General features: G+C 57.6%; 65 protein-coding genes, 1 tRNA gene and 3 pseudogenes (2 of these 69 running past the window's edge). 23 read left to right on the top strand and 46 right to left on the bottom strand.

Features of this window, described 5'->3' with window-relative positions:
* The 18 genes from JJB09_RS18635 to JJB09_RS18550 form a co-directional block, all read right to left on the bottom strand.
* A protein-coding gene (locus tag JJB09_RS18635; protein WP_201661592.1) for a phage tail protein crosses the window boundary here: on the bottom strand, window positions 1-1468 show its 5' portion. Its footprint begins 980 nt before the window's first position; only the first 1468 of its 2448 coding nucleotides appear in the window; the start codon lies at window positions 1466-1468; its stop codon lies off the left edge, out of view.
* A gap of 3 nt (window positions 1469-1471) precedes the next feature.
* Entirely contained in the window at window positions 1472-1882 is a 411-nt protein-coding gene (locus JJB09_RS18630; protein WP_201661590.1) for a DUF6950 family protein, read from the bottom strand.
* A 3-nt stretch (window positions 1883-1885) separates the two neighbouring features.
* Window positions 1886-2614, bottom strand: a complete 729-nt coding sequence (locus JJB09_RS18625; RefSeq protein WP_201661587.1) for a hypothetical protein — start codon at window positions 2612-2614, stop codon at window positions 1886-1888.
* Complete coding sequence (locus JJB09_RS18620) at window positions 2611-3264, bottom strand: hypothetical protein (RefSeq protein WP_201661584.1); 654 nt, start codon at window positions 3262-3264, stop codon at window positions 2611-2613. The genes JJB09_RS18625 and JJB09_RS18620 overlap by 4 nt, the downstream gene beginning before the upstream one ends.
* A complete protein-coding gene (locus JJB09_RS18615; RefSeq protein WP_201661581.1) occupies window positions 3264-5180 on the bottom strand; it encodes a phage tail length tape measure family protein in 1917 nt (638 codons plus the stop codon). Before JJB09_RS18615 ends, JJB09_RS18620 begins: the two co-directional genes overlap by 1 nt.
* Window positions 5180-5329, bottom strand: coding sequence for a hypothetical protein (locus JJB09_RS18610; protein ID WP_201661580.1), 150 nt, complete (start codon window positions 5327-5329; stop codon window positions 5180-5182). The genes JJB09_RS18615 and JJB09_RS18610 overlap by 1 nt, the downstream gene beginning before the upstream one ends.
* Window positions 5329-5733, bottom strand: coding sequence for a gene transfer agent family protein (locus JJB09_RS18605; RefSeq protein WP_343229054.1), 405 nt, complete (start codon window positions 5731-5733; stop codon window positions 5329-5331). Before JJB09_RS18605 ends, JJB09_RS18610 begins: the two co-directional genes overlap by 1 nt.
* The gene (locus tag JJB09_RS18600; RefSeq protein WP_201661576.1) at window positions 5730-6185 is read right to left on the bottom strand and encodes a phage tail tube protein; all 456 of its coding nucleotides are present in this window, start codon (window positions 6183-6185) and stop codon (window positions 5730-5732) included. Before JJB09_RS18600 ends, JJB09_RS18605 begins: the two co-directional genes overlap by 4 nt.
* A 31-nt stretch (window positions 6186-6216) precedes the next feature.
* Window positions 6217-6603: a DUF3168 domain-containing protein gene (locus tag JJB09_RS18595; RefSeq protein ID WP_201661574.1), complete on the bottom strand. Its 387-nt coding sequence runs from the start codon at window positions 6601-6603 to the stop codon at window positions 6217-6219.
* On the bottom strand, window positions 6600-7058 hold the full coding sequence (locus JJB09_RS18590; protein ID WP_343229053.1) for an HK97-gp10 family putative phage morphogenesis protein: 459 nt from the start codon (window positions 7056-7058) through the stop codon (window positions 6600-6602). The genes JJB09_RS18595 and JJB09_RS18590 overlap by 4 nt, the downstream gene beginning before the upstream one ends.
* Complete coding sequence (locus JJB09_RS18585) at window positions 7045-7221, bottom strand: hypothetical protein (protein WP_201661572.1); 177 nt, start codon at window positions 7219-7221, stop codon at window positions 7045-7047. The genes JJB09_RS18590 and JJB09_RS18585 overlap by 14 nt, the downstream gene beginning before the upstream one ends.
* Complete coding sequence (locus JJB09_RS18580; RefSeq protein ID WP_201661570.1) at window positions 7221-7553, bottom strand: phage head closure protein; 333 nt, start codon at window positions 7551-7553, stop codon at window positions 7221-7223. The genes JJB09_RS18585 and JJB09_RS18580 overlap by 1 nt, the downstream gene beginning before the upstream one ends.
* Window positions 7553-8131, bottom strand: coding sequence for a head-tail connector protein (locus JJB09_RS18575; RefSeq protein WP_201661568.1), 579 nt, complete (start codon window positions 8129-8131; stop codon window positions 7553-7555). Before JJB09_RS18575 ends, JJB09_RS18580 begins: the two co-directional genes overlap by 1 nt.
* Before the next feature lie 64 nt (window positions 8132-8195).
* Window positions 8196-9434 carry a phage major capsid protein gene (locus tag JJB09_RS18570; protein ID WP_201661565.1) on the bottom strand — a complete coding sequence of 413 codons (1239 nt, stop codon included), beginning with the start codon at window positions 9432-9434 and terminating at the stop codon, window positions 8196-8198.
* Between the two features lie 12 nt (window positions 9435-9446).
* Window positions 9447-10301 carry a head maturation protease, ClpP-related gene (locus JJB09_RS18565; protein WP_201661561.1) on the bottom strand — a complete coding sequence of 285 codons (855 nt, stop codon included), beginning with the start codon at window positions 10299-10301 and terminating at the stop codon, window positions 9447-9449.
* Window positions 10279-11514 (bottom strand): phage portal protein, encoded by a 1236-nt coding sequence (locus tag JJB09_RS18560; protein ID WP_201661559.1) that lies wholly within the window; start codon window positions 11512-11514, stop codon window positions 10279-10281. The genes JJB09_RS18565 and JJB09_RS18560 overlap by 23 nt, the downstream gene beginning before the upstream one ends.
* A gap of 4 nt (window positions 11515-11518) precedes the next feature.
* Window positions 11519-13201: a terminase large subunit gene (locus JJB09_RS18555; RefSeq protein WP_201661556.1), complete on the bottom strand. Its 1683-nt coding sequence runs from the start codon at window positions 13199-13201 to the stop codon at window positions 11519-11521.
* Window positions 13198-13755 (bottom strand): hypothetical protein, encoded by a 558-nt coding sequence (locus JJB09_RS18550; RefSeq protein WP_201661553.1) that lies wholly within the window; start codon window positions 13753-13755, stop codon window positions 13198-13200. The genes JJB09_RS18555 and JJB09_RS18550 overlap by 4 nt, the downstream gene beginning before the upstream one ends.
* A gap of 282 nt (window positions 13756-14037) precedes the next feature.
* Here JJB09_RS18550 and JJB09_RS18545 point away from each other — a divergent pair, with 282 nt between their 5' ends.
* On the top strand, window positions 14038-14313 hold the full coding sequence (locus JJB09_RS18545; RefSeq protein WP_343229052.1) for a hypothetical protein: 276 nt from the start codon (window positions 14038-14040) through the stop codon (window positions 14311-14313).
* Here JJB09_RS18545 and JJB09_RS18540 read toward each other — a convergent pair.
* Window positions 14306-14647: an HNH endonuclease gene (locus JJB09_RS18540; protein WP_246748779.1), complete on the bottom strand. Its 342-nt coding sequence runs from the start codon at window positions 14645-14647 to the stop codon at window positions 14306-14308. The genes JJB09_RS18545 and JJB09_RS18540 overlap by 8 nt on opposite strands.
* Before the next feature lie 181 nt (window positions 14648-14828).
* Here JJB09_RS18540 and JJB09_RS18535 point away from each other — a divergent pair, with 181 nt between their 5' ends.
* Window positions 14829-15551, top strand: coding sequence for a hypothetical protein (locus JJB09_RS18535; RefSeq protein ID WP_201661545.1), 723 nt, complete (start codon window positions 14829-14831; stop codon window positions 15549-15551).
* 438 nt (window positions 15552-15989) lie between these two features.
* The gene (locus tag JJB09_RS18530) at window positions 15990-16178 is read left to right on the top strand and encodes a hypothetical protein (protein ID WP_201661542.1); all 189 of its coding nucleotides are present in this window, start codon (window positions 15990-15992) and stop codon (window positions 16176-16178) included.
* Between the two features lie 269 nt (window positions 16179-16447).
* On the opposite strand, the gene nusG is transcribed toward JJB09_RS18530, so the two are convergent.
* The 12 genes from nusG to JJB09_RS18470 all read right to left on the bottom strand — a co-directional run bounded on the left by nusG (window position 16448) and on the right by JJB09_RS18470 (window position 22058).
* The gene (nusG, locus tag JJB09_RS18525) at window positions 16448-17026 is read right to left on the bottom strand and encodes a transcription termination/antitermination protein NusG (protein WP_201661539.1); all 579 of its coding nucleotides are present in this window, start codon (window positions 17024-17026) and stop codon (window positions 16448-16450) included.
* 19 nt (window positions 17027-17045) lie between these two features.
* On the bottom strand, window positions 17046-17639 hold the full coding sequence (locus tag JJB09_RS18520) for a ribonuclease H family protein (RefSeq protein ID WP_201661536.1): 594 nt from the start codon (window positions 17637-17639) through the stop codon (window positions 17046-17048).
* Entirely contained in the window at window positions 17636-17926 is a 291-nt protein-coding gene (locus JJB09_RS18515) for a hypothetical protein (protein ID WP_201661533.1), read from the bottom strand. The genes JJB09_RS18520 and JJB09_RS18515 overlap by 4 nt, the downstream gene beginning before the upstream one ends.
* A complete protein-coding gene (locus tag JJB09_RS18510; protein ID WP_201661529.1) occupies window positions 17919-18881 on the bottom strand; it encodes a DUF7146 domain-containing protein in 963 nt (320 codons plus the stop codon). The genes JJB09_RS18515 and JJB09_RS18510 overlap by 8 nt, the downstream gene beginning before the upstream one ends.
* Window positions 18878-19444 carry a hypothetical protein gene (locus JJB09_RS18505; protein WP_201661526.1) on the bottom strand — a complete coding sequence of 189 codons (567 nt, stop codon included), beginning with the start codon at window positions 19442-19444 and terminating at the stop codon, window positions 18878-18880. Before JJB09_RS18505 ends, JJB09_RS18510 begins: the two co-directional genes overlap by 4 nt.
* 8 nt (window positions 19445-19452) lie before the next feature.
* Complete coding sequence (locus JJB09_RS18500; protein WP_201661523.1) at window positions 19453-19851, bottom strand: single-stranded DNA-binding protein; 399 nt, start codon at window positions 19849-19851, stop codon at window positions 19453-19455.
* A complete protein-coding gene (locus tag JJB09_RS18495) occupies window positions 19848-20075 on the bottom strand; it encodes a hypothetical protein (protein ID WP_201661520.1) in 228 nt (75 codons plus the stop codon). The genes JJB09_RS18500 and JJB09_RS18495 overlap by 4 nt, the downstream gene beginning before the upstream one ends.
* The gene (locus tag JJB09_RS18490; RefSeq protein WP_201661516.1) at window positions 20062-20298 is read right to left on the bottom strand and encodes a hypothetical protein; all 237 of its coding nucleotides are present in this window, start codon (window positions 20296-20298) and stop codon (window positions 20062-20064) included. The genes JJB09_RS18495 and JJB09_RS18490 overlap by 14 nt, the downstream gene beginning before the upstream one ends.
* Window positions 20285-20752: a hypothetical protein gene (locus JJB09_RS18485; RefSeq protein ID WP_201661513.1), complete on the bottom strand. Its 468-nt coding sequence runs from the start codon at window positions 20750-20752 to the stop codon at window positions 20285-20287. Before JJB09_RS18485 ends, JJB09_RS18490 begins: the two co-directional genes overlap by 14 nt.
* A complete protein-coding gene (locus JJB09_RS18480) occupies window positions 20749-21006 on the bottom strand; it encodes a hypothetical protein (protein ID WP_201661510.1) in 258 nt (85 codons plus the stop codon). The genes JJB09_RS18485 and JJB09_RS18480 overlap by 4 nt, the downstream gene beginning before the upstream one ends.
* Window positions 21007-21067: 61 nt before the next feature.
* Window positions 21068-21685, bottom strand: coding sequence for a Rha family transcriptional regulator (locus tag JJB09_RS18475; RefSeq protein ID WP_246748778.1), 618 nt, complete (start codon window positions 21683-21685; stop codon window positions 21068-21070).
* A 181-nt stretch (window positions 21686-21866) separates the two neighbouring features.
* Window positions 21867-22058, bottom strand: coding sequence for a MerR family transcriptional regulator (locus tag JJB09_RS18470; protein WP_201661507.1), 192 nt, complete (start codon window positions 22056-22058; stop codon window positions 21867-21869).
* Window positions 22059-22175: 117 nt separating this feature from the next.
* On the opposite strand from JJB09_RS18470, the gene JJB09_RS18465 reads away from it, so the two are divergent.
* From JJB09_RS18465 to JJB09_RS18455, 3 genes are all read left to right on the top strand, one after another.
* A complete protein-coding gene (locus JJB09_RS18465) occupies window positions 22176-22709 on the top strand; it encodes an Arc family DNA-binding protein (RefSeq protein ID WP_201661504.1) in 534 nt (177 codons plus the stop codon).
* A complete protein-coding gene (locus tag JJB09_RS18460) occupies window positions 22709-23944 on the top strand; it encodes a tyrosine-type recombinase/integrase (protein ID WP_201661502.1) in 1236 nt (411 codons plus the stop codon). Before JJB09_RS18465 ends, JJB09_RS18460 begins: the two co-directional genes overlap by 1 nt.
* Window positions 23945-23974: 30 nt before the next feature.
* A tRNA-Ser gene (locus JJB09_RS18455) sits at window positions 23975-24047 on the top strand.
* A 91-nt stretch (window positions 24048-24138) separates the two neighbouring features.
* Here JJB09_RS18455 and JJB09_RS27155 read toward each other — a convergent pair.
* Window positions 24139-24501, bottom strand: a complete 363-nt coding sequence (locus JJB09_RS27155; RefSeq protein ID WP_201661634.1) for a helix-turn-helix domain-containing protein — start codon at window positions 24499-24501, stop codon at window positions 24139-24141.
* A gap of 340 nt (window positions 24502-24841) precedes the next feature.
* The gene (locus JJB09_RS18445; RefSeq protein WP_201661500.1) at window positions 24842-25729 is read right to left on the bottom strand and encodes a LysR family transcriptional regulator; all 888 of its coding nucleotides are present in this window, start codon (window positions 25727-25729) and stop codon (window positions 24842-24844) included.
* 157 nt (window positions 25730-25886) lie between these two features.
* Here JJB09_RS18445 and JJB09_RS18440 point away from each other — a divergent pair, with 157 nt between their 5' ends.
* Window positions 25887-26783 carry a DMT family transporter gene (locus JJB09_RS18440; RefSeq protein WP_201661498.1) on the top strand — a complete coding sequence of 299 codons (897 nt, stop codon included), beginning with the start codon at window positions 25887-25889 and terminating at the stop codon, window positions 26781-26783.
* 72 nt (window positions 26784-26855) lie between these two features.
* Here the strand turns inward: JJB09_RS18440 and JJB09_RS18435 are convergent.
* Window positions 26856-27229, bottom strand: a pseudogene (locus tag JJB09_RS18435) (IS66 family transposase); the annotation flags it as partial.
* Window positions 27230-27456: 227 nt separating this feature from the next.
* Here JJB09_RS18435 and JJB09_RS18430 point away from each other — a divergent pair.
* Window positions 27457-28044 carry an ester cyclase gene (locus tag JJB09_RS18430; RefSeq protein WP_201661496.1) on the top strand — a complete coding sequence of 196 codons (588 nt, stop codon included), beginning with the start codon at window positions 27457-27459 and terminating at the stop codon, window positions 28042-28044.
* A gap of 98 nt (window positions 28045-28142) precedes the next feature.
* Here the strand turns inward: JJB09_RS18430 and JJB09_RS18425 are convergent, their stop codons facing one another.
* Both JJB09_RS18425 and JJB09_RS27150 read right to left on the bottom strand, forming a co-directional pair.
* Window positions 28143-28250 carry a peptidoglycan-binding protein gene (locus JJB09_RS18425; RefSeq protein WP_201661494.1) on the bottom strand — a complete coding sequence of 36 codons (108 nt, stop codon included), beginning with the start codon at window positions 28248-28250 and terminating at the stop codon, window positions 28143-28145.
* 59 nt (window positions 28251-28309) lie between these two features.
* Window positions 28310-28375, bottom strand: a pseudogene (locus JJB09_RS27150) (N-acetylmuramidase domain-containing protein); the annotation flags it as partial.
* Window positions 28376-28672: 297 nt separating this feature from the next.
* Here JJB09_RS27150 and JJB09_RS18415 point away from each other — a divergent pair.
* A complete protein-coding gene (locus JJB09_RS18415) occupies window positions 28673-30289 on the top strand; it encodes a phosphoethanolamine transferase (protein WP_201661492.1) in 1617 nt (538 codons plus the stop codon).
* 134 nt (window positions 30290-30423) lie between these two features.
* On the opposite strand, the gene JJB09_RS18410 is transcribed toward JJB09_RS18415, so the two are convergent.
* The 4 genes from JJB09_RS18410 to JJB09_RS18395 all read right to left on the bottom strand — a co-directional run bounded on the left by JJB09_RS18410 (window position 30424) and on the right by JJB09_RS18395 (window position 32593).
* Entirely contained in the window at window positions 30424-30978 is a 555-nt protein-coding gene (locus JJB09_RS18410) for a hypothetical protein (RefSeq protein WP_201661489.1), read from the bottom strand.
* A gap of 194 nt (window positions 30979-31172) precedes the next feature.
* Window positions 31173-31967 carry a COG4705 family protein gene (locus tag JJB09_RS18405; protein ID WP_201661487.1) on the bottom strand — a complete coding sequence of 265 codons (795 nt, stop codon included), beginning with the start codon at window positions 31965-31967 and terminating at the stop codon, window positions 31173-31175.
* Window positions 31968-31984: 17 nt separating this feature from the next.
* Window positions 31985-32236 (bottom strand): hypothetical protein, encoded by a 252-nt coding sequence (locus JJB09_RS18400; RefSeq protein ID WP_201661483.1) that lies wholly within the window; start codon window positions 32234-32236, stop codon window positions 31985-31987.
* A gap of 30 nt (window positions 32237-32266) precedes the next feature.
* The gene (locus tag JJB09_RS18395) at window positions 32267-32593 is read right to left on the bottom strand and encodes a hypothetical protein (RefSeq protein ID WP_201661479.1); all 327 of its coding nucleotides are present in this window, start codon (window positions 32591-32593) and stop codon (window positions 32267-32269) included.
* Between the two features lie 274 nt (window positions 32594-32867).
* Between JJB09_RS18395 and JJB09_RS18390 the strand changes: the two genes are divergently transcribed.
* From JJB09_RS18390 to eutB, 6 genes and pseudogenes are all read left to right on the top strand, one after another.
* The gene (locus JJB09_RS18390; protein ID WP_201661477.1) at window positions 32868-33545 is read left to right on the top strand and encodes a response regulator; all 678 of its coding nucleotides are present in this window, start codon (window positions 32868-32870) and stop codon (window positions 33543-33545) included.
* Window positions 33532-34896 carry a sensor histidine kinase gene (locus JJB09_RS18385; RefSeq protein WP_201661475.1) on the top strand — a complete coding sequence of 455 codons (1365 nt, stop codon included), beginning with the start codon at window positions 33532-33534 and terminating at the stop codon, window positions 34894-34896. Before JJB09_RS18390 ends, JJB09_RS18385 begins: the two co-directional genes overlap by 14 nt.
* A gap of 194 nt (window positions 34897-35090) precedes the next feature.
* A complete protein-coding gene (locus JJB09_RS18380) occupies window positions 35091-35384 on the top strand; it encodes a hypothetical protein (protein ID WP_201661473.1) in 294 nt (97 codons plus the stop codon).
* Between the two features lie 762 nt (window positions 35385-36146).
* Window positions 36147-37277, top strand: coding sequence for a calcium-binding protein (locus JJB09_RS26955; protein ID WP_281431842.1), 1131 nt, complete (start codon window positions 36147-36149; stop codon window positions 37275-37277).
* A gap of 30 nt (window positions 37278-37307) precedes the next feature.
* Window positions 37308-37574 (top strand): annotated as a pseudogene (locus JJB09_RS18370) (alcohol dehydrogenase catalytic domain-containing protein); the annotation flags it as partial.
* 191 nt (window positions 37575-37765) lie between these two features.
* Window positions 37766-40114, top strand: coding sequence for an ethanolamine ammonia-lyase subunit EutB (gene eutB, locus JJB09_RS18365; protein WP_201661467.1), 2349 nt, complete (start codon window positions 37766-37768; stop codon window positions 40112-40114).
* Window positions 40115-40256: 142 nt separating this feature from the next.
* Here eutB and JJB09_RS18360 read toward each other — a convergent pair whose 3' ends face one another.
* Window positions 40257-40652, bottom strand: coding sequence for a globin domain-containing protein (locus JJB09_RS18360; RefSeq protein ID WP_201661465.1), 396 nt, complete (start codon window positions 40650-40652; stop codon window positions 40257-40259).
* Window positions 40653-40883: 231 nt separating this feature from the next.
* Between JJB09_RS18360 and JJB09_RS18355 the strand changes: the two genes are divergently transcribed.
* Together JJB09_RS18355 and JJB09_RS18350 are read left to right on the top strand one after the other, a co-directional pair.
* On the top strand, window positions 40884-41348 hold the full coding sequence (locus tag JJB09_RS18355) for an RrF2 family transcriptional regulator (RefSeq protein WP_201661464.1): 465 nt from the start codon (window positions 40884-40886) through the stop codon (window positions 41346-41348).
* A gap of 202 nt (window positions 41349-41550) precedes the next feature.
* Complete coding sequence (locus JJB09_RS18350; RefSeq protein ID WP_201661631.1) at window positions 41551-42624, top strand: transporter substrate-binding domain-containing protein; 1074 nt, start codon at window positions 41551-41553, stop codon at window positions 42622-42624.
* Window positions 42625-42814: 190 nt separating this feature from the next.
* Here JJB09_RS18350 and JJB09_RS18345 read toward each other — a convergent pair whose 3' ends face one another.
* Window positions 42815-43153 carry a hypothetical protein gene (locus tag JJB09_RS18345; protein ID WP_201661462.1) on the bottom strand — a complete coding sequence of 113 codons (339 nt, stop codon included), beginning with the start codon at window positions 43151-43153 and terminating at the stop codon, window positions 42815-42817.
* A 491-nt stretch (window positions 43154-43644) separates the two neighbouring features.
* On the opposite strand from JJB09_RS18345, the gene JJB09_RS18340 reads away from it, so the two are divergent.
* The 6 genes from JJB09_RS18340 to JJB09_RS18315 all read left to right on the top strand — a co-directional run bounded on the left by JJB09_RS18340 (window position 43645) and on the right by JJB09_RS18315 (window position 48778).
* Window positions 43645-44892 carry a phosphatase PAP2 family protein gene (locus tag JJB09_RS18340; RefSeq protein ID WP_343229050.1) on the top strand — a complete coding sequence of 416 codons (1248 nt, stop codon included), beginning with the start codon at window positions 43645-43647 and terminating at the stop codon, window positions 44890-44892.
* A gap of 497 nt (window positions 44893-45389) precedes the next feature.
* Window positions 45390-45692: a hypothetical protein gene (locus JJB09_RS18335; protein WP_201661460.1), complete on the top strand. Its 303-nt coding sequence runs from the start codon at window positions 45390-45392 to the stop codon at window positions 45690-45692.
* A 93-nt stretch (window positions 45693-45785) separates the two neighbouring features.
* A complete protein-coding gene (locus tag JJB09_RS18330; RefSeq protein ID WP_246748777.1) occupies window positions 45786-46955 on the top strand; it encodes a beta-keto acid cleavage family enzyme in 1170 nt (389 codons plus the stop codon).
* Window positions 46956-46970: 15 nt separating this feature from the next.
* Window positions 46971-47432 (top strand): VOC family protein, encoded by a 462-nt coding sequence (locus JJB09_RS18325; protein WP_210341766.1) that lies wholly within the window; start codon window positions 46971-46973, stop codon window positions 47430-47432.
* A gap of 11 nt (window positions 47433-47443) precedes the next feature.
* Window positions 47444-48193 carry a carboxymuconolactone decarboxylase family protein gene (locus tag JJB09_RS18320; protein WP_201661458.1) on the top strand — a complete coding sequence of 250 codons (750 nt, stop codon included), beginning with the start codon at window positions 47444-47446 and terminating at the stop codon, window positions 48191-48193.
* Window positions 48194-48202: 9 nt separating this feature from the next.
* Entirely contained in the window at window positions 48203-48778 is a 576-nt protein-coding gene (locus JJB09_RS18315) for a hypothetical protein (protein ID WP_201661456.1), read from the top strand.
* 68 nt (window positions 48779-48846) lie between these two features.
* On the opposite strand, the gene JJB09_RS18310 is transcribed toward JJB09_RS18315, so the two are convergent.
* The 4 genes from JJB09_RS18310 to JJB09_RS18295 form a co-directional block, all read right to left on the bottom strand.
* Window positions 48847-50547, bottom strand: a complete 1701-nt coding sequence (locus JJB09_RS18310) for a hypothetical protein (protein WP_201661454.1) — start codon at window positions 50545-50547, stop codon at window positions 48847-48849.
* A gap of 328 nt (window positions 50548-50875) precedes the next feature.
* Window positions 50876-51763: a DMP19 family protein gene (locus tag JJB09_RS18305; protein WP_201661452.1), complete on the bottom strand. Its 888-nt coding sequence runs from the start codon at window positions 51761-51763 to the stop codon at window positions 50876-50878.
* 337 nt (window positions 51764-52100) lie between these two features.
* Complete coding sequence (locus JJB09_RS18300) at window positions 52101-54749, bottom strand: ABC transporter permease (RefSeq protein ID WP_201661450.1); 2649 nt, start codon at window positions 54747-54749, stop codon at window positions 52101-52103.
* On the bottom strand, window positions 54746-54782 hold the 3' end of the coding sequence (locus JJB09_RS18295) for an ABC transporter ATP-binding protein (protein WP_201661448.1). It continues 638 nt past the right edge of the window; 37 of the gene's 675 nt are visible here — the last part of the coding sequence; the start codon falls outside the window, past its right edge; its stop codon occupies window positions 54746-54748. Before JJB09_RS18295 ends, JJB09_RS18300 begins: the two co-directional genes overlap by 4 nt.

The raw sequence follows: 54782 nt of genomic DNA, 5'->3' as shown, positions 1-54782 counted from the left end.
TTGGGTTCGCTTCTCGAATGGCAAGCCAGACAATGCCGTCATTGCCGAGTGTGACATCACCGGCGATGAACTTCTTGTTGACGTAGCCGAGGCGGGTCGAATTCCAGTTGATGACGTCGCCGGGTTCCAGCTTGCGCGCCCATGCCGGCAGCGGAATCACATGCTTGACCAGCCGCAGATTGTCGTTGACCGCAAACCGCGCCACGCGCTGTGCCTGGGTGTTCGATCGGCAATAGTCGAGGGTCATCTCTATAGCGCGGATCTGGCCATTGTCGGCCGCCAGCTGGTCGGCATTGGTGCGGCGTTTGAATGCCTTCATCTGCCCGCCGTTCTCGGGCTCGCAATAGCTGCCGGTCACGGAATTATAGACGCTCTCACGGCCGGGGAACATGTCGCCGGAAACGCCCTGCGAGATGACGATATCGTCGTCGGTGATCGAGACGACCGCTGCCGGAATAGCACCGGCATAAACCTTGTAGATTCCGCCGCTTTCGACCAGGCGACCGTTGCAGGCCGACAGAATGCGCTCGATGACGGTCAACGGTTCTTCGGAGAGATTGAACTCCATGCCGACCCGGCAACGCTTCTCGGTACTGCCATTGGCGAGCGTTACGTTCTCGTCGCAGACGTTTGCCGCCGCCGTCCAGCTGTCGTTGTCGAAGCGCCGCGCCGGCCAGTTGCGGCCACCATAAAGCCACTCGGAACCGCGATAGATGCCGCGCTTGATGTTGTAAGCGGCAACGAACGGATTGGCCGAATACTCATAGGTACTTTCGTCGCCCCAACGATGCGAACCCGAACCGCCATTGGTCGAATCCTTGCGCCAGTCGTAGAGCGGCATCCCTTGAGGGACAGCAGTGAAATTGTGCGTCGAACTCGGCGCTTTTTTGTTATAGCGCTCGGTGACGATCATCATCGGCCGGCCGCGTCCGATCATGGCGGCTGTCCATGGCCGGCTCGCCAGACCGCCAAACACCTCGACGAGATAATCGTCGGCGACTGTCTGCGTGCCGTCGAGGAACTTGATCCACGCCTGCGGTTCGTCGCCATCCTTCAGGCCGACGACGGGCTTGCCGAAGGTCTTGCCGTTGACGATGCCGGAGGAAGCTGTTTCGTCGAGACTGTCCTTGACGTTGTCGCGCCAGACGGTCGACTTGAAGCCGGTTACCCTGACAGCCGAAAGCACGTAGACGCGGACATAGTAGCCGTTCGGCGTCTTGTTCGGCCGGCCCCAGGAGCCCGCATAGATCCAGTGCCCGGCTGTTTCCTTCTCGCCGATTATGATCGACTGCGCAGTCGCGCCGCCGAAACTCGCCTGCAACTTGGTGCCGCTCTCCGGTTTCGGTGCGGTCGCCTGCTGGACGAAGTAGCTGGCCGCCGTGGTAGCGGCATAGAGGCCGACCGTTGCGACAGTGGTCGAGGCCGCGCCGAAGATCGGCGCGATTGCGGTAGCGACAGCTGCGACCATCGATCAGACCTCGAATGCTTTCTGCGCTTCGCTGCGGGGAAGGATGCCGACACCGTCAGCCGTCTTGACGTAGAGATACGGCCCGACGAACACGCCATAGGTCCAGTCGCCGCCCTCCTTCTTCGCGCCGATATCGCCGCCCATGGCGCGCGTCTGGTGTTCGCGTTCGCGCAGTTGCGATCGAACGAACGAGAGCGTCGATTTGCCGAGCAGCGCCCGAGCCTCCTCGAAGCTCGAATACTTGCCGCGATAAGGTGCCGCGACGTCCTCGCCGGTCATGGCCTCGATCGCTCCGGCCACGAACAGCAGGCAATCGCTCTGCCCCCAATTAAACGGGGTGCGCTCCTGCGCATGCACATAGTCTAGCAGGCGCGGATGCCAGTCATCCCGCCTCGTCAGCTTCAGGTATGCCAATGATTATCCCCTGCCCCAGGTATGCGGTGTTGCCGGTGGTTCCGAGCGGGGGTCTTTGCCGCCTGTGCCGTGATGAGAAACGACATTGCGCTTGTTCTTTCCGCCCTTGCCCCACAGGATGTTCCATGTCGGAGCCTCGTCGACATAGCGGAAAATGTCGTCGCCGCTGCGCTCCTGTCCGACCGAGCGCGAAAGCATGTCGGTGTTGGTCTGCAGCAACGCCGCCTTGTGGCCGTTGATCGAGAGCGGGAAAGTGCTTTCGGCCGTCTCGCTGGTCAGCGGGTTGATCTCGCCGGTCTGGAACGCGCCACTGTCGAGATAACCGACGAACTCGCAAACTGGCGTATCGACCAGCAGCCCCGTTGCTTCGTCGACCTCGCCGATATTGTATTCGACCAGAGCATCGCGCGCGTCGTAACCGCGAACCATGTCAAGCACGGCCGTATGGACCGCCGATAGCGAGACGCTGAAATTGCGGATGCCGGTGCCTTCAGACCTGACGATGGGATCGGCACCGACGATCGCGCCATCGCCCCAATAGTCGCGATATTCGAGCGAGCCGTTAGACTGGTCAACGACCTGGATCATCTCGTTGTAATCGCGGCTGGAGAAGTTGAACCAGACGCGGGTATTGTCGGACCTGTTGCGGACACGGAAGCTGATCAGGTGGACGGCATTGAAGGTCTTCAGGCCGTTTCGATAGCTGTTGATTGCGCTGGAATAGATCTTCATGCCGGCACCGAAAGTGCCTGGAAGGAAAAACCGCCGCCCATGTTGCCAGAGCCGTCATCGCCTGTGAACGTGGCGGGCACGATGCGGAACTTGCCGGGTGGCTTGATCAGCGTCACGGTCTGACCGACAGCGATCCACGTCGCAAGGAAAGGCTGGACCTCGAAAACAGGCGTTTTGCCAAGACCGTTTGCGATAGCGTTTTCGCTGACTTCCAGAAGCTGGAACTTGCCTGCGCCGTCAGTGACAGACAGCATGTCGCCGACTGACAGTTGAAACGATGCGGTGAACCCCTGCAGCCCAATGCTTCGATTGTTTGCTCCCTTGGTCTCGATCGTAATCGTGCGTGCCGCAAGTACCAGCCCCTTCGGATCGTTTTTCGGAAACGGCCGGCGGGTGTCGTAGGCGAAGAACGTGCCACGGCGTGCGACCAGCTGGTTGACCAGTGCGACGGCCGGAATGTCGTGCGAATGCCATTGCGGCACCGTCTTGACCGAAAAAGTCCATTTGGGCTGACCGTACTGGGCGACGAGCACATTGCCGCCGCCGTCCATAGACGATTCCTGATACTGGTTGGTCGTGAACGCCGGGCGGTTGGCGAAGTTGATCGCTTCCCAGAAGGACGCGAGCGAGAGCGGGAATGTAACTGCCATTATCCACGCCCCTTGATCCGTGGCGAGCGCATCATCTTGCCAACGTCGTCGTTTAGCCCTGCTTTGCGCCAAGTGTTGAACTGCTCTGTCGATGCGGCATAGGCCTTGCCGGCCGCGCCATTGGCGACCTTCTCGACAAATGGCTTGAGGTTGCCGTTGTTGTCTGCAGACACGCCGACGGTCACATGCACATTTGAGGACTTCGCCATTGATGCCGCTGCTGGCAGCTTCGGAGCCGATGACATGACCTTTGCCCCAGACGCCGCCCCGGCGCCAAGAAAGCCGCCGAGCGTCGTGTTGGCCTGGAAGCCGCCGCCGAGAATGCCGCCGAACAGACCGCCAAGCCCCGAACTGAACAGCTGATCAACCATCATGCTCTGCAGCTTGTCGGCGATCTTGTTCAGGACGTTCAAAGCCACGTTGCCGAGGTCTTCCCAGGTCAGCTTTCCGTCTTCCAGTGCCGATCGCATATCCGACAGCGCGCCATTCAGAATGTCTTTCTGGAACTGGATCGCCTCGCGTGCTTCCTTGTGGGCTTCCGAAAGCTTTGCCAGTTCGACACTCGTTCGCGCATAGGCCTCGGATACTTTGTCGATTTCCGCAGCGAGCTGCGGCGTGATTTCCTTGCCGGCCTTCTCCGCGGCTGCCAACAGATCCTGTTTGGCCTTCGCCTTCTCCAGCGCATAGCCGTAGTCGTTGACCAGAGGGTTTATCGACGCCTGCGCCGCGCGCTGCGCTTCGAGAGCTTTGGTACGTTCGGCAAGAGAATCCGCCGCTGACCTAAAGGGATCGGCCTTGGAGCCGACAGGACGTTTGTCGGATCCGGGGAGCCCCTCCAGCTCGACTAATGGCCGGTTTTCAGGCGATCCCGGTGTGCTGACCGGCGTAAATTCCGATGTAAGCCGGGTCTTGCCATCCTTGTCTCTGAAGGTCGCACCCTGGATGGTGTTCTGCAGTTGCTCCTGCACCTTGGCGGCACTATTGACCACACTCGCCACCGCTTGCGCTGTCGTCTGCGAGACGGCTGCCAATGTCCCAAGCAGTTCGATCATCGACTGCACGGCAGGGTTCGCCGTGTTCTCGATACCGCCCTTCAGGATGTCCATCGCGGCGTTGAGTTCGCCGGAGGCATCCTTGCCTTCCCTCATTTTCTCTGCTGCGCTGTTGATCGCGTTTTGCAGGTTGATGATCTGCTCGTCCTCTTCACCTGCCAACTGCAGCTGACTGACGAAATCGGCCATCTCAATCGACATCTGCTCAAGCAGTGCCGGCACGTCCTTAAGTTGGTCCTGCTTTACGATATCGATTGCAGCGAGTAGATCCGCCTGTTCCCGAGCCCGCTGGATTTGGTCGTTATAGGCCTTGATAGCGGGGTATGCTTCGCCCCATTTCTCCGAGACGGACTTGATCAAAGCCGCCTGCTTCTCAAGCGTTTCTTCAGATTTCTCGCCCTCGGATATCAGGCTCGAAAAATACTGGATCATCGTGCCACCGAGTGTGATGGCGGCAATCGTCGCCAGCGAAACAGGGTTGAGCATCGACATGAACGCACCACCAAGAGCACTCACAGCGCCGCGCGCACCGGCCTGACCGAGCACCTGCGTGATCTGCGTTCCCTGCTGAAGCGCGATCAGAAAAGGCGACTGGCCACCGGCAAGCTGCACGCCGATGTCGTTGAACTGCGCGGCAAGATTGCCGGTCTGTCCCTGGATGGAGTTCATGGACTTCGACATGTTGTCAAAGCCCTTTTTGCCACTAACTCCGAGGCGGGCAATGGAAGCCTCCATCTTGTCGCCGGCAGTCGTAATCGCCTGGAAGTCACCGACAGCTTGCGCGCGGGACTTCGCAACGCTCTTGTCAAACTGATCCATCCGCGCTTCGAGCACGGCAACCATTCGCTCGACGGTGATAGCCATTACATTCCCCTTGCCGCCATGATCGCAGCCTCGAAATCTGCTTCGGAAGGCGGTTCAATTTCGCTCTTGCCGCCATGCGCCTTATTCCATGCCCTGCAGATGGCAGCCCATTCGCCGAGGCTGTGGCACTGCCAGTTCGGGACGTTCATCAGGACGGCTGATCCTGCGATGGCGGCGAAATCGAGCCGTCCGTCTTCGCCGCCTCCGGCTCCCCCGAGGGCTTTTCCACTTCGCTGGTGTGAACCCTCATCAGACCCGCCAGTGCGATGGCATAGGCAGTGTCGCGGTTCTCATCGATCGGCCGCTCGTCGACGTAGCGGCGCACCAGCACAAGCGCATCGGTCGGGGACTTGCCGCCACCGATGAGGCCGAGGCGGATCACCTCGGAAATGTCGGGAAGACGGCACTGTCGGATCTCGGGAGAAAGTCGCGTGACGATCTGGAAGATCCCCAGATCGCGCTTACGCTCCAATTCCTCGATCTCGGATAGACCGAGGCGGAAAGTATAGGTTCCATCCGCCCAATCCAGTTCGATCGCTGCATGCCGGCTCACGTGGCGTCGACCCACGTCACCGCGCCATCGGATTCCAGCGTCACCGACGATGTCGCCTTCTCGTTGCGTGCGCCGGTTACTTCCCATCCGGTGAGCTTGAATTTTCCGGCCCAATGACCGCCACCGTTTGCGGCCGATACGGCATTGAGCAGAACGCGGACATTCTTGCTCTCGCCGGAATCAAACCATTCATGCCATTCCGGAATGCTGGCCGTGTGGACCATACCCGCACCGGTGATGGTGGCTGATTTCGCGTCCATGGAAAGCGATTGCCAGGCGAGCGCGTCAGGCGTGTCACAATCCGGAATGGTCTGCCGGTTGGTTTCGGACTGAAACTGGATGCCGCGATCAGTATTGATCAGGCAATCGTGGGCGAACAGTTCGGTCGGCGTTGCACCATCACCGATCTGGATCAGCAACGATGTGCCGTTCATAGCCTTGACTGGGGCCATGGTCTTAACTCCTGTTTTGGGAAAATGGCCGTCAGACCGGGGTAATGACGAAACGCACTGTGATGACGCCGTGGTTGGTCAAGCCGTCCGGATCTCGAAAGACGCGGGTAGCTTGGACCTCTGCGGCGATCAGGGTGTGACCGCCGATGCTGGCGATGCTGGCAAGACGCGGCACGGCGGCAGCGATCAGCCCCTTGACCTCAGGAAAGCCGACAGAGCGGGACCAAGCATGGAGATCGTGAAAGACCTCCCACCCGTCATCGCAACTGTTGCCATCGTCGAGGATCTGCTCATCGCCGATCGTGATGTAGGGAAACGTCGGCTTGTCGGGCACGCGGTCGTAGATCCGACCACCGGCCACCGCAGGCGCGGCCATGAGCGCATCGTGGATGGCCTTCTGAACTTCCGTGCCGATCATTCCGCCGCCACTCTCTTTGCCGCCTTGGTGATTGCGCGACTGATACGGGATTTCGCCCGCTTCTTGCCGGTGCGCCAACCGGGATAGAAAAACGGCTGCTTGGGCGAACCGGGATGCTGCGCACCCTCGAATTTACCACCGGCAATGTGCGGAGCTGCACCGAACTCGACGAGGTGCGCGTACCTCACCTTGCTGTCACCGGCAAAGATCCGCGCCGAAAGTTCGTGGCTCCCGCTGATGCTACCGAAGTCCTGCGAATAGGCTTCGCGCTTCTCGTTTCCCCACCGCCATTTGATGCTCATCTGCAAATCGCCGTCATCGACAGGGGCAAGCCGCTTCTGCAGATCGACGATTTCCTCTGCGCTGTCGGCCACCGCCTTGCGCATCTCGTCCTTCGCCACCTTTGGCAGCGCTGCGAGTTTCGCCTTGAAGCGATCCAGATTACTGATTTTCACGGCTCGGCCTCCCGGTCTTTTCTGCTCTGTCCGCAGCTAGTGCGAGGCCGGCACATTCGCGCGTGACGTTGGCGATCGTTCCCGCCTTGTAGGCGATCGTTACCCAGCCATTGCGTGCTGCAGGTGAGAAATCGAAATCGGCCTTGAAAAGCACCCACGCCACTAGGCGACCCCTTTTTCGACCAGAAGCGAAATCCAGGCACGATCGGTTTCATGGGTCACGTCACGGATATTGAACACATCATCTGTCCGCACATCCCGCACTTGCCAATCCGTGGTGATCTGCCGCGTCTGCGAGGAAGAGCGAACGCTGATGATCTGCGTATGCTTGCCCTGAAGTCGGGCAGCCATAACGCTTTCGCCGCCACGAAGGTGATGATAGGCCGCACGACACTGGAACTGTTCATCCCACTCAGATACGGTATTGCCGAGACCGTCGTCGGTAGGCATCCTCGTATAGGCTGCGATCTTATAGTAGAGATTACCTACGGCCATCAGACACCAACTCGACGATATGGTGCAACCAGCGCATTTACCGCAAACGGCAACGCCATCATGGCCGTCGTAGATGTTGCCGATCGGTTTTCGTACCAATTCCCAACGAGAAGCAGGATTGCCACCTTCAGAGCTGCCGGGACATCAGCGACATCAGCTCCGGCAACATAAATGACGCTCACGGAATCAGGTCTCGGGTAGGTCTTCGGCCAGGTTTGATCAGGCTTCAATGCCACAAAGGCGCCAAGAGCATCAGATGACAAGCCGTAAACCGTATCAGCAAGCGTTTGCTGTACGTTCTCGCCATCGAAATAGGATATACCGACAACAGATACCGCTGGTGCGAGCGGGAGAGGCAGATTGCGAAAGCAAAATTGCGGAAAATCCTGTCGCCACGTCTGCGTAACCAAGGCCCGACCGAGAATCCCCGTCCAGCCATCCAGATGATCGACCGCTGATGCAATCAGTCCTGCTATCAAGGTATCGTCGTCGCTATGGTCGACGCGCAAATGCGTTTTCGCTTCAACGAGCGATATGGGCATTTCGGCCGGTGCGATGGTGCGAACGGGTGCGAGCATAATAACCTCGAACAAGTGGAAGGCGCGAGCGGCATGGATGCCGCCCGCTATGTCAGCAAGCCGATTAGCTAGCTTTCATCTTCAGGACCTTGATGGTCTGAGGATCGTTGACGCCGCCGCCAACACGCTTCGTGGTGTAAAACATCACATAAGGCTTGTTGGTGTACGGGTCGCGCAGGACGCGGACGCCAGCACGATCGACGATCAAGTAGCCGCGCGCAAAGTCACCGAAGGCGATAGGCGTGGCGCTTAGCGCGATGTCCGGCATCCCCGACATCTCCGTAACCGGATAGCCAGCGATCTGCGCAGGCTGACCTGCAACATAGGACGGCTGCCACAGATAGTTGCCCTGCCCGTCCTTGAGCTTGCGGATGACGCCCTGGGTTGTTCGGTTCATCACCCAGCCTGCGCCGGCGGTGTAGACAGACGGCAGGAGGTAGACCAGTTCCAGCATTTCATCAGCGGTGATCGCCGTGCCGGAAGCGGTAGTCTTGATCTCAATCGCCCCGAGCGGGTTCTTGGCTGCGTTGGCTGCCCCGGTGATGAAGGTCAGAAATCCGGCCGGCTTGTTCGTGCCGTCGCCACTGATAAACGCCTGCCCCTCTTGATAGGCGAACTCGGTCTGCACCTCGTCTGCCAACCAGCTTTCCAGATTGATCTGCGCGTCATCCAGCATCGCCTGGGTGGCTGCCGGATTGGCATAGATTTCACCGGGCGTGAAGGTCATCGAGCCAAAAGTCGGCGTGTTGGTTTCGGGGCGCGCCGCCTTTTCACCAACCCAACCGGACGTGGTGCCACGAAGATTGTAGAGCTTCGAGTAGCCGGCAGTCGAAATGGTCTGCACCGATGCAATCTGCCGCATGGGTGAAACCAGCTTCAGCTTGTCGGTCACCGTGCGGTCCCATTCGATCGGGGCCAGATAACCGCCCTCCGGATCGGTGCCCTTATTGAGCGATGCCTGGATATCGCCGCGACGAACGTGGGCCATGAACGCATCGGAATACTCCCGGTCCTTCACCGGCTTGTCGCCGCCAGCACCGACCGACATGGCAGCAATCTTGATGTTGGCTGCATCAACCGCCTTCTGGAGATCGCCGACGCTCGAATTGATGCGATCGAGCTTTTCCGTCGTCACCACATCATCGAACTTCTTGGCAAGCTCCTTGTCCTTGTCAGCCATCGTTGCCTTGAACTCGGACCAGTCCTTGTTCAGATCAGCAATGAGGGCCTTTACGTCGCTACCCGCATCCGCGCGCACAGCGACGAGCCCGCGCGCTTTGCGCGAGTTGATCATCTGGGTCATGGGAATCTCCTGTTATGACCGGATTGTTGAACGAAGCTGCTGAATTGCAGCCTTCAGATCGTCAGCGTCGCGCGTGACGTTTCCCGGAGCATCTCGCGTGCCGGATTTGAGGTCCGCAATGAACGCCTTGGCATCTTGCGGAGACATGCTTGCAGCGGCGACCAGCGCGTTTTCCATTACACGTTCGCGTGGGACGGCCCTGGAGGCATCGGCCTTTACCTTCACAGCAGCGGCCGATACCTTGCCGTCTGCCAACCCCTGCTCGATAGCAGACGAAGCATTGAACATGGTGCCGTCGCCGCGACGGCGATCCATCCATGCCGCTGCCGTTTTTGCATCGACGCCCGCACGCGCCGCATAAATATGTGCCATGGCGTCATCCACCTCGGCCAAAAGCTCCGCTGCGTCCTTCGCGTTGAACTTGTTACCAACGACGACGCCGGAGGCGTTGTGAACCATGATGAACGAGCCATCGGCCATCAGCGTCTCGTCGCCAGACATGGCAATCACTGACGCTGCCGAACCGGCCATACCGATTACGTTTATCGTCACCTTGGCGGGATGAGCACGGAGCAAGTTGTAGATGGCGAGGCCGGAGAAAAAGCTGCCGCCAGGTGAGTTGATGCTGACGGTCACGTCACGCTTGCCGATCGCGCGCAGCGCCGCAGCAATCCGGCGTTCAGAGTTGTCGACGGCCGTGAAGGGATCGATGCCGATCTGCCCGTAGATCGAGATCTCCGTCGCATCGTCTGCCCCGGCCGAAATGACGGCTGGATCAAATGCATCAATGTTCTGGTCCGGAGGCTCGAAATTGAGCCATTCCGGCTTCTGGAATGCCTGGACTTCAGGCAGCTTTCGGAGGCTCATTGGCCTGCTCCTTCTTTTGAGCGAGAGGGTTCGGCGCAATCGTGCGCTCCGGCAAATCCATCCAGTCGCGGATTTCCGGATATTCCATCCACGGCTGGTGCCCGCCCGAGCCAAGCGCCTTGGCGAAGAATTCCGCTTGGTCTTTCATCGATCCGCGCAGCAGCGCGCCGGCATTGAATTTGGCTTCGAGTTGGTCTTTCTCTGCGTCAGTCATGCAGGATCGCTTGATCGCCTGTTCCCAAGCTGTGAACCATGGATTAAGCGCATAGCGGACGAAAATCTGACCGAGGATATCAACACCGGTTCCCCAACTCGTATCGTCGACACCCAGAAACGGGCGCGGTACACCGAAGGCGCGGCCGATTTCCTCGACCTGCAAGGCGCGGGTTTCGATCTGCTGGCTATCCTGCGCTGTGTTGGCGAATTTCTCCGGCTTCATGCCCTCTTCGAGGATCATCCACTTGTGGGCGTTCTCCGCACCTTGATAGCGCGCCTCCATGCTCTCGCGTAGGTACGCCAGAGCTTCTGGACCAATCTTGTTCGGATGCACCAGCGCGCCGCCGACCAACATTCCGTTCTTGAACAAGCGCGCTTGCGCCTTTTCCGTATCACGCGCCAAGGCAATTGCATCGGCGGCAACCCTGACCATCGATGTGCCGGACAGCCCGTCTTCCGAATCCGCGTAGATGTGCAGAACGTCAACCGGATCAAGAACGCGCTCGCCGCCTTTCGGGCGATAAACATATTCGACGGACCAGTCGTTGCGCTGGCGCGGCTCGATCATTTCAGGGTCCAGCGGTACCAGTCGGATAATCCGTCGCCCAGAGCGCACGATAAGCGCATAAGCGTTGCCGCTGATGAGCGCGCGGCGCTGCATCAATTGGCGGAAATTGAAGGCGGTCTGCCAGTCGTTCGGCTCACGGTGGAGGAGTTTGAACAACGGGTGCTCGCGCGCCTTTTCCTTCGTCTCGCTGTCAATCAGATGCAAAGGCAGCATGCCCATCGCGTAGGATATCAAGGTGACGCAGCGGAAAACCGCTGTGTTCTTCATGGCCTCCTTAGCCGAGATCGCGCTGCCCCCGTCACCGCCAATGCGTATAAACTCCAGGAGGCGAGGATCATCTATGCCGTTGAAGGTCTGGGTCTCGCCAGCCATCGCGAATACCTTGGAGGCCTGCGGCGGGGATCGGCGGAACATTTCAAGTAGCTTCATCCGATCACACCACCAAAATGCCGCGCCGCTCATAGACCGAGGGGCCGGTAGCTTCAGGATTCCGGCTCATAACGGTGACGGCATCGAACAGAGCCATGACCGGGTCGATCTTCGCATCGCCGGCATTTTGCTTCGTCGCGCGGACGCCTGTTGCGGTCGGTTCGATCTTGAGATTACCAACACACCAGGCCATCAGCTTTGAGCCGGCGTGGCGCATCGTTCCATTCGCCAGCTTACGCTCAGCGGTTTTGATGGCGTTCATCATGGCCCATCCCTGCGGTGCGCCGATTAGCTGACCGCCTTCCTGCGTAATATCGATTTCCGCTAGAGCTTCGATCATCTCGCCGAGCCCTGCCGGATCAACTGCAACCGAAGCCAGCAGCCCGCGCCTGTTGATCGTGTCGATGATCTCAATGATTGCCGAGATGTCCGCCAGTTCGTCGTCAACGATCGTCAGTTCATCGGCACGCTTGAAGTCGAGAAGCATCGGAGCGATCGACTTACGTCGCTCAAGAACACCTTCGTGACACCAGGCATGAGTCCAGACCAGCCAGTCTCGCGTTTCCTTGTGACGCCCGACAGCGGCGAAGCCGAAAAGATCGTCCAACCCGCCGCCGTCGATACCGACGACAACGACCTCCGACTGATCGAGCAGGCTGTCCAACGAAAGATCAGGTTCAGCACGACGCGACCAAAAGTCAGTTCCGGCCCACCGGTTGTTTCGATGGCTTTGCCCAATTTCGACATTGAGGTGCTTGGCCAGGAAAGTGTTGCGGGTGCTGGCGTCCTTAGCCAATTCCTTTTTTAGTTCGTCTTCAAGCCATTCCCGGCTGACAGATCGGCCAAGATTCGGGTTGGTGATGTAGAAATTGTTGGGATCCAGATAGGCTTCGCTTTCCAGCATTGCCTTCGGAAACTCGTAGAGGACGCCAAGCGACTTCATATCTTCGATCTTGCCGTCCCGCACGTCGCGAAAATAGTCAAGCTTGGCTTTGAAGACCCCAGCAGGCGGTGCGTCGGATTGCGTCGAAAGCGAAATGACAAAGCCTTCCGGCCTCGACACCAACCCGCCCGTCGCCTCGCGGATCATCGCGTCCGCCTTTGGCTTGGCTCCGAACACCCAAAGCTCATCAATCAAAACAAACGCGGCCTTCTTGCCCGACACCGTGTCGTTATCGGCCGCCACCACCTTCAGTACCGCGCCGGTCGTCCGATGCGTGATGGTCCGGTAGTGATCCTGGACATGAAGCAGGTCGGCTAATTCTTCGTCGGCCCGCACCATGTCGGCGGCCGGCTTAAAGCTGTTCTGTGCAACCTCGATCGTCGGTGCAATAATCAGCAGTTCCGCCGACATACGCCAGTTTCGGATCAGTGCCGTTAGCATGATCCCGGCAGCTATGGTCGACTTTGCGTTTTTCTTCGAGATGAGCAGGAAGAACTCGCGGATCAGGCGCTTGCCGCTCTCCGGGTCATAGGCGCCGAAAATCGACGCGACGAAATCGAAAACCCATGGCTCGCAGGCTTCGCCAAATGTAGGGCTTCCCGCCGCATCCACGATACGCAGCGACTTGAACACTGCAAGCGCCGCGTCAGACTCGTCCTGGAACAATGGTGGAGCGACAATCAACGGTCTGCCGGCAACGATGCGTTTCTGCCAGTCCTTACAGGCAGTCGTCCACTGCTTCATTTGTTGGATACGACCAGCTTCGGTGCCGATGGTGCAGCGAACCGGCCACCGACCTTTTCCGCAGCCGCCTGCTTCTGCGCCTTCTTGCCTTCTGGGGTTGCCGCCTCGTTTAGCGTCTTGATTGCCGTGCTGAGGTTCTTCAGCGTCGACGCCCGCTCGCCAAGCGAGATAGCCTTGAGCAACGCCTGTCGGCGGCGAGGGTCCGATTCCTCGTCGCAGATCATGTCTTCCAGATCTCCGACATGGGCGGTGACGGCCTCTAGCTCGTCCATCATCCTGGCAGCGATGGCGCGGCCACGATCGGAAAGGTCCTCGGGTTTTACAGACGCTGGCGGGATGATCTCGATAGACACAGCCCTCTGTTCGCGTAGCTCCTGAAACGGCCCCTTTGGCGCTTCTTTGCGGGTCCAGCCATCGGCTTTCGCGCGCTTGTGGATCGCAGTGTCAGAAACACCGTACCAACGGGCAATTTCGCGGATGCCCATCACACCGGCGCGGTAATCGCGTTCGATACCGACCCAATCAATGGGCTTGTCGTTCTTGTGTTTTGACATGGTTGGTTTGCACCTCGGTTTGCATCTGCAAACTTACTGGGAGGGAAAAAATCTCTGAATGTGGGGGACGCGGGTGCAGCAGGTCGAGGCCTTCCAGACTTTGACCCGCCCACCTGGGTGCCTGATTTCTGGCTTATGTGGTTATCGTTCGAATGTGCGCTTACTGCTTGCTTGCATGCTGACTGATGATCAGCGCTACGTGCTTGCCTGTGAATCGGTCTGGCCGGCTACGTGACGGGAACATATTGCAGGTTCGATTGCAGCACATTGATGGAGGCTCACGTGCGTAGACTTTTGAACTACGAGCAGCACCACACACCCGTCGGATCCATGGTGGTTCGGTTCTATCACTCCGGTGATCAGATCCGCTGCTATGTCCGTCAAACCCTAGCAGACGAAACCGGTGACAAGATCTTCCCAGGTGAAGGACTCGATCCCGAAGTTGCGCTGCGTCTGGCCGCAAACAGGCTGCAGGATCATCCGGACCAGCCTATCTATATCGAGCTATCCGAAGGGATACAGTGGAACCCTGATTGGGTAGAGGACACAGCTACCTAGATAGCAGTGCGCCACGTTCCATCCGTTGCTTGTCGCCATCATGGCAGGGCTTGCAGATGCACCAGACGTTGTCCTCGTTGAAGAACATGGCCCTGTCGCCGTGGTGCGGTTCCTTGTGGTCACCTATCAGACGGGATGTGTTGCCATCGACCTTGCCGCACATCTGGCAAGTGAAGCGGTCGCGGATAAGCACCAGCATCCGCAAGACCTTCCATTCAGCCGAGTGATACCACTTGCGCCAGTGTTGGGTGCGCTCACGTTCTCGGTCTCGGGCCTTTTCGCCGGGTGCGCGACCGATACGGGGTTTAACAGCGCACACACGGGGTTCGATCATTTTGACCTTGCGACTCATTCCAGTTGCTGATCCCCTACAACTCCTCCGCCACACATCTCCCTGCGACTTGGCACCAGAACCATCGGGATTGCGGCTCTCCGGCCAGCGCAAGAACGTAGCTCCCCCAAATTGTCGCTACTAAGAGAATTAGTACGGCTGCAATACGAAACATCGAGGCCCTATGACAGACGAAAAGCGGATTAACATCGAAACGGGAAAGCCAGACGTTGGCGCTATGGTGGTCAGGGGTACGGTAGGTCTCATACCGGTGTTAGGACCGATACTCGGCGAGATCATCACCCACTTCATACCAAACCAGCGGCAAGACCGGATTTCGGACTATATCCAACGATTAGACGTACAACTGTCAGATCTCCACGAGCAAATTGTTCGGGAGAAGATGAAAGACGCCTCTGCGATAGACTTGTTTGAAGAAGGAGGCTTCCAATCGGCTAGAGCTCTTTCGGATAAACGACGTGACGAGGTTTCCGCCTTAGTTGCATATGGCATTCGCGGCGAAGACAAAGAACGCATCGAAGCCAAGAGACTTCTGCTCCTTTTCCGAGAAGTGGACGATGACCAGATTGTCATTCTATGCAGCTATCTTCGGCGCTATCAGCAAGATGAAATGTTCCAAGAAAGGCACCGGCACATCCTAGACCCCTTCGTAGCGCATCTTGGTTCCGATGATGAGGAGTTTGATCGCGCAACGATGTATGAGCTTTCTAAGCAGCAACTTTGTTCGCTTGGGCTTCTCAGCACTAGCTTCAAAAGCATAAGGAAGGGCGAGATACCTGAATTTGACAGCAACACCGGAATGATGAAAGCATCTTACACCCAGATTTCACCACTCGGGCGGCTGCTTTTGCGAAGGGTCGGACTTGCGGATGACAACGACTACTAATGTCACTCAATAACGAAACCGCAGGGTAAAGTTCCCCGTCATGCCACGCGCTGTTTGCTGTAGCCGGGTTCAGGTATCGGTTCCTAGACCGAGGGACCCAAATCATCCTGCTTATTTATTACACTACCGAAACGAATTTTTCAAGCCGCCTCCTCGCGTACCACGTCAGCAGCATGTACGGCCCGAGACGCCGGCCGGTTAACCAAACGAGGAGTGGATCAGCATCGCCCCGGCATATGCATAGAGGGCGAAAGCCCCTAAAGCACAAAGTGCCGCTGCGGCAACGACAGCGGAAGTCCATTTCATCCCATTTCTCCTGAGGTAGCGGCATGTCTGCTTGTCTCGGATTTAGAGGCGCGCCGGCGAATACTTGTCTGGGGAGGAACTAACTCAGGCCGCCTTCGTTCCTGCATCTGGACCCCTATGGAGGATTGATCGATGGGCATTGAACAAGCGCCGACAAAAGCCGGAAAAGAATCCGCTCGCGGGTTGAGAAAGGCTACCGCTGCTGAAGAACGCAAGGTAGAGGCCGAAAAAGGCTCCGAACTGAAAAAGGGTGCTGATCGCGTCGAAGAGCGCTCGCAAAGCTCGGACGGGAAGAGCGCTGGCGAGAAGCAGCGTCAGTAATCTCTAACTGCGCGAGCTAGGAAAAACAAAAAAGGCCGGGCAAACCCGACCTTCCTCACATCGCTTCTTTCACCAGTGCCAGTACATCCGTGGTCAAAAGTCTAGAGCGACTATAGCCCTGCGAACATCCTTGGACGCTCACCAGCAAGGCCGATGAACAACCTATAGCGGCACAATGTGTTCGAAACAAGTTCGACTGGCATGCCTCATCCGCTTCGGCAGGTGTCCTTGGAATCTGCTGAAATTATTAAGGCACTGAACCAATTTATTCATGCCGCCTCCAGTTTATCCAGTGTCAGCGACAGGCGGTGCTCGCTTCCGAACAGTTCCATTCGAAAAAACGCGTGACCTCCGCTGATCTCCTCGACCCTGACGATCCTGTCAGCGAGTGGGCCATCAACGACAACGGCAGCATCGCCTACGCCGTATTCGCGGTGCGTCCTCATGTGCCTTTCAGCGTCCGGACGGCGCAAGCCATTGCGGAATAGCGAGACAAGCCTGCCCATCCCCTCAATCGGAGCGGGCTCGCCTTGGACGCCGACGACAGACAGGATAAGCGGCGTCTGGAAGACATGGAACCATGAGGGGTCGCCAGCAAAGCCCGCGAAGACGTACCGGGGCATGACAGGGAAGTGCCGAAGCACCTTCTCCTTCGTGTAGCGTGATTTCTTCCGCCAGAGGCTTTCGAACGGGCAAAAGGTCACAACACCTCTGCGCTTCAGGATCTCTTGCGCGGCGAACTCTTTCTGAGGCGGCACTACCAGCGCATACCACGTCAGGTCTGCGACCAGTTCAAAGCCACGGCCATTACGTTCCGCCGGACTGCGTGTGTTTGCTGTCTTCATCATCAAACCTTTCAAATGCCGCTCATATGGCGCGATACTGCACGTCGAGATCCGTCTCGATCGGCATGTCTGCCTCGGTGATTGATTGCCGTCCCATTTCAGCCAGTTCGTCAGCGCGTTCGTTGCCGATGGCTCCGCTGTGGCCTTTTACCCATGCAACCGATATATTTGCGGCGCGGCGGATCGTCAGAGCCTCGTCTATTGCCACCCATACCGCGGCATTGGCGAGGCTCTGGTTTTTCTCGGTAGCGTTTGGCCCGCCACGCTTCCAGCCGTTGCGCTTCCAGCCATGTCGCCATTCGTTGACGCCCTTGACCACATACTGACTATCGCTCCAGATCGTGATCGCCAGCGCTGGGTACTGAGTCGCCCAGCGTATCGCCTGCAGAACCGCAGTGAGCTCCATCGTGTTGTTGGTTGCGTCTTTATCGCCCCCATTGTCGGAATATATCTCCTGACCATCCAGATAGGCGACAATGCCCCATCCACCGGGACCCGGGTTCGGTACGCAGGCCCCATCAGCGAATACGTGGTGGCCGGACAAGACTATCGATGGCGTGAACGATGTCAGATAATCAGGCTTCGGCTTCGGGTTGAAGTTGCGGGCCGGCTTCATGCCGCACCTCCCCAGTTGGACGCCATTTCTTCGAGCAATTCGAAAAGCATGTCAGCCGCTAACCCCGCTCTACCGGAGTTGCATTCATGGGTTCGGGCCAGATCCCAGACGTAGTTGAAATTATCTGGCGACAACTCCTTAACGTCGTCGACGATAACCATTATCGAGCCGATTAATTGCGCGAACCTAAGCCGAGCCTCGGCTGGAATCTCATTGTTTGGCTCGTCACGCGTGACATGCGTGACATCACGTGACACGTGGCCGGGGAATCCGACTACTTCACCCATTGATCTGATCCTTTCTGTTTGCCGCGTCACTGCGCAGCACATCGTTCCAATCCTGCCCTACGCTCAGAGGCATGCGGACGTCGACCTGATACCCTCGGGCTTTGAGGCGCTTTGCTAATCCGTAGGCCGCAGCCTGTCCGGTGAAGCTCGCATCGTTGTCGCCGAAAACCGTAACCCTGCCCGTTCCTGCTGGTGGCGACCACTTTTCCAGCGCTCCGGCCGTCAAGGCCGCCCACGTTGGAATGCCGAACAACTGCGCCGCTGCCAGTGCGGTTTCGATGCCTTCAGCGATGCCGAGGTGTTCAAGTGCCTTGGTAAGGCGGACAGCCCCGCCGTCTGGCAGTTTGCCCAACACCTTCTTTGGCATGGGTACCGACGCTTGGCCGCTTCCGTCGTGGCGCAGGTAAGTGCGATGGATGCCTGCTGCCTCTCCAGCCTGATCCTGAATGACCGCGACCATGCCAGGCATGCGGCCGGCGAAATTGCCCTCATCGTCGAGATACAGTAGCCGAGGGTCCAGCCTGATTGCGGTCGACGGGGTCCATTCCAGCCCACGGCCTTTAAGGTACTTGGCGACGGCATCGCCGGCACTGACTGCAACGGCTCCGTCCCAGATCTCTTTCGCCCGGGGTAGGTCGTTTCGGACGGGACGCGGCGCATCGGCAACGCTGGTAACGTTACCGGAAACGCCGTTCAGGACCCGCTCGATATCGGCCATCGCCTGCGCGATCGTCAGGCCATTGATCTTCTGGTGAAGATGGACACCGTAGCCCGGGCCGCAGTGATTGCAGATCCATGAACCGCTGCTGTTCTTGTTGTCGAAGCGAAAGCGATCCTTTCCCCCGCATATCGGGCATGGCCCTTTTTTGCTTTTGAGGAAGCGTTCATCAATCCCGAGACTGATCAGGATGCACGACCAGCGGCCCTTCGAGCGGTCGATTAGATCCCGGCTCATTGATGCACCTCTTTCGTCCATGTCATGTCGTCATGGACAACATCATCCGCATCAACGAACTCGTCACGCGTATACGTATCCCCTAGAGGTCTTCCGTGTGGTTGAGGCTGTTGTGTATTCCCTCCTTCACCCTCCCTCCTCCATCCTACATCCTCCATCTGCCGATGAAGTTCCGTACCAGTTCCGAACTGGTTCCCCACCGGTTCGGAACTCGACGTCCTTAAAGCGACGTAAGTTCCGAACTCGGGCGGCATAGGATGGATGTCGTTTGGCTTTTTCGGGCGCTGGTAACGACGGAAGTTGCGGATCGCACCGTAGGACCTACCGTCGATTTCGTAACGTCTGACGATGTTTTGCTGCAAAAGCTCATCGAGCAACTCCGAGACGACAAAGTCGTCGGCCGAGAAGAGGCGCATTTTGAGAGTGCGAGGCTTCCATTCGAAAATACCCTTGTCGTCCGCCTCGGTCCATAGACCGATGACAAGCAGGCGTGCCGCAACTGAACACTCGACAAACGCCTCGTCAGAGAAAAGCCCGGGATGAATGCTGCGAATTCGTGCCATGTCTCACCTCAAAAAGGCAACGGGTCGTCCATGTCGCTGTCGACGCGATCATGGCCGGTGCCGCTGCTGGTGTTGACGCTGTTGGACTTCCGCCCGCCACCGGGGCGAACCGTCCTGTTTGAAACGACCGAATCCGCGACGACCTGCAGCTGTTCGTGTTTTTCGCCCGAACCAGAGATCCAGCTGTTGCGCTGAACCCGGCCCGATACGCTGACCATGTCGCCCTTTCGGCACTTCAGGAAATCCTTGGCAACGCGGCCGAAGGTGACGACCCCCATCCAGAGCGGGGGATCATCGTGGTCGCCGATGGCAACAGCGATGGAGCCCACCGCCATGGCCTTGCCGGATTGCGTGCTGATCTGCTTCGGATCCTGGCTGAGACGCCCATATGCTGACGCGTGCATCATATCGCGTTCCCCTTCGGCGACGAAAGCTTCCGCTCGATTCCCTGCGTCCACTCAAATGCTAGGCGTGTGAACGAGAAAATCCGCTCCAGATGATGATTGCGGGTGTCGCCGCAACCGAACTTCACCTCCCCGAAAGCTTCCAGTGAAGCGCCGAGCAGTTCCTGAAGGTCGGTCAGGTCTGAAATGACCGCGTCTCGGTCGTAAGGTGCGTTAATGATCTCCATGGTGCCCCTCCAGATCTGGATCGGCCATGGCGATGATTTCCTTGAGCGTGCATTTGGCAACAATGGTGCCTCTCTGCATAGCGTCTCGCTCGTGCCTCATACTGATCGACATCGATGCAAGCTCGATCAGGCTCAGCAAATCACGCAGATCGTGGAGACGATCCAGAAGATCGAGTTTGCGGTCCTCTGTGACTCCCCTGCCACCCGTTTCAATGGTCTCCATGGGGGGCCACCTTCTGCTCGGAACCAGCCTCTTCAAAGGTCTCATCAAGCAGGCGTTCCAAGCTATTCAAGCGCCCGACAACATCGTTCCAAGCAAAGCTCAGGATACCCATTTCATCGTCGGTAAGCCGGATATGCCATAGCTTGTCATCCGGCCGGATGCCGCTCAACATGCGATAGTCGCGCAAATGATCATCGAGCAGTTCCGCAAGAATATAGGCCATCCGGTGCGAGTCTCGGATTGGTCCCTCGAACTGGTTCAGTGCTCCAAGAGCAGCCATATCGTTGAGGATGCTGCGAGATTGATCCACGCACTCCAGGATCTGATCCGCAAGCCGCCTCATCCAATTTACGTTTTCAATGTCGGCGAACGGCTCCCCAGCGCCTTTAATTGCCGTGGCGGCTGCATAAATCTTGTCGAGCATGTTGACTTTGACTTGCGCCCCGGCGTTCATCCCTCGCCTCCTTGCATGCTGCTCAGCTGCTGGTGAGCGATGTTGAGCGTATCCAGCGCATAGGTGAGGACGTAGCCAATCGACGCGATATCCTCGTCGTCGACGAGCCCGGTCTCGGTGTTGGCATGCAGGGCCAAACGTGAAGTGCGGATCAGGTCGATTGCGAAGTCGACGTTATCGATCGCCTGGTTGTCGTGATACTTGGTGCGGATGTTGGCTGGCATAGCTTCGCCAGCCCGTTGTTTCGCGGTCATATGATTTCTCTCCGAATGTCGAGGATGGGTGCGCCCCGAAAGGCGCTGCCCCTAGTTCACGTCACTGGATTTCTAAGGCATACGCTTCGCGCCACACATCGGCGTGATAGCCTTTGACGCTGCCATAATTTGCATCGAACACGTCGATCGGCGGGATACCCAACTCTTGCGACACATGCTTGAGCATCCGCCATTCGAATTGCTGACCGTGGTAAAGCAACGACATACGCTTGACGGTCGCATAGTCGCGTGATCGGTCGAGTTCGATCTCAAGCCGGTTTGCCTTCTTCACCGCCTGGCTGGCGGTGTTCATTGCCGTGGCCTCTCGGCGTGATCCGATTTCAGCCTTGGTACGCTCAGCGATTTGTCGAGCTTCGTACTCGCTCGCCCAGGCACGAGCGGCGGCTGCGGGATCGGAGAAGTTCGGAATGGATGGCTGAGCGGCTTCCAGTTCCATCCAGCGGTCAATGATGCGGGCGCGAAGCTCGACGCTATAGCCGGAGCAAAGGATCAGGGTTTCGCGCTTCGGGAGGAAGTAGACCTTTGACGGCCGGCCACCTGTCGGCGCTTCGACCTTTTCCTGAAAAGTAAGGGAAAGTTCTGAGGCGACCTTTTCGATATCTGCGCGGACGTTGTCGTGGCGCTTCCCGGTCAATTCCGCAATCTCGCGGCTCGACATGGTGACGGAGTTCCCAAACCGGGCGACTGGAAATCCGCTATGAGGCATGCTATTGAAGTGGGTGTCCATATTGGCTCCTATGCTCTGGACGGAGGGAGAACCGCTTGCAGGCGGTTGTCATTTTGAGAACGGTCGTCGCGTGAGGTTGCAGCCTCGTCGATGGCCGTTTTCGTTTTCGGGCTCATGCTGCGGCTTCCATGAAGAACGCGATGAGTTTGGATCGCGAGCAGACCCAGCGACCGCCGACTTTCTTTGCTGGGAGAAGTCCAGCGCTCAGCATGTGGAAGGTTTGACGGTCGGTGCGGCCGATCAGTTTCGCGATTTCAGCAACCTCCCAGATCAAATCCATTGTTTCATTGGCAGAGTTTGGCATTAATTCGCTCTCCGTTAGGGTTAACGACACCAAATTAGTGTCGCACCATCTTGGTGTCAAGACATGGTGTCAAAATAGTGCTACTGGACTGTGCGTAAACTAATTGGGCACGGTGGAATGGCTGAAGAAGATGAAATTCGAATCACGCTCCGGCTGCCGGTAAGCTTAAGGGATCGCTTAAAGGCCCGGACTGATCAAAGCGGGCGCTCGATGAATGCTGAGATCGTAGCGCGGCTTGAAAGTTCATTCGAAAGCAATGTTGACCCGAAAGCCCTGGCAGAAGCGTTTGCTGTAGTCGAGGAAATGCGCACTCGGATGGACAGGCAGTGGGAATACATAAAAAAGGTCGAAAAAGAAATTCTGGATGAGCGGCGCAAATCTGACGAAAAATTGCGTGAAAAGCGTCAAGATCTCGCAAACTATCTTTGGAACCGGCGGGCCAGGTTTCGAGAGGAATTGGTGCGTAAAGAAGAGAGCATCGAGAATCGCGAGGCGAGGTTCAATCAACGAAAACGCGAAAAGGAGGAATCACTGTCGTTGAAAGAAAAGGAGCTGGACGAAGCCATCGAGCGCTTTAGAGCGCGGGAAGTACAGCTTTCCGAAGTTATCCGATCCCTTGCAAGAGGCGCCGACGGCTTGGAGAAAGAGTAGTGTCAGTCCGCAAACGTGAATGCACCAGCCCCAAGGGTGAAGCGAAAACCGCATGGGTGGTCGACTATACCGACGCTGGTGGCAAGCGCCGGCTGAAGACGTTCACCAAGAAAAAGGATGCAGACGCATTTGCCTCAACAGCATCGGTCGAGGTCCGCGAGGGAACGCACGTCGCCGATCGAGAAACAGTGACGGTCGAGGCCGCCAGCAAGCTCTGGATCGCGTCGACAAAGGCGGCAGGACTGGAACGCTCGTCGGTCGAGGACTACGAACGCACGCTGCGCCTGCATATCATCCCCTTCATTGGTGCCTATCGCCTGAATTCCCTGACCACGGCTCGGCTCCGTGCATACGAGGATCAACTGCGCGAGGCCGGTCGGTCCGCATCAATGACGAGGCGCGTACTCACCTCATTGGGAACGATGCTGGCAGATGCGCAGGAGCGAGGGCTTGTCGTGCGCAATGCTGCCCGCGAGATGCAAGCCCGCCGGGGGCAGAGTGCAAATCGCCAGGAGAAGCGCCAGAAAGGTCGGCTGAAGGTCGGCGTAGACATCCCCACCCGCGAAGACGTGAAGGCACTTCTATCAGTTGCCGAGGGGCGTTGGCGTCCACTTATTCTGACAGCTACGTTTTGCGGCCTGCGTGCTTCCGAACTTCGCGGGGTTCGATGGCAGGATGTCGACTTCGACAGACGAGAAATTAAGGTTCACCAACGCGCCGATCGGTTCAACGATATCGGCCGACCCAAGTCGATCTCGGGCGAAAGGACCGTGCCGGCCCCTCCCCTTGTTATTAATGCGTTGCGTGAATGGAAGCTGGCTTGTCCAAAGCGCGATACCGGCAAGCGGGACGACGACGGCAATGCCGTGATGGCGCATGACCTTGTGTTTCCAAATGGTCGAGGGAAAGTCGAGAGCCTGAACAACATCCTACGCCGTGGCCTGCATCCCCTATGGATGACTGCAGGCATCGTGACCGAGACTGAGGAATTTGACCAGGAAGGCAAGCCGGTGCTTGCTTCCAAATATTCAGGCCTGCATTGTCTGCGCCATTGGTTCGCGTCGTGGTGTATCAATCGTCGAGAAGATGGCGGGCTAGGACTGCCGCCTAAAGTGGTGCAGGAGCGTATGGGCCACTCGACGATCGCCATGACGATGGACACCTATGGACACCTATTCCCACGTAATGACGACGGGTCCGAACTGGCTGCTGCAGCCGATTTCGTTCTTTCTTGATGCAACATGGATGCAACATAGAGCATCAATGCCCTGCATTTCAGTCGGTTGAACCTGATTTGTAATCAGGGGGTCGCGCGTTCGAGTCGTGCTGGGGGCACCATTTACCTATTTACAAACAATGTCTTAGGCCAAGAACTCATCTTTCGGATGGCTCTTGGCAATTTGCTGGATTTTCCGGTGTTTACGCCACTTTACATGGACTGACGGGTCGTCCGTGGCGCACATTTGTCGCACGCGACAGCGCTCGGCCTAGTGCCGTGGCCTCTAACTTCAACAGCGATACACGCTTTATCCTCACGAAACTTCGCGAGGCTCTCGGCAACGGCGCGCTCTTCAGCCTGTATAGACTTGAAGCGCACGCCTCCTCCCCTCGAATCATCTCGCGGGACAATCTCCACCCCGGCCGCATCGAGGGCATCGGCGACTTTCTTTCGGGACCGGCAGTTCCGGGCGTCTTCATTCCTCTCCATGAGGGCAACCGTGTTGCGCGAAATCTTCGCCTTCTCGGCTAGTTCCGAGATGGTCCAGCCAAGCAGAGCGCGCGCGGCACGTATTTGCGCAGATCACGTATTTGCGCAGATAGTGCGTACATCCTCATAATCCGACAAACCAATCAAACAGCCGCCTGTCAAACTTGTGCACCATGCACGCTTTTAGGTCCTGAATTGCTCAGCTTTGCTAGACGCCGCCGCCGAAGCTTGCGGCGTCCCGCCCTGGAGAACTCGCATATCGAGATCGGGGACCTTGGGGTCAACCTGGAAATTCTGATCATTTCCACGGGAGATGTGGAAGCGGTGTCCCGCTCGCACCTTGACTGAGATTGTATAGTCGATGTCTAGGATTTCAGCCGTGATGGGCACGGCAACTATGCGTCATTTGCAGACGTACTCATTATCAGCCCGCGAGGGCCAATCCCCCCTGACGACCGATGTCCCTCTCGATTTCTCGGACCAAGCTATCGAGAGCCGGATTTCTCGACTTACGTGCCCGTCGTACAACGTAAGCCAAGGATGGCGGCAGAGGCAGGCGGTCGGTCATTATCTGCATCTCGCCTCGGATATGGCGGTCGCTCAGCAACGCTACACCCATTGTCGCGTTCACAGCGGACACAATTCCAGCGGCGCTTGAACACTCAAATACGGTTTCGAGAACCGCATCGTCCTGGCCGATGTCGAGCGCCCATTGTCGATAGAAACATTCGTCATCGAACGACAAAAACGGTATCGGTTCATCCTGCCGGATCATCAACTCGGGATGCTTCACCCAGTGAAGGCCCTCTCTGTAAAGGACCACGTCGTTCGGTCGCACCTCGTGGCTGAAGACCTGGACGATTGCAGCATCAAGTTCGCCGCGCTCCAACATGGCGCGGAGGACCAAGCTCATGCGTACCTTGGTTCGGACCGTGACGTTTGGGTGAAGCCGCCTGAAGCGGCCAAAGATGCGAGCGAGATCAGTACACGCAGTGTCTTCGGTGAGTCCGAGTAGAAGTCTTCCGGCGAGCGGCGTTTTGGACAGACTTAACAGCGCCTCGTCGTGCAGTCCAAGGATGCGCCCAGCGTAGTCCAGCAGGTCTTCGCCAGCCGACGTGAACATCGGCCCGACCGTTTTCCGCCCGAGCAGCTCGCAGTCGAGGCTGACTTCGAGTCGTTTAATTTTATGGCTGACGGCGGACTGTGAGAGACCTAGTGCGACCGCTGCTCTGGTAATGCCGCCATGCTGGCGGATTGCGGAAAGCGCCCGCAATGCATCGATTTCGAGTCGGCGATTATTCAGCGCGTTCATGGCCATATCCGTTTAATTTTCCTTGGAACGAACCTACCACGAACTATGCCGATCATGACATCGTTTTAGAGTATGTCATGCATCCATCGATATTTGTCAAGTGCGCCGATCGCACTTTCCCCTTACCGGTTATCGTATTCCTCGCGACAGAGCCCCAATGACCGTTACCTCTCTTACTTCCGCCACCACCAGTCGCCATCCTCTCTTATGGCCATTGCTCGCCACTCTCCTCATCATCGGATGGAGCTCGGGCTTCGTCGGCATCCGGTATGCCAACCAGGAAGCGAGCGTCATGCTTCTGCTCTTCTGGCGGACATTGCTTTCAGGACTGATCCTTCTGCCCTTTGCGTTGGCAATCGGGCCAAGGATATCCATGCGTGCGATCCGCGATCAGGCCCTGTTCGGCGTCATGGCCGTGTTCCTGTATCTGGGAGGCTTCGCGCTGGCTATCGAGCAAAAAGTACCCACGGGGCTGGTCGCGCTCATCGCCGACCTTCTGCCGCTGGCTATCGCCGCGCTCTCACAACCTGTCCTCGGCGAACGGCTGACCTCAGGGCAGTGGGTGGGCACTGTGATTGCCGTCATAGGTGTTTTGATCGTGTCCTTCGACAGTCTCAGTTTCGGTACGGCCCCCGTATGGGCATACGGCCTGACGGTGGGTTCGATGCTCATCTTCGCTATCGCGTCGGTGTTGCACAGAAGGCGAAAGACGCAGCATATGCCTGTCCATCAAAGTCTTTGCATCCAGACGCTGATGGGTTCGGTTCTCTTCGGCCTGTGCGCGTTGACACAGGGCAGCCTTGCTCCACCGATGACCCGTGATTTCGCCATCGGGATGATCTGGCTGATCCTGATCTCGACGTTTCTTGCCTACGCGGTCTACTACACCAGCCTGCGGCTCTTCCCCGTCGCCAAGGTGAGCGCCGCGATTTATCTCAGCCCGCCCGTGACGATGCTGTGGGCATGGATGCTGTTTTCAGAGCCCCTGACTGCCGCAATGTTTGGTGGGCTGGCAGTGACGTTGGTTGGCGTTTGGATGACGTCGCGGAGCTGACCAATGCTCAATCGGCGGCGACAATGCAATGGAAGTAGATCGCTGTGGGCCTATTGCGGTCCCTGTCAGGCGTTACGCGACCAGATAATTCCAAGGAAGCAACGTATCGATCTGACTCTGTTTATGGCCGGTGACGATGGCTGAGAGCGTACAGGCCAAGTAGGCGTGCGGACCCAGTTTTCGGCCCCAGTGTCGTGGCCTGCAAAGAGCGAGTTTTTCCGATTGAGAGCTATTGGCCGGATGGTTCTTTCGACGCTATTGTTGTCAATCTCGATACGGCCGGCGGTCAGGGATAAGCGCAGGCCGTCCCAGTATTTGGCGATGTAGTTCAGAGCCTCGCCTAGCGGCGATTTGTTGGCGACGCGGGCACGGTGATGTGCGAGCCATGTTTCCATGTCCGCGATCAGCGGTTTTGATCGCGCCTGTCGCGCAGCCAAGCGGGAATCCTCGTGCGCGGCGGTGCCCGAAATGGAAAACCTCGATATCGGATAGAAACAGAGTCTCCCCCGAGGGTTAGAAACTTTCCCGCTTTTCCGATTTTGGTGTAACGTCGCGAGAATATCCGAGGGATATGCCGGAGACCAGAATTATAGCTCCCCGGAACGGATGGGTGGCTGTATTGCGGCGGCAGGGTGCTCCCAACCGCTTTGCATGCCTACAGGAGAAAGAAATCATGACAAAGCAAAGACATGTACTTGCAGTTGGTTTTGGACTCGCGGCTGCAATCTTTCTTGTCACGACACCTGCGTTGAGCGATGGAACAAACCGGTGGCCGCCGACAAGCGTCGACAAGCCTGTTCCGAAAGTCAAAGGCATGCCGATGGTCCTAGCCAGGAATCTGGCCACATTCGACGACCTGGACTTCCATGTCTATACCGGCCAGCAGTGGAAGAACCTCCACAAGAGTCACGCCAAGGACGTTATCGTGCACTATCCGGACGGCCACACCACGAAAGGAATTCCAGATCACATCAAGGAACTGGAATTCATGTGGACCTTTGCTCCGGACAATCGCATCACCGAACATCCGATCCGTTTTGGCACCAAGGATGGCGAATGGACGGCGGTGGCCGGTTTCCTCGACGGCACCTTTACCAAGCCGATGGTTCTGGCAAGCGGCACGACAATCCAGCCGACGGGCAAGACGTACCATCTGCCGATGGCCACCTTGGGGCGCTGGAACAAGCAGGGCACCATAGACGAGGAATATCTGTTCTGGGACAATGCCGCTTTCATGAAGCAAATCGGTGTGGGACAGTAGGGATATGGCGCTGGTTTTCCGCCGCGCATCGAGCCATCAAACTAGCAATCATACAAAGCCGCCATGGTGAAGCGGCCGACGATGCCGTCCGGCTCAAGTCATCTGGCCTTCTGGAAGGCAACAACGGCGGCTTTTGTCTTCGGCCCGCGCTTGCCATCGACGACGACAGGAAAGCCGTGGGCAACCAGCCTGCGCTGGATATGCACAACCGCACCATCCGATCCGGCCCGTCGACGGGCGCAGGGGTGGCAGAAAGGCGGCGGTAGGCCTCGGCCATCCTGGTGTCGTAACGATTGACCATGTAGGCCGGCCCGTTATAGCCACGCGCCACAGCGGGCCCAGTCGTGCCGGGTAAGCGCGCCCTTGAGGCCGCTCTTTTCGATGAAGCCGGCAATCAGTTCGGGACTGCTGCATTCTTTAAAGAGGAGTGTTCTATTCCAGTTATGGCGACGATCCACTTTACAAATCCGTAAGTTGACCATGGCGGGCGCAGTCGGCATAGCTCGACCCAAAAGAGCGGCTTCGCCAATTCGCCGACGATGATCGTTGTGCTGACCGCTACGCGGTCGAACATCGTGCTCTCTGTTGTCCACAACGCACCTGATTGGCCGAAATGGAGAGTTTCGGAATGCGGATCGCCCGACCCACTGTTTCGAGCGGAGTGTTATGTCTAGCGACCGCGCTGTACCTCCTCGCCTTCACCAACACTCCGTTTTGGCAAAAGCTAGGCGCATATTTCGCCGCTCATCCTTCCAAGTTGATCGTCGGCGGGACAGCCGTTTTCCTCGTTCATGTGGCGATTCTGCTGGTTTTCTCACACAGAGTGATCCTAAAGCCAATGATCATGTTGCTGGTTCTTGTCGCGGCGGGCGGCTCGTACTTCGCTGACACGTTCGGAACGATCATCGACCGAAACGTGGTCGAAGCCGCGCTGACGACCACCAGCGCCGAATCCGGGGCGCTGATCACGCCGAACTTCCTACTCCACATGATGGTCTACGGCGTGATCCCTTGCTTGCTTGTGGCGTTGATCCGGCTCTCCGATCCGCCATTTCTCCGCAAGCTCGCGGTGAACACGCTGATCTGTATCATCTGCCTAGTGGGCGCGCTCATCCTCATTGGATCGGATTACGGCAGCTTCTCGTCCATGTACCGAGAGCACAGGGTAGACATCATGGGGCGATTGATGCCGTCCGCGGTTATCCGCAGCCTCGCCAGCTATGCAACCCACAGCGTGAGTGACCGCCGCATTGTAATGAAGCCACTGGGCGTCGATGCAAAACAGACGCTGCCTTCCCTGCTCTCCGGGAAAAAGCTGCTGACGATAATCGTTGTCGGAGAGACGGCTCGCGCCGCGAACTTCAGCTTGTTCGGGTATGACCGGGCCACCAATCCCGAATTGGCGAAACAGGCCGTCGTCGCTTTTCCAAACACCGCAAGCTGCGGAACCGACACCGCGGTCTCTCTCCCTTGCATGTTTTCGCCATTCACTCGGGTCGAATACACACAGTCCAAATTCCGCGGTTCAGAGAACCTCTTGGATGTCCTCAAGCACGCCAAGGTACAGGTCGCGTGGTTTGAAAACAACACCGGAAGCAAGGGTGTCGCCGATCGCATCGAATACAAGGACCTGCAGGCGTTCGACGACAAGCGCTTCTGTGAGTCGGGCGAGTGCAAGGATCAGATTCTGATCGAATCCCTGAAGCATTACTTCGGAAGCATCCGCGGAAACACAACTGTCGTTCTGCACATGACCGGAAGTCACGGGCCCGCCTACTTCCGCCGCTATCCGCAGGAGTTCGCCAAGTTCAAGCCCGACTGCCGCACGAGCCAATTCTCCGACTGCACGGCCGAGGAAATTCGCAACGCCTACGACAATTCCATCCTTTACACCGACCACATCCTGTCTGAGTTGATCAACCTGCTCCAGGCGAACGAGGGCGAGTTTGCGTCGTCCATGATCTACATGTCCGACCACGGGGAATCGCTGGGCGAAAACGGCTTGTACCTTCATGCCGCACCTTATTTCATGGCTCCGGAAGTTCAGACGCATGTGCCGTTTATCGCGTGGTTCTCGCCTGAATACGCGTCGGCCACCAAGCTGGACGTTTCATGCTTGAAAGCCGGGGCCGCGGAGGCCGCGTCCCACGACAACCTCTTCCACACAGTGCTCGGGATGACGGGTGTTGCAACGTCAGTCTACGATCAATCGCTTGATCGGTTTTCGGATTGCCGTCGCAAATGAAGTCCAAACGTCTTCGAGATTGTTCATGATGCGGTCTCTTGCACGCTTTTCGTGGAGCGATTGCAATCGTGGAAATAGCTGCAGAGCCAACCCCTTTATTCAGCTTCCAGTGTCAATACATCCACGCGTCGCTCTCACGCCAATGCGCGTTGACCAAACCACCACGTTGAAGCATGGAAAAGGACGACCCCGGCAAGGAGCGGCAATCCGTCAAAAACCACGCATGCAAGACACGATGCCCCGCACGCAGCTCGATATGCGAGCGTCTTTATGGGCGTCGTCGCACGGCGGCGGTCACACACCAATGTGAAAGCCGCGATGAAGTTGCCCGCCGCCGAGACCGGCAACGCCGCCATCTGATATGCCGTCAAACCGTTCGCCGCGCCAAAATAGGTGCAATAGATCCCGTCCTTTGCCATCCGGAGCAGGAAGAACACGTACTGCACGCCATTGATGATCGCAGCAGCGAGGACGGCCGCCAGAAGGACGATCGCCAGTTTCAAAGCCAGGCTTTTGAGAGTTTTCAACGGCAAAGGAACGCGACGGATGCGATGTCCAACCAGCGCTCCCGCGATTTGCCCGAACACAACCGTGGACACGACGACGCCCGTCTGCCAGAGCGGCAAGCCGATGGACGTCGCCGTGATGTTTTCGAGCAGTGCGCATTTCGCGAAATCAAGATATTCCATTTGATCTCATCGGGTGCCGCCTTTGATATGCGGCGAGGCTGTCGAAAAACGATCCGTCGCTGCATGCGATTTACAGCTGTAAAAGGCTGATTTGGATTTTGATGCTGCTCTCATTGTCGGCGTCCTGCAAATGGAAGGCCCAGCGATCATTGCCGGGCCTTCCTCGTGCCCTGTCTTGAGAGGATCAAGAGGGGTCAGGGCTCCGCGGTTAATCCTTGGGCGGGCACGCTCTCGGGTTCGTAGACGAAGGACATGTAGGCGACCGTTACGACGATGATTGCCAGGAAGAGGATGCTGGTCACGATCGTGCCGAAGCCGAGGCCGCCGTACTCCTGCGGCTGGGCAAGGAGGTCGCCGATCGAGGCACCCAGCGGGCGCGTGAAGATGTAAGCCAGCCAGAAGGCGGCGATCGCGTTGAGCTTGAAGGCATAGTATGCGGCGGTGATGGCGACAATTAAGCTGGCGAAGATCAGCGCAGTCGTAGGATATCCAAACTCGAACTGTTCAGCGACAAGATCGCCGGCAGCCGTGCCGAGAGCGAAAGTGAAGAGGATCGCTAGCCAGTAAAAGACCTCGCGTTTCGTCGTGTAGATCGAGTGGATTGAAAGCGTCTTCTCGCTGGCGTACCAGACCGCGAAAGTCAGCGCGAGGATTACCGTGAACGCGATGGTCGAGACCTCAAGAGGCACGTTGAGTTTGTCGGTCAGGTTATCTGTTACGAGCGTCCCGACGACGCTGATCAAAACGACCGCCAGCCAGTATGCCCACGGGACGTAACGTCGCTGTGCGAACTGGAGGACAAGCGCAACACCCAGAACCGCCGTCATGATCAACGAGGTCGCAGTGAGGCCGAGGCCCAAATTGACGGCGAGGTAGTCCGCAGCTGTTTCGCCCATCGTTACCGCTGTCAGCTTGATCAGCCAGAAATCGGCAGTGACCCGTGGGACCCGGTTGAGCGGGTCATTCGTGTTTGCATCGTGTTGCGACATGTCCGTAGCTCCGAGGCCTACTTGCCTATGGCGGTCATGGCGTCCTTGAAGAAGCCATTGGCGCGGTTGTCATCGTCTGCGTTGCAGCGGTCGATGCCTTGGTTGATGAGCTCGTCGACCTTCGCGGCGTCGGCGGCGCTCAGTGTGGCGCTGGAGCGGGCAGCGCGGACCTCATTGAGCGTCTCCTCGCACGGCACTTTTGCGAGGGCCGCAACTGGCACGAGGATGGCGAGCGCGCCGATCGCGGCAGCGCGGATCATGATTTTCATGGTTGTCTCCAGCTATCGGTTTGTTGGGAGTTACTCGGCGACAGGGTGCCGAAGCGTGTCGATCAGCGCCGATACCGTTCTCTGTGCGTCGGTGGCGCTGGGCGAACGCGCGCTAAGGGATTCGATGGCAGCATCAGCCGCGTCGTCGATCACGCTCCACTCCGCCTTGTCCTTGGGATAGAGAGTCTTCTCCGCTTCGTCCCAGGCCGACGCGAAGTCGGTGATGCGCTGCTCCGCGCCTTTGAGGTCGCCCTTGTCGACCAAGACCAGAGTGTCGTTTGCGATCCCTTCGAACGACGAGAGGTTGCCGAGCTTGTTGGCCGCAATAGCGGACGTAGCGATCAGCGCGGCGACCAAGACTACAGGCGTGAGCTATCGTTTCATTTTAGAATCTCCGTTGAGCGTAAATCGACGCGACGGAGGCAAAAATGCGGGGCCGACTTTACCGCGACTTTGCCGCAACTATACAAATCAGTAAGATGACTTCACTGTGTTTAAGGCCTACCTAAGGTTTGTGAACGGCTCGATGCGGCTTCTTGCAGAGCCTGTGAAATGGGCGCGACGTCGCAAGGATGTCCGAACTTCGCATTCTTGCCCCGTTCGATCAGCCACGAGGACGCCAGCAACAGCAATGCGCATTCTATTGATCGAGGACGACCGCAAGATCGCAGACTACGTCACCCGCGGTTTCGAAGAGGCGGGGCATGGCTGCGATGTCATGGATGACGGGCGCGACGGACTATATCAGGCCACACGCGAACCCTATGACGTACTCATCGTAGACAGGATGCTACCCGGCTTGGACGGCCTTTCGTTGATCAAGGCCGTGCGCGCGGCTCGCATAAAGACCCCGGCAATTTTCCTGACAGCGATTGGCGGCGTCGACGATCGCGTCGAGGGTCTCGAGGCCGGAGCGGACGACTATCTGGTGAAGCCTTTCGCGTTCTCTGAGCTGGTGGCGCGCGTCAACGCGCTTGCCCGTCGGCCGCCCGTGCTCGAACAGAAGACGGTCCTGCGGGTGGCCGATCTTGAGATGGACCTCGTCAAGCGGCAGGTAAAGCGCGGCGACCAAGTGATCGAACTGCAGCCGCGTGAATTCACTCTGCTCGAGATCTTGATGCGCAGCGAAGGCAGGGTGCTGACCCGCACGATGTTGCTCGAACTTGTCTGGGAGTTTCATTTCGACCCTAAGACAAGCGTCGTCGAGACGCACATCAGCCGCTTGCGCTCAAAAGTAGACAAGCCATTCAACATTCCCCTCCTGCACACGATCCGGAACACGGGATACAGCCTGCATGCTCCGCGTTGAGCTTTGGCGTTCAACACCGTTCCGCCTGGCGATCACGTTCGGATGTGTATTCGTTGCGGCTTTCGTGATCACGGGATTCATCACGTATCTCTTTCTGAAACGCGAACTGCTTCAGGAACTCGATGATTCAATCCGAGAAATTCATACGGTCGTGGCGTCGACCTATTCGCCCAACGACCTCGAAGACCTCATCTCCACCGTTGACACCTATTCCAATCTGAGCAAGGCCGATGAACGCATATTCTCGGTGATCGACGCCGATGGCACGAAAATCGCCGGGAATTTCTCGATGGCGAACATTCCTTATGGGATTTCCGACGTGTCATCGGAGGATATCGGACTGGGCGGAGACATCGACTTCCGTGTGATGGCGGGCCCAATCGGAGACAAAAGGCTGGTAGTTGGCCAGAGCCTCAACGAAACCGACAGGCTTGAGGAGATCGCCTTCATAAGTTTTGTGTGGGCTTCAATTCTTGTCATCGCGGGTGCGGTGGTCGGCGGAGTGATCCTGGCTACCAAGGCACAGCAGCGGCTGGATGGTATAGCCAGCGCGATGAACGCGGTTTCACACGGTGACCTCGAGGTGCGGGTTCCTCTGCATGGAAATGGCGACGATATCGACGTCGTCTCGCGACAGATCAACCAGGCGCTTGGACGGCTTTCCGTGCTGGTCGAGACGATGCGCCAGGTCAGCGCCGACATTGCACACGAGCTGAAAACCCCGCTCAACCGCCTCAAGATGCAGATCGAAGGCGCTGTGACCCGCGAAGAGCGGGGAGAGACGTGCGGGGCCGCCCTGCTGGATGCACTTGATGAGGTCTTCCAGATCAACGCGACCTTCGAGGCGTTGTTGCGAATCTCCCAGATCGAGGCAGGAGCCAGAAAGACCCGTTTCCGCGAAGTCGATCTTGCCGACATCATGCTTTCGGTCGCCGAAATCTACGCCGATGTCGCCGAGGACAACGGCCAATGCCTAGAAGCACCAATCAATCCGTCGTCGAACTCGATCGTCCAAGGCGACCGCGAGTTGTTGACGCAGATGTTTGTCAACCTCGTAGAGAATGCGATCCGCCATTGTCCATCCGGGACCAAAATCGAGATGGGCTTGGTGGTCGGTGACCAGTACGCGATCGCCACCGTCTGCGATGGCGGTCATGGAATTCCAGCCAGTGAACGGGACAAGGTGTTCAGACGACTATATCGCCTCGACAAGAGCCGCACCACGACCGGAAGCGGATTGGGTCTCAGCCTTGTCCGAGCCATCGCTGAATTGCATGGTGGCGTCGCTGTCATGAAGGACAACTTGCCGGGTCTGCGGGCGGAGGTAAAGCTTCCCCTGGCGGAGCGCTGAGACGACCGGGGTTCGGTTCAACCGCCCGCTGATCACATGGCGAACGAGGGTGGCATAGGCCTGTCATCACAGACAAGTCAGATGCATTCCTCATCAAGGCTCAGAAGACTAAGGCCCCGGCAAAACCCGTCCCTACGTTCGATGATGCAGTCAAGCTCTACATCGCGAATAAGATCACTGGCAGTGCGTTGGAGGTGAAGAAGAACACCCAGCGCGTGGACCGGGTGACCAAGCGATTGAAGACGGCCCTTGGACAGTCTCCGCGATTGGATCAGTTCAAGCGGGAAGACGCTCGCAAGGTTCGTAACTACATGCTGGAATTGGGTAGTCTCACACCGGCCTCGGTCAAGCGGGAACTGAACATCGTCAAGGCCATCATCAACCATGCCATCACCGAGTTCGAACTCATATGCAACAACCCGTTCAAGAAGCGCGACATCGCTGGCCTTGGTGAGGATTTTGAGAAGCGCGATCCGTTCCCGGCTTAGCTATTGGACAACACTCGGGCGAATGTCCTTGCCAAGTCCAATGGCGATCTATGCCTTGTCTTGCGGCTTCTGGAGGGAACCGGGGCGCGGTTGGCAGAGATAACAGGACTGAGGGTGGAGGATGTTACCTTGGGCGGCCTCCCCCCAACATGCGTGTCACCTGGCACGTAGAGAGGCGAGTAAAGACCAGAGCATCAGAGCGATATATCCCACTCGTGGGTGATGCTCTGGTAGCAGAGCAGGACTTATGGTGGAAGCCCCGCCATATTGCAGGCTACCACGGCAGCAATGAAGAAGGCGTTCGGATTGCTAGAGGACTGATCACGAACGGCTGTCATCATTCGCCCCAGCTGATTTGTGGCATCCCTCTTTCATTCCCCCCTTGTCGACCCTACAGCGCCCTTTCATGCTCCCGATAGTCTGTCAGAACGCGTGCCTTGGCCGGCCCCTGAGCAAGGGAAATCGATGCCGACTTTTATGCCGCCCAGTGGCCTGATTTTACTCCGCCGTTGACACCGATCATCGTATCCCTCACCTTTCCGTCCTGCGGCCAACACCACATCATCTTGGCACGTTGCGATGCCGTTAGGGGATGGCAACCACCCCATCGCTCTTGTCCTGACCCCAACAAGGTATGGCGGGCGACATTCCCAGCTGGCACGGAAAAACCTCATTGTTGGATCACGCTGGCGATGCGGGCATTCAGAACATCAATTCGGATGTCTCACGACGAAAACAGGTGGCTACAGGGAGGATCGGGTCATGACCAAGCGGAACCTCAATAGCGCGCCAGACATCGGCGACTTGCCGCTCGCTCAGTCAACCGCCTTCGGCGGCGCAATCAACCCGAAGAATTTCACGACGACGATAGACAATCCCTACATGATCCTGAAAGAGGGAACCACGTTCCACTATGCGGATATGGGTCTCGGCACGACCACCAATACGATGGTAACCCACAAGACGGCTGTCATCGACGGGGTAAGGTGCGTCGTTGTGCATGATGTCGCCTTCGTCAACGGTCAGTTGGAAGAAGACACATTCGACTACTACGCACAAGATAAGCGGGGAAACGTTTGGTATTTCGGCGAGGATACCACGCAATACGAGCCAGGTAACCCAGTCCCGATTGGGACCGTAGGATCGTGGCGCGCTGGGGTCGACGGCGCCAAACCGGGCATTATCATGGAGGCAAGACCTCATATAGGCGATGTCTACCATCAGGAAAATGCAAAAGGCATCGCAGAGGATGCGGCGAAGGTGCTCAGTCTGGATGCAAATGTCTTCACCATCTACGGCATGTCGCATCATGCGCTCAAGACCAAGGAATTTTCACCGCTCAGTCCCGGTCAAATCGAGCATAAATTCTATATTGCGGGTGTCGGAGAGCTTCTGACGACGACGTCGGACGGGGAGTATGAGCAACTGGTCGGCATTTCCATCAATGGACGGGCCGGCAATGACAGTCTCATTGGTTATTCCGGCGGTGATGAGATCAGAGGTCGAGCGGGCAACGACACCGAGCACGGTCATGACGGTAATGACACGTTGCGTGGCGGCGATGGCAGGGACAGCCTGTTCGGTGGGCGTGGCGGCGATCTGCTGGTCGGTGGAACTGGAAACGCTCAATTTGCCGGTGGACTTGGAGCAGACACGTTCAGCTTCAAAAATCTCCATGACGGTGTATTCGAGGTCACCGAAATAGACGACTACCGGCGGCAGCAGGTAGACGTGATCGACCTCCCTCATGCGAAGGGGAGCATCTTTGGCGAGAATCTCGTGCACGGAGTCTGGCAACTCACGCTGAACGGCGATGGAGACGTGATCCGGCTCAACGGCGTAACCGATGTCGATCACAACGGCAGCATTGTCGATAACCTCATTTTTGTCTGAGTTCACTTGAAGAGACAAGGAGCATGACAAATGTCACAATCGATGAAAGCAGCCGTTGTCCGCGAACTCGGAAGACCTCTGACGATCGAGGATATGCCGATCCCCTATCCGGCGGATGACCCGATCCTTGTTCGCTTCGCGGCAACGGGAGTGTGTCACACCGATTTGCATGCGGCCCGGGGCGACTGGCCTGTAAAACCCACTCCCCCCTTTATTCCCGGCCATGAAGGTGTCGGCTACGTCGCAAAAGCCGGCAGGTCGGTAAAACGTTTTAAGATCGACGGTCGTGTCGTGGTGAAGCTCCAATAGTCCACGAAAACCGCTGATCCGGACGGGATGGATCGGGAATTTCGTGCGGCTCCAAATGCTCGGCGCCGCTATCCGTCTGCGCTGCACCAAGCCCCATGGGCTTGTCCACTGTGGGCGCGAGCGTCGCCTCATCGGCATGTCGCTCGCCGAATTCGTATTCGTGGAGGGAAGGAACGTCCATGACCAAGGGCTTATTCTCCGATTTGCATCATGGGATATCCCGAAGGGACCTCCTGGTCTTGGCTGGCACGGCTGCCGCCACCGTCGCAAGTTCTAGCCATGGGAGGGCAGCTCCCGATGGAGGGAAATTTGCGATCGAGGAGGTGAATCCGGGCGAGGATGTTTTTGCCTATATCAGCAGGATCAAAGGCAAGCTTGATCAGAGCGCCTACCAGCAGGTGATTGGCGCTGCCAATGATTTCAAGGAGGGAGATCAAGCCATCGGCGTGGTTGCTGGAGACGAGACGACGCGGCGCAATGCCCGCGCTCTTCTGGCCAACACGAAGATCAAGGACCTCTACGAGCGCCCCCTGTTTGAGGACGACTTGCAAAGGCTGATCTGGCAGACAACGGACCATGCCCAGTACGAAAAGGTCAAAGACTGGACGATGGGAAGACTGAAGGAATTCCTGCTGGCCGAACCGGAGGAAAATATCAAGGCCGTGATGAACGGCCTCACCAGCGATACGATCGGCTGTGTCCCGAAACTGATGAGCAACGAGGAACTGACCCTGCTCAGTCAAAAACTTTTCAATGTGATGCCGGGCACCCAGATGGGGGCCAAGGGATATATGGGCGCGCGGATCCAGCCGAATTCTCCGACGGACCATCCCGACGACGTCGCTTGGCAGGTGTTCGATGCGTTCTCCTTCGCGACCGGCGATATCGTCATCGGCACCAATCCGGTTGACAGCACTGTGGCCAGCGTCGTGGAGGTTGAACGTGCGCTGAAGGACATCGTCGATACGTTCGAGCTTGGCGACGTGATCCCCTGGTGCGTACTTGCCCACATCGATGTCCAGACCGAGGTGAACGAGAATTTCCCGGGCACAGTTTCCACGATGTTCCAAAGCCTCGCCGGAACTGATGACTGCAACAAGATTTTCGATATTACGAACGAAAAAATCCTCAAATATGCGCATGCGAAGGCCGGGGAACGATACGGCCTCTACTTTGAAACCGGGCAAGGTTCCGAGTTCACCAACGGGACAGCCAACGGCGTCGACATGATGGTGCTCGAGTCCCGAAAATACGGTTTCAGCAGGGCAGTCGGAATCGAACTTGCGAAGGTGCAGCCAAAGGGGGCCTGGCTTCATGTCAACGATGTTGCCGGCTTCATCGGGCCGGAGGTGTTCAAAAGCCGTGAACAACTCGTCAGATGCTGCCTTGAAGACCTGGTCATGGGCAAGCTTCACGGGCTAACGATCGGCCTGGACGTCTGCACCACCCTGCACATGACCGTCAGCCTCGACGATCTCGATTGGTGCCAGGAACAGATTATGCCGGCCAATCCCGCATATCTCATTGCACTGCCGACCAAGAACGATCCCATGTTGAGCTATCTCACCACGTCGTTCCAGGATCATGTGCGGTTGAGGGACAAGTTCGGCTTCAAGGTCAACGACGCGATGTGGAATTTCTACAGGAAAATCGGCATTGTCGGTGACGACGGCAGCTATACCGCAAACTATGGTGATCCCCTGTGGGTATACTTTCAGTACCGCCTCGCGAAGCATGACGCGAGGTCCAGGGATGCGATCTACGCGGAAGGCCGGCAGAAGATGCGCGAGGTGGAAGCGAGAGGCGTCGATCTCGCCACAGGGCACGGCGAAAAGATCTGGGACCTCAACCGACCTCTCGCAACGAAGGTAAAGGGGCTGTACGACGACGCAAAGCAATCTCTTTGGGCCGAACTCACGCCTGATTTCATCGCCGCCGTTCCCAATGTCGTGCCGGTGCGTACTCTGTCTAAGGATCGCAACGATTACATAGCCCATCCGACAACAGGCGAAGCATTGAGCCCGGAAGCCCTCGCTGCAATTGAGAAAGTCAGGGATGCCTGGGGAAGCGACCTGCCGAAGGGCCAGATTGTCATCTCAGACGGTCTGAACGCAAAAGCCATCATGGATGAGGGACACCTCGTTCCGTTCCTGGAGGAGATGCGCCGACTCCTCGCAGACGCCGGCGTTACGATGGGCGATCAGAACATCATGGTCAGCGGCGGACGCGTGCGGGCCGGTTATCGAATTGGTGAGGTGCTGTTCGAAAATGCAGACCCCAACAGCCTCAGAGGCATACTCCACATCATCGGCGAGCGCCCCGGCACCATGCACCACGCCTATTCGGTCTACATCACCGTCGCCAAGGGCAGGCAATGGACGGACAAAAAGATCGACCACGATATGACGAAACTCGTCAGCAACGTCGCCGATACGGCGCTGTCGCCCAAAGAAGCGGCCCGCGAAACCCTGACGATCATCAGGGAAATCGTCGGCAAAAATGTAAACGGCAGCCGTCGTTATGGGTAGGAAAGCGTGGCCCAAAAACCCTCGACTTGTTCGCCTTTGGTCGGCGATTTCCCATCAAGATATATAACGAATAAGCATACTTGCGGAGGAAGCGCGCGGTTCGAATCCATCCGTAGCTGAGATCGGTGGTCTGCTGGAAGGCTCATTCGGGAAGTTCGTTTACGAGAAGATACGCAATACGTCGGAAAGCCGCTCGCATCGTTTCGACATGCGGACCGGAATGACCACCATCGACTATGGCCTGATCCATCAGTTCCAGCCAGTCCTCGGCATCCTTCTCGCGGATCGGCACATGTGCATGCATCAATCTCCAGTCCATATTTCCGTGATTTTCAAGATAGTAGCGCCTCCCACCCAGAAACCCTGACAGGAAATCGAACTGCTCTTGGCGAACATGGTTCAGACCATGTCCACGAAAATGCAACCGAAGAATATTAGCGCCACGAGGATCAGTTTCGATCAAATCGTAGAATCGAGTGACAAGTTCTCTCAGGGCTTGCTCGCCACCAAGTTGCTCCAAAACACTCCCAGCTGACATATCTGACCTCATGGAACAAGATTAGTTGAAATGTGACTGCTTTATTAACATGCGCGTGTAGAAATGGCGTGTCAGAAGCTCGCCATGTTCGGCGAGGACGGGGGCGGTGGACTTCACGATGGCGATCGTCTCGGGCTCAGCATTGCAACTCCATAATATGCATGTTGAATGCATATTAAAAAATATGCACCGTCCTCTGCTTTGGCAAGAGGCAAAAAGAAGATTCGGGGAATGCAGCTAACGACCTTTACAGACTACGGTCTGCGCATACTGATGTATCTGGCGGCCCAGCCCGAGCGGCAATGTTCGGTGCGCGAGATCGCCGATCACTACGGAATTTCCCGCAATCACCTGGTGAAAGTGGCACACCGGCTGTCAAAGCTCGGCTTCATCGAAAGCACCAAGGGAAAGGGCGGCGGTATCCGGCTGGCAGACAAGCCTGCTTCCATGCGGCTTGGAGATATCGTGCTCAAGCTGGAGCCGAACATGCATATCGTCGAATGCTTTGACAAGACGACCAATTGCTGCAGGGTCACAGCAATCTGCAGGGCGAAGGATTTCTTTCGCCAGGCCAATCAGGCATTCATCGATGTCCTCAATCGATATTCGTTGCGTGACACGATCGTCAGCGGAAAGAGCTTTCTGGAAGCGTTTGCGCTTCCAGAACATCCGGATCCCAATCAGGCGGGTGCATGATTGCATCTATTTGGCGAACAGATGCCAGTCGAACAAACGGATTGATAGAAAAAGCAATTGGCCGTTGTTGATGACCGGTCATCATCACCTGCATGATCATAACTTGACATCGAGTCTCTCCCGAGATTTTTTGTAAAAAAACGAGGAGCGCGCAGTGTCCCGATGCATCCTTATCCTGCTGGCGGTCGGTGTTGTCTGGCTGATGCCGTGCGGCCAGAGGGCGACTGCGCAGGAGCCGAGCGGGGTTGTCCAACCGGTCGAGCCCGATTTTCCCCATCGGGAGCTCGTCGTCGGCACAAAGGAAGCACCGCCTTTTGCAATGAAGGATAGCGACGGGGAATGGACAGGCATATCCATCGAACTCTGGCGCAGGATTGCTGAAAGGCTGCATCTCAAGTTCCGCTTCGAACAAGAACCCGACGTGCAGAGTCTGATAGCAGCGACGGCAAGGGGCAGATACGACCTTTCAATTGCCGCGATCACGATCACCGCCGAGCGCGAACGCAAGGTCGATTTCACCCAGCCGTTTTACAATACCGGACTTGGTATCGCCGTATCGAACAATAGCATTTCGCTCTGGCGCGAGATCGGCCGAACCATGGTGTCCTTTGGTTTCCTGCAGGCGGCTGCAGCGCTTATCGGCATTTCATTGCTGGTTGGTTTTCTGATCTGGCTCTTCGAGCGCAAGCACAACGAGGATTTCGGCGGGGGCGCGGCAACCGGCCTCGGAGCCAGCATCTGGTGGTCTGCCGAGGCAATGACGCAGGCAAGCACGGGCTATCGAGGTCCCAAGACATTACCGGGACGTATACTTGCAATCGTCTGGATGGTGGTGTCGATCATCACCATCGCGGTGTTCACCGCGAGCGTCACCTCGGCGTTGACGACCCGCCAGATGCGCGGTCTGGTCAACAGCGCCGACGACTTGCCAATGGTGCGCGTGGGTGCGGTGGCGGGTTCGGCCTCCATCGGTTTTCTCGACAGCGAGCGTCTGAAGCACAATGACTTCAAGACGCTGCAAGACGGCCTGAAAGCACTCGACACCGGCAAGATTGATGCATTTGTCTATGACAAGCCTTTGCTCACCTGGATGGCTGGACAACAATTTGCCCGCTCGATTCAGGTGCTCGATCCCCTATTTGACGCACAGGGCTATGGCATCGCGATGCCGCGCGGTGCGCCTTTCCGCAAGTCGCTCGACGTGGCGATTCTCGAGATCACCCGCGACGAAGCCTGGAAACAGACATTGTTTCGATATCTCGGCGAGAAATATTGATTCAAAAAGTTGCAGAGCGCGTTGCAGCCAATTGGTGGCGATTGGCGAAAAGCCGTGCCACAACGCAAAATCCCGAAGCCAGGGTTTGCGTGACACGGAGACTACTTTCGTCTCCCCGAAACCGGCACCGACCCCACCTCGCTGCCACGCCTGGCAGTGTGTCCGATGGCGGAACGCCCGTGCAAAGCGATCACGTCACAAAAGGCATTACATCCACCCCGTCGCCCGGAAAAACGGTGATGTGCGGGTGGTCTTCGAACAATCGGGCAGCAGCATCTGCGTTCTCCGCTTCGATCACCAAGTAGCCGCAGAACGAATTCACCGCATTGACAACGCCCTCCTTGGTCACGCGTGTCGTCTTGCCAACCATTCCACCACGATCAAGGATGGACGAAGCATTTCTTTCTTCCCACGCTGCCCACTTTTTTACGCCGGCGGCATCGATAGCATCCTGCTCGGCTTTGGGCAGGCTTCGAAAGGACGCCACGTCCTCGGGCTTCATGGTGTAGACGGCAAGAAAGCGGGGCATCGGCATATCCTCCATTCGTCTTGAAGGTTGCCAATTTACACGCCTCGCCCAGGGAAATCACCCGCTGATAAATAGCGCGGGACGTGGGACGGCGGCTTTTGGCGCAGAACAGCCGTGAGGTCATGGCAGCGCTTGGCCCGAAGCGGACCTCGGATGGTTGTTCGCGCCGGTAGCATGTCACTCTCGAACGCGGGTGATCGCTTTTGTGTGGCAAAAGATATGACGTCGCAGCTAACGCGTTTGTCTGCTTCGTGCTCTCATTTTTGATCCTTTCACTTGGCAGTGCGTCGTGATAAAATCAGATAAATCTAATATATAACAATGGAGGGACCGTCAAAGCAGGAAACCTTCCGTCTTTGGGCCGGGAAACAGCTATGGGAGTTCGACATGCTTAGAGGCTTTAGCAGGGCCTGCGCGCTAATCCTTTTGTCAGGGAACTTCGCTCTCGCCCAATCGGATCAGATAGAGCCAAATGCTGGAACGTGGAAGACGTGGGTAATCAGCTCGGCAAAGACTTCCGAGTCCTGCCCCCACCGGATGATTCCGCAGCCGAGTTGGAGCAGGTCCGCGAACTTGTCGCAAAGAAAGATGCGCAGGTCGCCGTCAAGATCACGTTCTGGGACGCCGGCTCGCCCGGCTATCGATGGCTTGACGTGGTCAACAACCGTCTCCTCGCAAACCAGACGATCCCCAATGCCCATCGCATCTACACCTATTTGACGATGGCGGTCTACGACGCCACCGTCGCGGCTTGGGAGTCAAAATACTTCTACAATCGCCCCCGCCCGGGCGAGATGGATGCGACACTGCTGACTGTGCTGCCTACGCCTCGCAGTCCCTCTTATCCATCTGAACACGCGGCGGCGGCCGGAGCCGCCGCGACTGTTCTTGCCTACTTTTTTCCGGACGAGGCCTTGTCGTTCAAAGCGATGGCCGAAGAAGCCGCACAGTCACGTGTCCTTGCCGGTGTCCAGTTCCCAAGCGACTCTTCCGCCGGCCTGGAACTGGGGCGGCGCGTAGCAGAGCGAGTGATTGCGCGGGCAAAGGTCGACGGCTCCGATGCCGTTTGGACCGGCACGGTGCCGACCGGGCCGTGCAAATGGGTCGGAGACAAACCGGCCAATGTAACCATGCCAAACTGGAAGCCGATCCTACTTGACGCCGCTGATGAATTCAGACCACCCGCTCCGCCTGACTGCAAGTCTGCGGCCGTGACGGCAGACGCGGATGCGGTCAAGCAGTTTGATCGAAAATTCCCCAGCAATTACAAAGCGTTCTACTGGCAAAGCCCGGCCGGTCTGTATACCAGTTGGTATGACTATGCGAGCAGGTGGATGTTCGAGGACAAGACGGATTCGAACGCGCCGCGCGCCGCACGGACTTATGCGATGCTCGCAGCCGCCTACTACGACGCATTCATCGCAAGCAACGATGGGAAATACGCTTATTGGTATCTGCGGCCCAACATGCTTGACCCGAGCATCACTCCCCTGTTCGCAGTGCCGGCCCATCCCAGTTATCCGTCGAACCACTCCACATTGTCCACTGCCCGATCCGAGGTGCTTGCCTACCTGTTCCCCGACCACGCGGAGTTCATCCGCACTGTCGGCAAGGAGGCGGGCGATTCCCGCATCTGGGCCGGCATCCACTATGAAATGGACAATCGGGCCGGTGCCGCACTTGGCAAGGCGGTTGCCGGGAAATTTATCGAGCGGGCAAAAGAAGACGGGGCGGACTAGCGAAAGAGAAGAGGCTTGTTTGATCCGCGCTCAGCGAATGTGCGTGAATATCAGGTCGCTATTTGACGACATCATCGGAATCAGCGTCTGCCCTGTCCGTAGGAAACCGGAGCGTTCTGATATGCCCTAACAGTAAGACCAGGAGGACAAGGGATTCTGGGCAAGGCACAACGTCCACTTCTGGCGCAGAGCAGCCGAGAGGTCATGGCAGCTCTTGGCCCTAAGCAGTCATCATGCTCGATCAAAAAACCGACCGCCCTCGCTCATATATCGACGTCAGATCGGAAATAGCATCTCGCGGTGTGACCTCAACTATTGCCGCGGTGGATGGCTGCTGAGGGCGGAAAAGTCACAACGGACTTTGCAGCGCCATTGAAGGCTTGCGCGTTCGTCAATGGACGCTACCCCCGTGTTACCTGCGTAAACTACGCAGGATCTGTGTCATCCCAAGTACACTGCTCTTCGAAAACTGCCGACCTGATAACGGAAGCGGCGCGATGTCAGAGGAAGAGCAGAGAAAAACTGGCGAAGGCGCCGCGTTGCGGCGGTTCCCAGCCGAGCGCCGGACCATCCAGCAGCTCTTAGTCGGCGACGGCGATTTTTATGACATGTGCGAGGAGCTTGCTGAGGCGGAGTCGGCGTTGCTGGCGGCCGAAGCGCTGCCGCTGGATGTTCGCGAGGCCAGGATTGCTGAGTGGACGGCTTCGATCGACCGCCTGGTGGGCGAGATTGCAAGGGCGTTGAGGGAAGCCAACGTGATCCGGATTGGCTGGGCTGGTGATCTGAAAAGCCGCAGGTGACCAAGGCACGGATGATCGTGCAACTCAAGGGCTCATACGCGCCATCGGTCGGATCAAGTTCTTCGTTGCTGTAACCCACAGGGAGGAATGCACATGTACTATACCGACGACTCGATACTGCCTGAAAAAATGGCGCCGCTCATCATTACGGCCGCGCCCTACGGTCCGGCATGGTTGCCAGGCGACGCGAGCGACATTCCTCTTACCTGGGACGAGCAGGTCCAGGCTGCGGTGGACTGTTACAACGCCGGCGCCACCATGCTGCACTTCCACGTTCGCAACCCGGCCACCGGCATGGGGTCAACGAACTTCGACGACTACAATTACCTGATGAAGCGGGTGAAGGAAGCCGTCCCGGATATGATCATCCAGGTCGGCGGGTCGATCTCGTTCGCGCCGCACACGGATGACGCCAAGGCAAAGTGGCTCGACTACGACACCCGCCATATGCTCACGGAAATAGACCCCAAACCGGAGTATGTGACGGTCACGACCGGCACCACGCTGTGGGATATTGCTTCGATGTTCTCCAAGGAGGATATCAAGGGAACGCACATGGACGATCCCAAGGTGCTTGAGGCCTGGTCCGGCATGGTGGTGGATTCAACGCCTGCCTTTTACGTCGAACATCTCAAGCGGCTTAGGAAGAATGACATCCAGCCTTACTTTGTTCCCGCTCATGTTCACCAGTGGGAGATTATTGAGCGGCTGGTCCGCGCAGGTATTTACATGGGGCCGCTGAACATGGCGCTCTGCGCGTATGGCGGTGGAACCCTCGGCCGAAATCCATTCGATCTGATGCATTTTCTTGAACGTATACCGCAAGGATCGGTCAACACATTCTGGTCCAGCATGAGAGGTCTGATTTCCATCTCGGCGATGTCCCTCGTGCTCGGCCAGCACATACGCGTCGGCAACGAGGACAATCTGTGGGGCGCGGATGGCAAGCGCAAGACCACGGTGGAGCAAATCCAGGGAGTAGTGCGTCTCTGCAAGGAGTTTGGCCGCAAAGTGGCGACCGCCGAAGAGGCGCGCAAGATCATGAAGGTCGGCACCTGGTACAACAGCGTCGAAGAGACGTTGCAGAACAACGGCATGCCGCCCAACCCCACCGAGTTCAATCCGGGCTTCCTCACCTGGCCAACCGACGGGAAGATCAAGCCCGCTGTCCTTGGTGGCGACTCGCATCCGATCGCCGCATGCATGATCGCACCGGAGCCGGTCCGGGCCGCCCAAGCCGCCCTGATGGCAGCGAGGAAGTAAAGCCGACAACGGCCTATGCGCCTTATCACGGGTGACCTGCGCTCCGGTGCGGGTCGCCAGTTCCAGGACGAACGCGGGAGAGAAATCGTGGCTGGCCGGATAACGCACTTTGAAATCTATGGCGACGAACCGAGCAAGCTCGCCGAGTTCTACAGCGCCCTCTTCGGTTGGGGGACTGAACAGGCGGAAGGCCTGGACTATTGGCGCATTCACCTGGATCCGACCGACACAAGCAGTGTGGGCGGTGGGCTAACCTACCGGCCCCGTTCCGATCCAAAAGGCTGGCTGCAATTCGTGGATGTCGAGTCAATCGACGATTCGCTCGCCCTTGCCCAGCGAATGGGCGCGGAGGTGGTGCGGCCCAAGACCGCGGTTCCGCGAACTGCATGGGTTGCAGTTCTCGCCGATCCGTCAGGAAATATGTTCGCGGTTTGGCAGCCCGACCCGCTCGCCTTTCCTTCCCCGGAACCAGATTGAAGGTTGTGGCAATGAGACAGGAAGTTAAGGATGACGGTAAGCTGGGTCCATGGGAACCCGACGCAATCGCCCGGCTTGAAGATTGGGATGCAGCCTGGGCCGGCGCATGCGAGGCGATGAGCACGAATGCTTGGGCGAACAAGGTTCTTACCCCGAGACTGGTCGAGTTGATCGCCGTCGCAATCAACGTGGCCTGCACCAACCTCAACCCGGAAGGCTCTCGCCGTCATATCCGGGCGGCCCTTGATCAGGGTGCGACGCGCGACGAGATCCTGACCATCATCAAAATGGCGTCGGTCATGTCAATTCATTCCTGCAGCCTTGGAGCACCGATCCTGCTCGAGGAAGCCAAGTCGTCGGAGAAGACCACGGCGCCACGTGCTTCGGCGGCCACGCCAGCCTGCGACAGGATGAAGGAGATCGGTCAGTGGAATGAAGCCTGGAACCCCTTCTTCGAACTCGATCCCAAGTGGACCGATCAGTTCATGGCAGCGGGCGCCGGGATCTATGGCAGCGGCATATTCACGCCGAAGGAAACGGAACTCATCAGCATCGCATTCGATGCATCCTTCACGCACATGTATGCGCCCGGCACACGCCGCCATATCCGGGCGGCACTGAAGCTTGGGGCGACGATCGAGGAAATCATGGAGGTCCTGAAGCTTTGCGTGGCGCAAGGCGTGCAGGCCTGCAACCTCGCGGTTCCAATTCTTGCCGAGGAACTAGCGGATCGTCCGTTCAAACAAGCCGGGAACGAGTGATGACGAAAGTTGACCCCTGAACTGCCGGACGGAATCAGCGCCGCGAACCAAGGCGGTTCGCCTGAGCATCGCGCGAGGCACCTCCGCGACCGAGCGGTCGCCGAAGCGAAGCACTTTTTGGCGTTGTTTCTTTATCTCTGGGTCTTGTTCGGCCTCTTTGTTCTGAATGAGCGGATCATCCTCCATCAGCACAAGATCGATTTTTTGTCCCATGGCTTTGCAGTGTTCAATGCCTTTATACTCGCAAAGGTAATGCTGATCATTGAAGATATGAACTTGGGGCGATGGCTGGACAATCGACCATTGATCTACCCGATCCTGTACAATTCTCTCATTTTTTCGATCCTGTTTATCCTGTTCCACGTTGTCGAGGAAAAAGTCGTGAGTATCGCCTGGGGCGAACCGGCTTCCGCGAGCATCCCCAATATAGGCGGAGGCGGAATTGCTGGAATTGTATGCGTCTCCGTGATCCTTTTCTTCAGCCTCATTCCCTTCTTCGCTTTCAGAAATCTGGCACGCGCGCTCGGTTTAGAACGCCTGAATTCGATGCTGTTCAGCGAGCAAGTCGGGGCCCTGACCGAATAGGGGTGCCGTGCGAGGAGCGGTTCGTTCTTAGGTCTTTTTGTGCAGAGGTGCCCTGACCTGCCGAAGGCCTAAGGTTCGGTGGTCATCAGCCTGTTGGCCAACGGGTGGTCGTCGCTCGGCTGCGCCACGCCTGCCTTCTGCAACGAAGAAAGCAATCGCTCGACATCGGTGGGCCGAACGACGCGCACGGCTATTTCCGATCGGAGGTTCGCAACCAGCTTTGGTGCATTGGTCACCAGCCATTCTCGCTCGCGAACCATGTCACGGGTTTGGCCGCTCTCGGCGAAGATCGCCGCGGCAATCAGGTGATAGTTGGGGTTTGCCTGCGTAGGTGTCTTTGCGATCCACATGGCGGCCTCGCGAAAATCACCGCGGAAGTAGCTGCAAAGTGCAAGGGCGGATTCATAGTATGCCAGCGGACCGGGATTTCGTCGACGGGTCTCATCGACCATCGCACAACCTCGCGACCAATTGCCGGAGAGTGCAAGCCGGTAGCCATATTCGCCCACCAGTTCGGTATCATTGGGATTGATACTCAAGGCTAGTTCCCCGACCTTCAGGGCAGCCTCAACATCGCCATGGAAGTACAAGGCGAACATCTCGGACTGTAACGCTCGAATATTTTCAGGATCGAGTTCTACAGCTCTGCGCGCAGCGGCGAGAGCTCTGTCGATCGAAGCCGGGGATGACGAGGGATCGACAGGATAGCGAAAACGAATCTCGTCGACATAGGTTTGAGAGAGGAGCGCCCAGGCGCTTGCATAGGTCGGAAAGCGTTGGACAGCATCTTCCAGACATTTCCGGACGATCGGATGGGTCTTGGCGTCGAGGCTGGCGCGATAGGCGTAGTAGGACAGTGTGCAGGCATAAGCCTGCCAGTCGTCCGGCGCATTGCGCGGCTGTTGAGACGTGTCTGCTTGAAAAATTATACCATAGGGTTGGGCAAGGGTTGTGGCGACCTGGCGAGCTATCTCGCCCTCGACCGCAATCAGTTTGGAGGCCTTCAGGTCGCCGTCGTAGCTTTTCGCCCAGATCACCGAGTTATCGATGCCGTTGATGACGCGGGCGCGGAGCCGGAACTGATTATCGGCCATCTCTACATCACCGGCCAGGATATAGCGCTGGTCATCGGTGGGCACCGTCGTGCCGAGAGGTGCGTCGCCCTCGATGGCCACGATGTCCTTGAACTTCGCAATTTGACCAATGATTTCTCGCGTCAAGCCGACCGCTATCGCCCGCGAATTTCCCGCATTGGTCAGGTCGTCGAAGGGTTTCACCAGCAAATGTGGGATGGCGGGAGCCTTGGGAAGCCGGTTGCTACCCATCCACTCGACAAGCAGCCATGACAAGGCCGCAACGAGCGTCAGTGAAAAAAGTGCGATTGGAAGCATGCGCCGCCAGGAAGGTGGCTTTTCGGCTGGAGCGGTTAATCTCGGCAGTTCCCGTGTTTCGAAATTCGGGACATAACTGCCCTTCGGGACGGAGATGACGATCGCATCCGATACACCGGCCGTGAGGTAGTAGCGGTCCAATGCACGGCGAAGATGCCCGGCCTCGATGCGGACTACGGGATCGGAGTGGGCGTCAAATGTGGCGTCCCGCCCGAACACGATTGTCGCGATAGCATAAGCCTTGATGCGCTCGGCACGGCCTGCAATCGTTTCTTCAACAACATAAGTCAGGAAGTTGCGCGTTCGCGCGGTCGCGTCGAAGTCGTGGCTGTCAAGGATGCGGCTGAGCTGGGCCCTTATACTCTCTGGCGCACACACGTCATCCCGCCGAAGAAAGGGATTGGCGGGTGAAACGGCTCGGCGAAGGGATTGTAAAGAATCCAAGGCCCCTCCCTCCACGCGATCCTCTTCGCGCGGGATAGTGTTGGAGAGATACTAGCCGAAACGTAGGGGCGGCGGAAAGCCAACTTAGAGGAGTATCCAAATTTGGCGCGAGAGGGACTTGCGGCCGATGATTTAATCGGAGCAGCCATCATCGTCCGATGACCGGTTTTGGCGCGAAGCTGCCGTGAGGTCATGTCAGCTCTTGGCCCTTAGCGCCCCCCCGAATTGGGACCCCTGTTCACTTGGACGTGCCGATAAAAATCTATAGCTCGCTAGAAATGTCAATCTCTGCGATCCTCGTCTTGGTTTCGTTGTCGAACATCGCGGCCTTGCCATCAACTTCCGCCATTAAATGCAGACCCTTGTCGGTGATAAAATACCAGACTGTCTGTAATTCGATGTTGCCTCGCCCCTCAAGCTCTTCCGGCGTGAGTTGTCGCACCACCTTTCCGTCATAAAACAAATCCATCGCACCGGCCGTCACCTGATCGAGTTTTTGCCCGCTCTTCTCGCAGAGCTCGCGGATCGCTTTAATATATCGCGGCTGAGCTTGAAGTGCCCTCTCCATACGTTTGGCGCGATCCGGCGCAGCAGAGGATCGGTGGTCCACTTCCTTCCACAGTTTGTCGATCGACAGCACTAGCAGGTTCGGCTGGCGCTTCAACCATATCGCGTTGAGCTTGACCAAGTCTTCCGACTCTCCGAGAGCGTAGAAACGGTCATCAATTGTATCGAGGCTATTTCGCACAATATTCTCGCTCCAATAATCGCTACCGAGATATGTGATTAGCCTCTCCTCGCCAAGCGCTCTGACGGCCGCCGCCCCTTCCTCAAATAGAGCGCTGTGACGAGATGCGCCCATTTCGCGCAGCCCTTGTCTGACGAGGTTGACGATCTCTTCATTCCAATCCGAATTGAAAACGAATTGCGAGAAACCGCCATTATTTACTTGCGCGAGATAGAAGTCGACGTAGTAACTGGTGAGCGCCGCGCGGCTAACTTCCTCTGGCTTTAGATGCTCGCTGAACAGCTCATTTATGACGGAAATGTTCGATTGGATGATGTCGTAGGGATCGACGCTCTCAAAGGCGTCGGTGGATACCATTACTAGGTCGTTAGACGATAAAATAGTGCTTTCAGGATTTGCCATGAGCGATCCCCTCCTCGAGAAGACACTTAATGCCAAGCGCGAAACCTGCGCGGTGAAGTTCTAAGCTGCGCCACGACAGCACCGCAAGCGGTACGGGTTGTTATTGGATCAGCAATGTCCGATTCTGGCGCAAACCTGCAGCTCGGCGACATCCGTGCATGTCGGCTTCTGGGATACCACCGTGCTCCACTCAGTGTCCGACTTGCGGGCGCAAAGCTGACGATCCAATAGCCACTTTCAATCGCGTGACAACGCCCGCAGCAACCCGAGGAACACCACGGCCGCAATGGCCCCAGCCACTGACAGCATACGTGGTTGTTGATGTCGGCGGTCGTATTCAAAGGTCTCTCAGCGTCTCATATGCTCCGACCCGTGCCCTACGGCTGGCAAACGCAATCGCAACCAACACCGATCCTGCTATCATGACATAAACTGAGGCCAAGTATCCCCACGGCACCGAGATCGTCTCGGGTGGAGGATCGAAGACTCCAGTGAGCAGCTTGACCAGCATCCACGCCGTGGTGACGCCAGAGATCACCCCGAAGACGATTCCACCGACGAGGACTAAGACTCCTTCCGACCACAAGAATCCCGCCAGCTGACGCGGCTTCGCGCCGATCAATGTCAGCACAGCGTAGTTGCGTCTGCGGTCTATGAAGCCCAGTCCCACCATCAGTCCCCCTGCGGCGACGGCCATGACCGCTCCGAAGAAGAGCTCAATGACTGCCAACTTGCCGACGTTCACGGCAGTCAGGCTTGTTCCAATGATATGCGAGGCGTCGCCGATGTTTTTGACGTCAAGACCTGAGGTCGGGCCGAGCGCAGTCGCTATGGCTTTCGACAGCATACCGGGGTCACTTGATGCGCGCACCAGAACATACTCGGCGGCGGTAGACTCCGACATCTTGGATACATAGTCCGCGTTGGCGACAAGAAAGGAGTCCCGAGGTGCGGTCGGAAACTCGCGTGCGACCCCGATGAATTTGAAGGGCACCGCGTGATACTGGTTGTCCTTGGCGCTCACGAGCCTGAGGTTGATTGTGTCGCCTTCCAGTAGTTGGAAATCGCTGACGGTCTCCTCGGAAACAAGCACGCCGTTTGGCGTCGCTGCAAGCTTTGCCAGGATTTCCGAGGTTGTTCCGCCCCTGAAATAGGCGTCCGACAGGGTAGTCGCTGCCCCGATCGATCGCGGATCGATGCCATAGAGGTCCTGGAGATCGGAGCCGACGTAGGCGAACCGATGCTGCATCGTCCTTGCTGCCTCAACGCCTGGCACGTTCTTGACCGTTTCGAGCTTGCCGCCCGCCGGATGGGCGGTGGTCCCGAACACAGTGACGTCCGCTCCGTTGGTCAATTCCGCGTCCACTCGCGTCTGCCCCTCATAGGTGACGTTGAAGATCGCGGTGGAGGTCACGAAGGCGACGGCAAGCGCCGTCATTACAATTCCCCGACTGATCCGCAGCTGTTGAAAAGCAATAGAAGCTGCGACCGCTCCGGCGAGGGTGCCGGAAATCGGCCGAAGGACGGTCTCGAAGAGTGGATTAGAAGTCGAAATGAAATAGCGACAGAGCCGGAAGATCAGGAGACCAAATCCCATCGAGAACAACGCCGGCGAAAGGAAAGCGTTGTAGTCGACCGACGCCGCAGGCACGCCTTCTGGTGCAAGCACGATTTCGTAACCAGTACTTGCGGACTGCCAGAACAGCAGTCCGGCGCAGGCCAGCATAACCAAATCTACGCACAGCGATTGCCACAACGGGACATGGCTTCTGCCGACGGCCTGGCGAGCGCCTACCACCGTAGTGGCCCTCGACGCTCGGAAGGCCGAGACAGCAATGGCCAGCATGGCAACAGCCCCACCCAAGACGGCGGCGAGCGCCGCGAATAACAGAGAGGACGTATCCGCAAGAGCGCCCGAATGCGATGAGAACGCGATCGAAACGAAGAATCCCAATAGTGTTGAAACGATCCCGATCGCGAACGGCTCGGACTGCAGCAGCATCAGCGACTTCCGATCCGACGCGCCATGGATGCGCAGCAGGGACTGCTCCTGCATTCGCGCCCCTGCCCCCGCGTTGGCCAACGATACGGTTAGGACAAGCGCAAGGGCGACGCCTGGAATTCCGAGGAAAAGAAACAGCACCGTGGCATAGAGCGCGTCGCTTCTCACTGTGTCCAGCCGCGCACCCAAGTTGGTGGAGACCAGCGCCTGCCCGGCGACGCGAGCTTCGAGGTTGCGCGATTGGCCTGCGACGACTGTGTATGCCTTGGTGGGATCAGATGGCAGGCCATCGTGCACCAGCCTGACATGGAACTGGGTGCGCGTTGTGTCTGGTCGTTTGGCTTGCTGCGCATCAAACGCTTCATGCCAGTTGGAGATCGGCAGGATCACGACATTGTCCGGAGGAGCTTGCGGGGCCGCCTGCGGCGGTAGCCCCACACCCTGAAACAGTGCGTCGGCATCGGGTAGATCGACGACACCGTCGATCTTCACTTCCACTGGCGGCAACCCCAAGCGCTTGATCGACACATTGTCGCCGGGACCGACATGAAGGTTCGCGGCTGTCTGCTGGGCGATCAAAACACCCGAACGCTTTCCAGCCAGCCATCTCAGTTCTTTCGGAAAGTCGACCGCATAGTTCGCATCGAAGGCGATGACCTTTCCAGGCCCAGTCTGTTGCGTCGTGTCCGCGGTGCGGGCTTCGAATCCGTCCGACTGCGCGTATTTGACTTGGTGGATGATCTTCACCGGAGCAGCTCGTTTGATTGCGTCAATCAAAGCGTTTTGGTCCGCCCCTGGAACGGCCTCGACCTGCCAGTCGATCGGCACGTCGGAGATCGCGCGCTCTGTCATCGACGCTCCGCTTTCAGACAAGAAGAAGGCTAGCGTGGACAGCATCGCAACAGTGAGCGCGATCCCCGCGCAAAGGCCCGCGACTCTTGCTGTTCGCCGTCGAAGAATGCCGGAGAGCCAAAGTGCGATCATCCGCCTCCCTCCCCGGCCGTCGAAACTCGCCCG

Origin of the sequence: Phytoamicus setariae (assembly GCF_016722925.1) — a bacterium.
GTDB lineage: Bacteria > Pseudomonadota > Alphaproteobacteria > Rhizobiales > Rhizobiaceae > Rhizobium_E > Rhizobium_E setariae.
Note: the sequence above shows the minus strand (reverse complement) of the source record. Positions and strands in the feature narration are given on the sequence as shown.

Coding starts and splice junctions, on each gene's coding strand:
- JJB09_RS18625 (WP_201661587.1), bottom strand. CDS start 2,614: ATGAAGATCTATTCCAGCGCAATCAACAGCTATCGAAACGGCCTGAAG.
- JJB09_RS18620 (WP_201661584.1), bottom strand. CDS start 3,264: ATGGCAGTTACATTCCCGCTCTCGCTCGCGTCCTTCTGGGAAGCGATC.
- JJB09_RS18615 (WP_201661581.1), bottom strand. CDS start 5,180: ATGGCTATCACCGTCGAGCGAATGGTTGCCGTGCTCGAAGCGCGGATG.
- JJB09_RS18610 (WP_201661580.1), bottom strand. CDS start 5,329: ATGAACGTCCCGAACTGGCAGTGCCACAGCCTCGGCGAATGGGCTGCC.
- JJB09_RS18600 (WP_201661576.1), bottom strand. CDS start 6,185: ATGGCCCCAGTCAAGGCTATGAACGGCACATCGTTGCTGATCCAGATC.
- JJB09_RS18595 (WP_201661574.1), bottom strand. CDS start 6,603: ATGATCGGCACGGAAGTTCAGAAGGCCATCCACGATGCGCTCATGGCC.
- JJB09_RS18580 (WP_201661570.1), bottom strand. CDS start 7,553: ATGGCCGTAGGTAATCTCTACTATAAGATCGCAGCCTATACGAGGATG.
- JJB09_RS18575 (WP_201661568.1), bottom strand. CDS start 8,131: ATGCTCGCACCCGTTCGCACCATCGCACCGGCCGAAATGCCCATATCG.
- JJB09_RS18570 (WP_201661565.1), bottom strand. CDS start 9,434: ATGACCCAGATGATCAACTCGCGCAAAGCGCGCGGGCTCGTCGCTGTG.
- JJB09_RS18565 (WP_201661561.1), bottom strand. CDS start 10,301: ATGAGCCTCCGAAAGCTGCCTGAAGTCCAGGCATTCCAGAAGCCGGAA.
- JJB09_RS18560 (WP_201661559.1), bottom strand. CDS start 11,514: ATGAAGCTACTTGAAATGTTCCGCCGATCCCCGCCGCAGGCCTCCAAG.
- JJB09_RS18555 (WP_201661556.1), bottom strand. CDS start 13,201: ATGAAGCAGTGGACGACTGCCTGTAAGGACTGGCAGAAACGCATCGTT.
- JJB09_RS18550 (WP_201661553.1), bottom strand. CDS start 13,755: ATGTCAAAACACAAGAACGACAAGCCCATTGATTGGGTCGGTATCGAA.
- JJB09_RS18540 (WP_246748779.1), bottom strand. CDS start 14,647: ATGATCGAACCCCGTGTGTGCGCTGTTAAACCCCGTATCGGTCGCGCA.
- JJB09_RS18535 (WP_201661545.1), top strand. CDS start 14,829: ATGACAGACGAAAAGCGGATTAACATCGAAACGGGAAAGCCAGACGTT.
- JJB09_RS18530 (WP_201661542.1), top strand. CDS start 15,990: ATGGGCATTGAACAAGCGCCGACAAAAGCCGGAAAAGAATCCGCTCGC.
- nusG (WP_201661539.1), bottom strand. CDS start 17,026: ATGATGAAGACAGCAAACACACGCAGTCCGGCGGAACGTAATGGCCGT.
- JJB09_RS18520 (WP_201661536.1), bottom strand. CDS start 17,639: ATGAAGCCGGCCCGCAACTTCAACCCGAAGCCGAAGCCTGATTATCTG.
- JJB09_RS18515 (WP_201661533.1), bottom strand. CDS start 17,926: ATGGGTGAAGTAGTCGGATTCCCCGGCCACGTGTCACGTGATGTCACG.
- JJB09_RS18510 (WP_201661529.1), bottom strand. CDS start 18,881: ATGAGCCGGGATCTAATCGACCGCTCGAAGGGCCGCTGGTCGTGCATC.
- JJB09_RS18505 (WP_201661526.1), bottom strand. CDS start 19,444: ATGGCACGAATTCGCAGCATTCATCCCGGGCTTTTCTCTGACGAGGCG.
- JJB09_RS18500 (WP_201661523.1), bottom strand. CDS start 19,851: ATGATGCACGCGTCAGCATATGGGCGTCTCAGCCAGGATCCGAAGCAG.
- JJB09_RS18495 (WP_201661520.1), bottom strand. CDS start 20,075: ATGGAGATCATTAACGCACCTTACGACCGAGACGCGGTCATTTCAGAC.
- JJB09_RS18490 (WP_201661516.1), bottom strand. CDS start 20,298: ATGGAGACCATTGAAACGGGTGGCAGGGGAGTCACAGAGGACCGCAAA.
- JJB09_RS18485 (WP_201661513.1), bottom strand. CDS start 20,752: ATGAACGCCGGGGCGCAAGTCAAAGTCAACATGCTCGACAAGATTTAT.
- JJB09_RS18480 (WP_201661510.1), bottom strand. CDS start 21,006: ATGACCGCGAAACAACGGGCTGGCGAAGCTATGCCAGCCAACATCCGC.
- JJB09_RS18475 (WP_246748778.1), bottom strand. CDS start 21,685: ATGTCGAGCCGCGAGATTGCGGAATTGACCGGGAAGCGCCACGACAAC.
- JJB09_RS18470 (WP_201661507.1), bottom strand. CDS start 22,058: ATGCCAAACTCTGCCAATGAAACAATGGATTTGATCTGGGAGGTTGCT.
- JJB09_RS18465 (WP_201661504.1), top strand. CDS start 22,176: ATGGCTGAAGAAGATGAAATTCGAATCACGCTCCGGCTGCCGGTAAGC.
- JJB09_RS18445 (WP_201661500.1), bottom strand. CDS start 25,729: ATGAACGCGCTGAATAATCGCCGACTCGAAATCGATGCATTGCGGGCG.
- JJB09_RS18440 (WP_201661498.1), top strand. CDS start 25,887: ATGACCGTTACCTCTCTTACTTCCGCCACCACCAGTCGCCATCCTCTC.
- JJB09_RS18430 (WP_201661496.1), top strand. CDS start 27,457: ATGACAAAGCAAAGACATGTACTTGCAGTTGGTTTTGGACTCGCGGCT.
- JJB09_RS18415 (WP_201661492.1), top strand. CDS start 28,673: ATGCGGATCGCCCGACCCACTGTTTCGAGCGGAGTGTTATGTCTAGCG.
- JJB09_RS18410 (WP_201661489.1), bottom strand. CDS start 30,978: ATGGAATATCTTGATTTCGCGAAATGCGCACTGCTCGAAAACATCACG.
- JJB09_RS18405 (WP_201661487.1), bottom strand. CDS start 31,967: ATGTCGCAACACGATGCAAACACGAATGACCCGCTCAACCGGGTCCCA.
- JJB09_RS18400 (WP_201661483.1), bottom strand. CDS start 32,236: ATGAAAATCATGATCCGCGCTGCCGCGATCGGCGCGCTCGCCATCCTC.
- JJB09_RS18390 (WP_201661477.1), top strand. CDS start 32,868: ATGCGCATTCTATTGATCGAGGACGACCGCAAGATCGCAGACTACGTC.
- JJB09_RS18385 (WP_201661475.1), top strand. CDS start 33,532: ATGCTCCGCGTTGAGCTTTGGCGTTCAACACCGTTCCGCCTGGCGATC.
- JJB09_RS26955 (WP_281431842.1), top strand. CDS start 36,147: ATGACCAAGCGGAACCTCAATAGCGCGCCAGACATCGGCGACTTGCCG.
- eutB (WP_201661467.1), top strand. CDS start 37,766: ATGACCAAGGGCTTATTCTCCGATTTGCATCATGGGATATCCCGAAGG.
- JJB09_RS18360 (WP_201661465.1), bottom strand. CDS start 40,652: ATGTCAGCTGGGAGTGTTTTGGAGCAACTTGGTGGCGAGCAAGCCCTG.
- JJB09_RS18355 (WP_201661464.1), top strand. CDS start 40,884: ATGCAGCTAACGACCTTTACAGACTACGGTCTGCGCATACTGATGTAT.
- JJB09_RS18350 (WP_201661631.1), top strand. CDS start 41,551: ATGCCGTGCGGCCAGAGGGCGACTGCGCAGGAGCCGAGCGGGGTTGTC.
- JJB09_RS18345 (WP_201661462.1), bottom strand. CDS start 43,153: ATGCCCCGCTTTCTTGCCGTCTACACCATGAAGCCCGAGGACGTGGCG.
- JJB09_RS18335 (WP_201661460.1), top strand. CDS start 45,390: ATGTCAGAGGAAGAGCAGAGAAAAACTGGCGAAGGCGCCGCGTTGCGG.
- JJB09_RS18330 (WP_246748777.1), top strand. CDS start 45,786: ATGTACTATACCGACGACTCGATACTGCCTGAAAAAATGGCGCCGCTC.
- JJB09_RS18325 (WP_210341766.1), top strand. CDS start 46,971: ATGCGCCTTATCACGGGTGACCTGCGCTCCGGTGCGGGTCGCCAGTTC.
- JJB09_RS18320 (WP_201661458.1), top strand. CDS start 47,444: ATGAGACAGGAAGTTAAGGATGACGGTAAGCTGGGTCCATGGGAACCC.
- JJB09_RS18305 (WP_201661452.1), bottom strand. CDS start 51,763: ATGGCAAATCCTGAAAGCACTATTTTATCGTCTAACGACCTAGTAATG.
- JJB09_RS18300 (WP_201661450.1), bottom strand. CDS start 54,749: ATGATCGCACTTTGGCTCTCCGGCATTCTTCGACGGCGAACAGCAAGA.